Origin of the sequence: Nonomuraea sp. NPDC050691, assembly GCF_040654455.1 — a bacterium.
Taxonomy (GTDB): Bacteria; Actinomycetota; Actinomycetes; order Streptosporangiales; family Streptosporangiaceae; genus Nonomuraea.
Genome location: NZ_JBFAIA010000005.1, coordinates 1 through 56,126 on the forward strand (window position 1 = coordinate 1; position 56,126 = coordinate 56,126).

General features: G+C 71.5%; 55 protein-coding genes, 2 pseudogenes and 1 riboswitch (1 of these 58 running past the window's edge). Of the genes and pseudogenes, 39 read left to right on the forward strand and 18 right to left on the reverse strand.

What is annotated here, in order from left to right:
* Positions 1–58: 58 nt before the first annotated feature.
* Positions 59–139: pseudogene (locus tag AB0H81_RS03225) on the forward strand (hypothetical protein); the annotation flags it as partial.
* A gap of 107 nt (positions 140–246) precedes the next feature.
* Here the strand turns inward: AB0H81_RS03225 and AB0H81_RS03230 are convergent.
* The 6 genes and pseudogenes from AB0H81_RS03230 to AB0H81_RS03255 form a co-directional block, all read right to left on the reverse strand.
* Positions 247–390, reverse strand: a pseudogene (locus AB0H81_RS03230) (TIR domain-containing protein); the annotation flags it as partial.
* 21 nt (positions 391–411) lie between these two features.
* A complete protein-coding gene (locus AB0H81_RS03235) occupies positions 412–705 on the reverse strand; it encodes a hypothetical protein (RefSeq protein ID WP_358368488.1) in 294 nt (97 codons plus the stop codon).
* 148 nt (positions 706–853) lie between these two features.
* The gene (locus AB0H81_RS03240) at positions 854–2,563 is read right to left on the reverse strand and encodes an ABC transporter family substrate-binding protein (protein WP_358368490.1); all 1,710 of its coding nucleotides are present in this window, start codon (positions 2,561–2,563) and stop codon (positions 854–856) included.
* A complete protein-coding gene (locus AB0H81_RS03245) occupies positions 2,560–4,629 on the reverse strand; it encodes an ABC transporter ATP-binding protein (protein WP_358368492.1) in 2,070 nt (689 codons plus the stop codon). The genes AB0H81_RS03240 and AB0H81_RS03245 overlap by 4 nt, the downstream gene beginning before the upstream one ends.
* Positions 4,626–5,465 (reverse strand): ABC transporter permease, encoded by an 840-nt coding sequence (locus AB0H81_RS03250; protein ID WP_358368495.1) that lies wholly within the window; start codon positions 5,463–5,465, stop codon positions 4,626–4,628. The genes AB0H81_RS03245 and AB0H81_RS03250 overlap by 4 nt, the downstream gene beginning before the upstream one ends.
* Positions 5,466–6,443, reverse strand: a complete 978-nt coding sequence (locus AB0H81_RS03255; protein WP_358368497.1) for an ABC transporter permease — start codon at positions 6,441–6,443, stop codon at positions 5,466–5,468. It lies immediately after the preceding gene.
* A 545-nt stretch (positions 6,444–6,988) separates the two neighbouring features.
* On the opposite strand from AB0H81_RS03255, the gene AB0H81_RS03260 reads away from it, so the two are divergent.
* On the forward strand, positions 6,989–7,852 hold the full coding sequence (locus AB0H81_RS03260) for a lytic polysaccharide monooxygenase (RefSeq protein ID WP_358368500.1): 864 nt from the start codon (positions 6,989–6,991) through the stop codon (positions 7,850–7,852).
* A gap of 9 nt (positions 7,853–7,861) precedes the next feature.
* A complete protein-coding gene (locus AB0H81_RS03265; protein WP_358368503.1) occupies positions 7,862–8,410 on the forward strand; it encodes a DUF305 domain-containing protein in 549 nt (182 codons plus the stop codon).
* Here the strand turns inward: AB0H81_RS03265 and AB0H81_RS03270 are convergent.
* Positions 8,400–9,524: a hypothetical protein gene (locus tag AB0H81_RS03270; protein ID WP_358368505.1), complete on the reverse strand. Its 1,125-nt coding sequence runs from the start codon at positions 9,522–9,524 to the stop codon at positions 8,400–8,402. The genes AB0H81_RS03265 and AB0H81_RS03270 overlap by 11 nt on opposite strands.
* A 94-nt stretch (positions 9,525–9,618) precedes the next feature.
* Here AB0H81_RS03270 and AB0H81_RS03275 point away from each other — a divergent pair, with 94 nt between their 5' ends.
* From AB0H81_RS03275 to AB0H81_RS03310, 8 genes are all read left to right on the forward strand, one after another.
* A complete protein-coding gene (locus AB0H81_RS03275) occupies positions 9,619–10,320 on the forward strand; it encodes an FCD domain-containing protein (RefSeq protein WP_358368508.1) in 702 nt (233 codons plus the stop codon).
* 17 nt (positions 10,321–10,337) lie between these two features.
* Positions 10,338–11,588, forward strand: a complete 1,251-nt coding sequence (locus AB0H81_RS03280) for an ABC transporter substrate-binding protein (RefSeq protein ID WP_358368511.1) — start codon at positions 10,338–10,340, stop codon at positions 11,586–11,588.
* Positions 11,585–12,430 carry a sugar ABC transporter permease gene (locus tag AB0H81_RS03285; protein ID WP_358368513.1) on the forward strand — a complete coding sequence of 282 codons (846 nt, stop codon included), beginning with the start codon at positions 11,585–11,587 and terminating at the stop codon, positions 12,428–12,430. Before AB0H81_RS03280 ends, AB0H81_RS03285 begins: the two co-directional genes overlap by 4 nt.
* Positions 12,431–12,494: 64 nt before the next feature.
* Positions 12,495–13,304, forward strand: coding sequence for a carbohydrate ABC transporter permease (locus AB0H81_RS03290; RefSeq protein ID WP_358368515.1), 810 nt, complete (start codon positions 12,495–12,497; stop codon positions 13,302–13,304).
* Positions 13,297–16,317: a hypothetical protein gene (locus tag AB0H81_RS03295; protein ID WP_358368518.1), complete on the forward strand. Its 3,021-nt coding sequence runs from the start codon at positions 13,297–13,299 to the stop codon at positions 16,315–16,317. The genes AB0H81_RS03290 and AB0H81_RS03295 overlap by 8 nt, the downstream gene beginning before the upstream one ends.
* Complete coding sequence (locus AB0H81_RS03300) at positions 16,314–17,546, forward strand: enolase C-terminal domain-like protein (protein WP_358368521.1); 1,233 nt, start codon at positions 16,314–16,316, stop codon at positions 17,544–17,546. Before AB0H81_RS03295 ends, AB0H81_RS03300 begins: the two co-directional genes overlap by 4 nt.
* Before the next feature lie 111 nt (positions 17,547–17,657).
* Positions 17,658–18,089 (forward strand): peptidase inhibitor family I36 protein, encoded by a 432-nt coding sequence (locus tag AB0H81_RS03305; protein WP_358368524.1) that lies wholly within the window; start codon positions 17,658–17,660, stop codon positions 18,087–18,089.
* Positions 18,080–19,039 carry a hypothetical protein gene (locus tag AB0H81_RS03310; protein WP_358368527.1) on the forward strand — a complete coding sequence of 320 codons (960 nt, stop codon included), beginning with the start codon at positions 18,080–18,082 and terminating at the stop codon, positions 19,037–19,039. The genes AB0H81_RS03305 and AB0H81_RS03310 overlap by 10 nt, the downstream gene beginning before the upstream one ends.
* Before the next feature lie 35 nt (positions 19,040–19,074).
* On the opposite strand, the gene AB0H81_RS03315 is transcribed toward AB0H81_RS03310, so the two are convergent.
* Genes AB0H81_RS03315 through AB0H81_RS03325 form a run of 3 tightly spaced genes read right to left on the reverse strand, consistent with a single transcriptional unit; the run spans position 19,075 to position 22,021 of the window.
* Positions 19,075–19,845, reverse strand: coding sequence for an SDR family oxidoreductase (locus tag AB0H81_RS03315; RefSeq protein WP_358368530.1), 771 nt, complete (start codon positions 19,843–19,845; stop codon positions 19,075–19,077).
* Complete coding sequence (locus tag AB0H81_RS03320; protein ID WP_358368533.1) at positions 19,842–20,852, reverse strand: DUF4432 family protein; 1,011 nt, start codon at positions 20,850–20,852, stop codon at positions 19,842–19,844. The genes AB0H81_RS03315 and AB0H81_RS03320 overlap by 4 nt, the downstream gene beginning before the upstream one ends.
* Positions 20,849–22,021, reverse strand: a complete 1,173-nt coding sequence (locus AB0H81_RS03325) for a DUF4185 domain-containing protein (RefSeq protein WP_358368536.1) — start codon at positions 22,019–22,021, stop codon at positions 20,849–20,851. The genes AB0H81_RS03320 and AB0H81_RS03325 overlap by 4 nt, the downstream gene beginning before the upstream one ends.
* A 129-nt stretch (positions 22,022–22,150) precedes the next feature.
* Here AB0H81_RS03325 and AB0H81_RS03330 point away from each other — a divergent pair, with 129 nt between their 5' ends.
* The 3 genes from AB0H81_RS03330 to AB0H81_RS03340 are packed head-to-tail and all read left to right on the forward strand — an operon-like array spanning position 22,151 to position 23,212.
* Positions 22,151–22,507, forward strand: a complete 357-nt coding sequence (locus AB0H81_RS03330; RefSeq protein WP_358368539.1) for a hypothetical protein — start codon at positions 22,151–22,153, stop codon at positions 22,505–22,507.
* Positions 22,405–22,779 (forward strand): hypothetical protein, encoded by a 375-nt coding sequence (locus AB0H81_RS03335; protein ID WP_358368541.1) that lies wholly within the window; start codon positions 22,405–22,407, stop codon positions 22,777–22,779. Before AB0H81_RS03330 ends, AB0H81_RS03335 begins: the two co-directional genes overlap by 103 nt.
* Positions 22,780–22,786: 7 nt before the next feature.
* Positions 22,787–23,212, forward strand: a complete 426-nt coding sequence (locus tag AB0H81_RS03340; protein WP_358368544.1) for a DUF1275 family protein — start codon at positions 22,787–22,789, stop codon at positions 23,210–23,212.
* On the opposite strand, the gene AB0H81_RS03345 is transcribed toward AB0H81_RS03340, so the two are convergent.
* Positions 23,202–23,807 carry a TetR/AcrR family transcriptional regulator gene (locus AB0H81_RS03345; protein ID WP_358368547.1) on the reverse strand — a complete coding sequence of 202 codons (606 nt, stop codon included), beginning with the start codon at positions 23,805–23,807 and terminating at the stop codon, positions 23,202–23,204. The genes AB0H81_RS03340 and AB0H81_RS03345 overlap by 11 nt on opposite strands.
* 49 nt (positions 23,808–23,856) lie before the next feature.
* Between AB0H81_RS03345 and AB0H81_RS03350 the strand changes: the two genes are divergently transcribed.
* From AB0H81_RS03350 to AB0H81_RS03375, 6 genes are all read left to right on the forward strand, one after another.
* Entirely contained in the window at positions 23,857–24,753 is an 897-nt protein-coding gene (locus AB0H81_RS03350; protein WP_358368549.1) for an alpha/beta hydrolase, read from the forward strand.
* A gap of 68 nt (positions 24,754–24,821) precedes the next feature.
* The gene (locus AB0H81_RS03355) at positions 24,822–26,432 is read left to right on the forward strand and encodes an ATP-binding cassette domain-containing protein (RefSeq protein WP_358368552.1); all 1,611 of its coding nucleotides are present in this window, start codon (positions 24,822–24,824) and stop codon (positions 26,430–26,432) included.
* Between the two features lie 64 nt (positions 26,433–26,496).
* Positions 26,497–27,297: a hypothetical protein gene (locus tag AB0H81_RS03360; protein WP_358368555.1), complete on the forward strand. Its 801-nt coding sequence runs from the start codon at positions 26,497–26,499 to the stop codon at positions 27,295–27,297.
* Between the two features lie 188 nt (positions 27,298–27,485).
* Complete coding sequence (locus AB0H81_RS03365; protein ID WP_358368557.1) at positions 27,486–29,162, forward strand: sigma factor-like helix-turn-helix DNA-binding protein; 1,677 nt, start codon at positions 27,486–27,488, stop codon at positions 29,160–29,162.
* Positions 29,163–29,170: 8 nt separating this feature from the next.
* Positions 29,171–29,827 (forward strand): hypothetical protein, encoded by a 657-nt coding sequence (locus AB0H81_RS03370; RefSeq protein ID WP_358368560.1) that lies wholly within the window; start codon positions 29,171–29,173, stop codon positions 29,825–29,827.
* Between the two features lie 82 nt (positions 29,828–29,909).
* Positions 29,910–31,133 carry an NlpC/P60 family protein gene (locus AB0H81_RS03375; RefSeq protein WP_358368563.1) on the forward strand — a complete coding sequence of 408 codons (1,224 nt, stop codon included), beginning with the start codon at positions 29,910–29,912 and terminating at the stop codon, positions 31,131–31,133.
* Positions 31,134–31,141: 8 nt separating this feature from the next.
* On the opposite strand, the gene AB0H81_RS03380 is transcribed toward AB0H81_RS03375, so the two are convergent.
* On the reverse strand, positions 31,142–31,636 hold the full coding sequence (locus AB0H81_RS03380; RefSeq protein WP_358368565.1) for an inorganic diphosphatase: 495 nt from the start codon (positions 31,634–31,636) through the stop codon (positions 31,142–31,144).
* 84 nt (positions 31,637–31,720) lie between these two features.
* Between AB0H81_RS03380 and dacB the strand changes: the two genes are divergently transcribed.
* The 11 genes from dacB (at position 31,721) to AB0H81_RS03435 (ending at position 42,002) form a co-directional block, all read left to right on the forward strand.
* On the forward strand, positions 31,721–33,142 hold the full coding sequence (gene dacB / locus AB0H81_RS03385) for a D-alanyl-D-alanine carboxypeptidase/D-alanyl-D-alanine-endopeptidase (protein ID WP_358368568.1): 1,422 nt from the start codon (positions 31,721–31,723) through the stop codon (positions 33,140–33,142).
* A gap of 216 nt (positions 33,143–33,358) precedes the next feature.
* Positions 33,359–34,435: a zinc-dependent metalloprotease gene (locus tag AB0H81_RS03390; protein WP_358368570.1), complete on the forward strand. Its 1,077-nt coding sequence runs from the start codon at positions 33,359–33,361 to the stop codon at positions 34,433–34,435.
* Between the two features lie 15 nt (positions 34,436–34,450).
* A complete protein-coding gene (gene tilS, locus AB0H81_RS03395) occupies positions 34,451–35,443 on the forward strand; it encodes a tRNA lysidine(34) synthetase TilS (RefSeq protein ID WP_358368573.1) in 993 nt (330 codons plus the stop codon).
* A gap of 10 nt (positions 35,444–35,453) precedes the next feature.
* Positions 35,454–36,005, forward strand: coding sequence for a hypoxanthine phosphoribosyltransferase (gene hpt, locus AB0H81_RS03400; protein ID WP_358368575.1), 552 nt, complete (start codon positions 35,454–35,456; stop codon positions 36,003–36,005).
* 243 nt (positions 36,006–36,248) lie between these two features.
* The gene (gene ftsH / locus AB0H81_RS03405; protein ID WP_358368578.1) at positions 36,249–38,243 is read left to right on the forward strand and encodes an ATP-dependent zinc metalloprotease FtsH; all 1,995 of its coding nucleotides are present in this window, start codon (positions 36,249–36,251) and stop codon (positions 38,241–38,243) included.
* A complete protein-coding gene (folE, locus tag AB0H81_RS03410) occupies positions 38,240–38,821 on the forward strand; it encodes a GTP cyclohydrolase I FolE (protein ID WP_358368580.1) in 582 nt (193 codons plus the stop codon). The genes ftsH and folE overlap by 4 nt, the downstream gene beginning before the upstream one ends.
* A 451-nt stretch (positions 38,822–39,272) precedes the next feature.
* Entirely contained in the window at positions 39,273–40,136 is an 864-nt protein-coding gene (gene folP, locus AB0H81_RS03415) for a dihydropteroate synthase (protein ID WP_358368583.1), read from the forward strand.
* Positions 40,133–40,579 carry a nuclear transport factor 2 family protein gene (locus tag AB0H81_RS03420; RefSeq protein WP_358368586.1) on the forward strand — a complete coding sequence of 149 codons (447 nt, stop codon included), beginning with the start codon at positions 40,133–40,135 and terminating at the stop codon, positions 40,577–40,579. Before folP ends, AB0H81_RS03420 begins: the two co-directional genes overlap by 4 nt.
* Positions 40,569–40,934 (forward strand): dihydroneopterin aldolase, encoded by a 366-nt coding sequence (folB, locus tag AB0H81_RS03425; protein ID WP_358368587.1) that lies wholly within the window; start codon positions 40,569–40,571, stop codon positions 40,932–40,934. Before AB0H81_RS03420 ends, folB begins: the two co-directional genes overlap by 11 nt.
* A gap of 112 nt (positions 40,935–41,046) precedes the next feature.
* Positions 41,047–41,550 carry a 2-amino-4-hydroxy-6-hydroxymethyldihydropteridine diphosphokinase gene (gene folK / locus AB0H81_RS03430; protein ID WP_358368590.1) on the forward strand — a complete coding sequence of 168 codons (504 nt, stop codon included), beginning with the start codon at positions 41,047–41,049 and terminating at the stop codon, positions 41,548–41,550.
* A gap of 17 nt (positions 41,551–41,567) precedes the next feature.
* Positions 41,568–42,002 (forward strand): DUF3180 domain-containing protein, encoded by a 435-nt coding sequence (locus tag AB0H81_RS03435; RefSeq protein ID WP_358368593.1) that lies wholly within the window; start codon positions 41,568–41,570, stop codon positions 42,000–42,002.
* A gap of 10 nt (positions 42,003–42,012) precedes the next feature.
* Here the strand turns inward: AB0H81_RS03435 and AB0H81_RS03440 are convergent, their stop codons facing one another.
* The 4 genes from AB0H81_RS03440 to AB0H81_RS03455 are packed head-to-tail and all read right to left on the reverse strand — an operon-like array spanning position 42,013 to position 44,814.
* The gene (locus tag AB0H81_RS03440) at positions 42,013–42,330 is read right to left on the reverse strand and encodes a type II toxin-antitoxin system PemK/MazF family toxin (protein WP_358368595.1); all 318 of its coding nucleotides are present in this window, start codon (positions 42,328–42,330) and stop codon (positions 42,013–42,015) included.
* Positions 42,327–42,524 (reverse strand): hypothetical protein, encoded by a 198-nt coding sequence (locus AB0H81_RS03445; RefSeq protein ID WP_175590011.1) that lies wholly within the window; start codon positions 42,522–42,524, stop codon positions 42,327–42,329. Before AB0H81_RS03445 ends, AB0H81_RS03440 begins: the two co-directional genes overlap by 4 nt.
* A 23-nt stretch (positions 42,525–42,547) precedes the next feature.
* A complete protein-coding gene (locus tag AB0H81_RS03450; RefSeq protein ID WP_358368598.1) occupies positions 42,548–43,672 on the reverse strand; it encodes an acyltransferase in 1,125 nt (374 codons plus the stop codon).
* On the reverse strand, positions 43,669–44,814 hold the full coding sequence (locus AB0H81_RS03455) for an NADH-quinone oxidoreductase subunit D (protein WP_358368600.1): 1,146 nt from the start codon (positions 44,812–44,814) through the stop codon (positions 43,669–43,671). The genes AB0H81_RS03450 and AB0H81_RS03455 overlap by 4 nt, the downstream gene beginning before the upstream one ends.
* Before the next feature lie 145 nt (positions 44,815–44,959).
* Between AB0H81_RS03455 and AB0H81_RS03460 the strand changes: the two genes are divergently transcribed.
* Positions 44,960–45,733, forward strand: coding sequence for a DoxX family membrane protein (locus AB0H81_RS03460; protein WP_358368601.1), 774 nt, complete (start codon positions 44,960–44,962; stop codon positions 45,731–45,733).
* A 98-nt stretch (positions 45,734–45,831) separates the two neighbouring features.
* Here AB0H81_RS03460 and AB0H81_RS03465 read toward each other — a convergent pair whose 3' ends face one another.
* Positions 45,832–47,076, reverse strand: coding sequence for an aminotransferase class V-fold PLP-dependent enzyme (locus AB0H81_RS03465; protein ID WP_358368831.1), 1,245 nt, complete (start codon positions 47,074–47,076; stop codon positions 45,832–45,834).
* A gap of 122 nt (positions 47,077–47,198) precedes the next feature.
* Positions 47,199–47,314: riboswitch (SAM riboswitch) on the reverse strand.
* A gap of 119 nt (positions 47,315–47,433) precedes the next feature.
* Between AB0H81_RS03465 and AB0H81_RS03470 the strand changes: the two genes are divergently transcribed.
* Positions 47,434–48,183: a TerC family protein gene (locus AB0H81_RS03470; protein ID WP_358368604.1), complete on the forward strand. Its 750-nt coding sequence runs from the start codon at positions 47,434–47,436 to the stop codon at positions 48,181–48,183.
* Positions 48,183–49,376: a cytochrome P450 gene (locus AB0H81_RS03475; RefSeq protein WP_358368607.1), complete on the forward strand. Its 1,194-nt coding sequence runs from the start codon at positions 48,183–48,185 to the stop codon at positions 49,374–49,376. The genes AB0H81_RS03470 and AB0H81_RS03475 overlap by 1 nt, the downstream gene beginning before the upstream one ends.
* A 36-nt stretch (positions 49,377–49,412) precedes the next feature.
* Here AB0H81_RS03475 and AB0H81_RS03480 read toward each other — a convergent pair whose 3' ends face one another.
* The gene (locus AB0H81_RS03480) at positions 49,413–50,375 is read right to left on the reverse strand and encodes an SAM-dependent methyltransferase (RefSeq protein ID WP_358368610.1); all 963 of its coding nucleotides are present in this window, start codon (positions 50,373–50,375) and stop codon (positions 49,413–49,415) included.
* 516 nt (positions 50,376–50,891) lie between these two features.
* Here AB0H81_RS03480 and AB0H81_RS03485 point away from each other — a divergent pair.
* From AB0H81_RS03485 to AB0H81_RS03505, 5 genes are all read left to right on the forward strand, one after another.
* Entirely contained in the window at positions 50,892–51,782 is an 891-nt protein-coding gene (locus AB0H81_RS03485) for a DUF2520 domain-containing protein (protein ID WP_358368613.1), read from the forward strand.
* The gene (panC, locus tag AB0H81_RS03490) at positions 51,773–52,642 is read left to right on the forward strand and encodes a pantoate--beta-alanine ligase (protein ID WP_358368616.1); all 870 of its coding nucleotides are present in this window, start codon (positions 51,773–51,775) and stop codon (positions 52,640–52,642) included. The genes AB0H81_RS03485 and panC overlap by 10 nt, the downstream gene beginning before the upstream one ends.
* Before the next feature lie 9 nt (positions 52,643–52,651).
* The gene (locus AB0H81_RS03495; protein ID WP_358368619.1) at positions 52,652–53,014 is read left to right on the forward strand and encodes a hypothetical protein; all 363 of its coding nucleotides are present in this window, start codon (positions 52,652–52,654) and stop codon (positions 53,012–53,014) included.
* Between the two features lie 83 nt (positions 53,015–53,097).
* Entirely contained in the window at positions 53,098–55,713 is a 2,616-nt protein-coding gene (locus tag AB0H81_RS03500) for an L-aspartate oxidase (protein ID WP_358368622.1), read from the forward strand.
* A 4-nt stretch (positions 55,714–55,717) separates the two neighbouring features.
* Positions 55,718–56,126 carry the 5' portion of a type III pantothenate kinase gene (locus AB0H81_RS03505; protein ID WP_358368625.1) on the forward strand. Its footprint extends 374 nt past the window's final position, so only the first 409 of its 783 coding nucleotides appear in the window; the start codon lies at positions 55,718–55,720; its stop codon lies off the right edge, out of view.

Here is a 56,126-nt window from a genome sequence, read left to right on the forward strand (position 1 = left end):
CACCATCGAAGCGCCCGGCCGCAACGTCCGCCAGAAAGCGGGCCTCAACCGGTCGATCATGGCCGCCGCATGGGGCCGGCTCGTCCAACGACTGGGGCACAAGGCGCCTGGGCGGGTCGCCAAGGTCAACCCCGCGTTCACCAGCCAGCGGTGCTCGGCATGCGGGATCGTGGATGCGAAGTCGCGCGAGAGCCGGCGGTCCGGCGTCATCACGACCACGAAGGCGGCGCATGAATCGATCTTGTCCCGGATGTCCTCGTCGAAGAGCGCGCCGTACTCGATCCTGTCGTCGAACCAGAGGGGTACGCCCGCGTCGGCCAGGTGCGCGGCGAGTCCGCGCACGTAGGCGCGGTCGGCGTGGCTGTGGCTGATGAACGCGAATCCCGCCACCGCACCACCCTAACGAGCGGGTCAGTCGGCCGGGCCGCCGTTGATGGCGCCGCCCATGCCCCAGACCGTCCGGCCGCCGGACAGCCGCAGCGAGGACATGCCGAGGCCGTAGGCGGGGGCGCCGGGGATCCACCTGCCGTCGGGGGCGGGCGTGGTGCGGCGTTGGACACCATGCCGCCACGTCTGCGACAACGAGGTCGGGTACCTGGCGCTGCTGGCCGGCGCCAGGGCGAGCGCCGAGCTGGCCGGCATCGCGGAGGAGGGAGCCGGCATCCTCGGCCCGGACACACCGGGCGGCGCCCGTCTGGAGGACATGAGCCGGATCCGCGGCCACATCAGCCGCGACCTCACCCGGATGGCCGGCGCCGGCGGCAGCTCCTCTCGGGTGACCCGGCGGAGACGGGACGACCCCCGGCCGCCGAAGCGGGCCGGGGGTCGTCGTGATCCGGTCGGAGGACCGGGATCAGCCGGTGAAGCCGACGATCGAGTAGTCCAGCGACTGGTAGCCCTTGGCGCCCCAGTTCGCCAGCGTCTTCTTCGTCGCCTGGATGTCGGGGCGCTGGTACAGCGGGATCGTGTGCACCATGTCCCAGATCAGTTTGTCGGCGGCGTTGGCCTTCTCGATGGCCTTGGCCGGGTCCATCTCGCTGACCGCGGCGTCGATGGCGGCGTCGAGCGCCGGGTCGCTGCCCTTCGGGAAGTTGCTCTCGGAGCCGGTCTTGTAGATCTGCGGCAGGCCGCCCATCGGCAGCGGCGTACCGATCCACGAGAACGGGACCAGGTCGAAGTCGCCCTTGATGATGTAGTCGGTGAAGAACTTGTCATCGGGGACCGGGCGGATCGTCAGCTTGATCCCGGCCTCCTTGAGCATGGCCTGGGTGAGCTCGCCCTCGGTCTTGGCGTAGGGCAGGCCCGCCGGGACGGTGAAGCTCAGCGCGAACTCCTTGCCGTCCTTCTTGCGGTACTCGCCCTCCTGCTTCCAGCCGGCCGCGTCGAGCAGCTGCTTGGCCTTGTCCAGGTTGTACTTGCCGAGGTCGCCGGAGTTGTCGACGTAGCCCTTGTGGTTGTTCATGAAGACGTGGTTGCCGAGCGTCTGCAGCGGCCAGTCCATGTCCTTCAGGTCGGACTGCGTGATCACGTCACGGTTGATCGCGTACTGGACGGCCTGGCGGACGGGCTTGTCCTTCAGGAACGCGCTCTGGTTGTTGACCGTGATGTGCCGCCAGTTCGGGCTGAGCGCCTTGCGGATGTCCACGTTCGGGACTTCCTTGGCCCGCTTGAGGTCGGCGGGGCTGCCCGGTGGGATCTCCACGCCGTCGAGCTCGCCGTTGGCGAAGGCGTTGACCTGCGCGGCGGGCGTCTCGATCGTCCGGAAGATGATCTTGTCGAGCTTGGCCTTCTTGCCCCACCACTTGTCGTCACGCACGACGGTGAGGGTCTTGGTGCCCTCGTCGATCTTCTCCACCTTGAAGGGCCCGGCGGTGACCGGGATCTTCTGCAGGTAGTTCTTCTCGAAGGCCTCCGGCGTCTCGTTGGCCGAGGCGGGGTAGAGGTGCGGCGAGCGCGAGAGCAGGCCCACCCACTCCGGGTACTCCTTGGAGAAGGTCATGACGGCGACCTTGTCCGACGAGCCCTTGGTGACCGACTCGATCCGGTCCCAGCCGTCGGTGGAGGCCGGCTTGAACTTCTTGTTCTTGCCGCTGTTGGCCTTCCACATGGCCTCGACGTCCTTCCACCCCATCGGGGTGCCGTCGGACCACGTGGCCTTGTCGTTGAAGGTCCAGGTGACGACCTGCTTGCCGGAGGACGTGTCCATCTTCACGTCGCTCAGGTAGTCCGGGTTCGGCTTGAAGTTCGCCTCGGAGTCGGCCACCATCGGCTGCGGCATGATCGTGTCGAGCATGTCCGCCGTGTCGGCCTGGTTGCCGTCCACGTGGTTGCCGTTCCACTGGGTCGGCCACTGGCCGACCGCGAGGGTCAGCGTGCCGCCGTCCTTGACCTGCTCGTAGGCGACCGGGTTGATGCTGATCGCCGGCGTCTCGGCCATCTGCTTCTGCGCCTGCTGCGACTGCTCGGCGCTCGGCTTCTTGGCCTCGCCGCCACCGCCGCCGCAGGCCGCGACGGCCATGGCGAGGAGGGCGATCCCCGCCGCCGCCCGGTATCCAACCTTCACTGTTCCTCCTGGTGTTCCGAGGCCGTGATGACCTCGATCTCCTCCGCGTAGTGGCATGCGGCGCCGTGATCCGTGGCGCGCGCGAGCCGGGCAACCGAGGGCTCTTCGTCCACACACCGCTGCTTCTCCGCCTCGCTCAGGCGGGCGAACTTGGGGCAGCGGGTACGGAACCGGCATCCCGACGGGGGATCGGCCGGACTGGGCAGGTCGCCCTCGAGCAGGATCCGCTTGCGGGTGCGTTCCATCTCTGGATCGGGCAGCGGGATCGCCGAGAGCAGCGCCTGCGTGTAGGGGTGGGCGGGCCGGTCGTAGACGTTCTCGACGGCGCCGAGCTCGGCGATCCGCCCCAGGTACATGACCGCGACCCGGTCGGCGAGGTGCCGGACCACGGCCAGGTCGTGCGCCACGAACAGGTACGACAGGCCGAGCCGGTTCTTCAGCTCCTCCAGCAGGTTGATGACGCCCGCCTGGATGGAGACGTCGAGCGCGGAGACCGGCTCGTCCAGCACGATGAGCTTGGGCTCCAGCGCGAGGGCGCGGGCGATGCCGATGCGCTGCCGCTGGCCGCCGGAGAACTGCTGCGGGTAGCGCTGGGCGTGCTCGGGCGCCAGCCCGACGAGCTCCAGCAGCTCCGCGACGCGCTGGGACACGTCCTTGCGCCCGTGGGCGCGCAGCGGCTCGGCGATGATGTCGCCGACCGGCATGCGCGGGTCCAGCGCCGCCATCGGGTCCTGGAAGACGATCTGCAGGTCGCCGCGGAGCGCCTTGCGCGCGGACTTGTCCAGCGTGGAGCTGTCCTTGCCGAGCACGACGACCCGGCCGCTCTGCGGCGGCGTGAGCTGCATGATCTGCTGCAGCGTGGTCGTCTTGCCGCAGCCCGACTCGCCTACGAGGGCCAGCGTCTCGCCCTCGGCGATGTCGAAGGTGATGCCGTCGACGGCGTGGACGGTGCCCACGCGCCGCTTGAACACCGCGCCCTTCATCAGCGGGTAGTGCCGGACGAGACCGTCGAGCTCCAGCACGGTCGCGCGCTGCTCGCGCGGGACGCGGGCCACGTCGCTCGGCGGGATGACCGGCACGGGGAAGACGTCGGCGCCGGTCATGCCCTTGTGCTCGATCTCGCGCGAGCGGATGCAGGCGACGTGCCGCCCGCCGCCGATCGGGGTGAGCGGCGGCTCCTCGTCGTCGCACGCGTCGATGTGCATGGGGCAGCGCGGCGCGAACGGGCAGCCGGGCGGCAGCGCCGCCGGCGAGGGCGGGTTGCCCTCGATGGGCACGAGCGTCTCCTGCTCGCCGTCCACCCGGGGGATCGAGGCGAGCAGACCCATCGTGTACGGCATGCGCGGCCGGTAGTAGATGTCGTCCACGTCGCCCTGCTCGACGGGCCGGCCCGCGTACATGACGAGCACCCGGTCGGCCATGCCCGCGATGACGCCCAGGTCATGGGTGATCATCACGATGCCGGCGCCCGTCTCGGCCTGGGCGGTCTTGAGGACCTCCAGGACCTGCGCCTGGATGGTGACGTCCAGGGCGGTGGTGGGCTCGTCGCAGATGAGCAGGTCGGGGTCGTTGGCGATGGCCATCGCGATCATCGCGCGCTGGCGCATGCCGCCGGAGAACTCGTGCGGGAACGCCTTGGCCCGCACGTCCGGGTGCGGGATGCCGACCAGGTCGAGCAGCTCGACGGCGCGCTTGGCGGCCTTGTCCTTGCCGAGCTTCTGGTGGATGCGGACGGCCTCGGCGATCTGGTCGCCGATCGAGTAGACGGGGGTGAACGCCGACAGCGGGTCCTGGAAGATCATGCTGATCGACTTGCCGCGGACCCGGGTGAGCTCGCCCTCCTCCATGCCCAGCAGTTCCTGGCCGTGCAGCTTCACGGAGCCGCTGACCACGGCGTCGCGGGGGAGCAGGCCCATGATGGCCAGCGAGGTCACGGACTTGCCGGAGCCGGACTCGCCGACGATGCCGAGCACCTCGCCCTGGGCGACGTCGTAGCTGACGCCCCGTACGGCCTGGATCCCGCCGGGGAAGGTGACGGTGAGGTCGCGGACCTCCAAGATGCTCATGAGTTGCTCCCGGGATCGAGCGCGTCGCGCAGTCCGTCGCCGATCAGGTTGATGGCCAGCACGAGGAGCACCAGCAGGCCGGCGGGGAAGGCGAACAGCCAGGGGTAGCCGGTGGCGTTCCGGGCGCCTTCGGCGATCAGGGTGCCGAGCGAGACGTCGGGCGGCTGGATGCCGAAGCCGAAGAACGACAGCGCGGCCTCGCCGATGACGGCGCCGCTGACGTTGAGCGTGGCGTCGATGATCAGCAGGGAGGACAGGTTCGGGACGATGTGCCGCAGGATGATCTTCCAGCGGGGGATGCCCATGTAGACCGCGGCCTGGACGTACTCCCGCTCGCGCAGCGAGAGCGTCATGCTGCGCACGACCCGGGAGGTGATCATCCAGGCGAACGCGGCCAGCAGCACGACGAACCACAGCCACGACGCGCCCCGCAGCCGCGGGGAGATGATCGCGATGATGAGGAAGCTGGGCAGGACGAGGAGCAGGTCCACGCCCCACATCAGCATCTTGTCCACCCAGCCACCGAAATATCCGGCGAAGGCGCCGACCAGCGCGGCCAGGCCCGTGGCGAACACCGCCACCAGCATGCCGATGATGATCGACTTCTGCATGCCGCGCAGCGTCACCGCGTACATGTCCTGGCCGATCGAGGTGGTGCCCCACCAGTGGTCGGCGGAGGGCGGCGACAGGAAGGCCAGGAAGTCCTTGTCCGTCCAGTCGTACGCGCCGAAGTAGGGGCCGATGTAGGCCAGCGCCACGAGCAGGATCAGGGCGATGCCGCCATAGCGGGCCTGCCGGTTGCGCAGGAGCCGCCCGAGTACGACCTTGGAACGCACCTAGCTCACCCGCACCCGAGGATCGAGGGCCGCCACCAGCAGGTCCGACAGGAAGGCGGCGAACAGCACGCAGACGGCGGTGAACAGGCTCACCGCGGCCACCGAGTTGACGTCGTTCTGGTTGATCGCGTCGATGAGCCAGGCGCCCATGCCGTGCCAGGAGAAGATCTTCTCGGTGAAGATGGCCCCGGTGAGCATGGTGCCGAACGCGAACGCGAAGTACGTGGCCGACGGGATCAGCGCCGTGCGCAGCGCGTGCTTGAACAGCGCCGTCCTGCGCCGCAGCCCCTTGGCCATGGCCGTGCGGACGAAGTCCTGGTTCAGCACGTCGAGCATCATGTTGCGCTGGATGCGGCTGTAGAAGGCGACCGAGCCGAGCGTGAGCGAGATGGTCGGCAGGATCAGGTGGTTCAGCCGGTTGAGGAACTGGTCCCAGCCCGTCAGGCGCGGGTTGTACTCGCCGGTGTACTCGATCAGCGTGAAGCCGAGCCCGCGGTTCAGGTTGTACGTGGCGATCGCGAGCAGCGTGGCCAGCAGGAACACCGGGATCGCCATGACCACGAACGAGCTGACGCCGATGGCCCGGTCGCTGAACCGGTACTGCCGGACGGCCGAGTAGGCCCCGACCCCGACCCCCACCGCGAAGCCGAGCAGCGTGCCGATGAGCAGCAGCCGCAGGCTCACCATGATCCGGCGGCCCATCTCGTCGTTGACCGAGCCGCCGTTCCACGTCTTGCCGAAGTCGCCGGTCACGACGCCGCCGGCCCAGGTCAGGTAGCGCTCGAAGACGGGTGTCTTGTCGTTGAGGTTGTAGGCGTCCAGGGTGGCGTCGATGACCTCTTCGGCGACCGGCGGTTGCCGACCCTCGTACGCGCCACGAGGATTCATCGTCGTGGCGGCGAGCATGTACGCCAGGCTGGCCGCCAGGGCAATCAAGATCACATTGGTTGCCAGCCGGCGGAGCAGGAACTTGCCCATTTCCCTCCGTACGCCGTGCACGGGGGTCGAGATCCGAGGTGGAGGGGCCCCCGCAAGGAAAAGCCGTTGTGTGCCCACAAAATCACTTCACGTGAGGGCGACACGCAAGCCGCAGAATATCCACCCAAACCTGACAACTAGCAAAGCGTTGACATAACGGTCAGGTCACTACACAAAGTCGCGACATGATCTCTCTCTGCCGGGAAAGCGCTTCGAGCTGCGGTGACACTCCGTGCGGTGTACCTTTTCGGGGCCTGCGAGGGGGGCAAGTGTCACAAAACCCGGACAAACCTGACGGTGGCTCTGAGTGAGCGGAACGTCAACAACCGCCTACCTTGCCTGGTGTGAGGACGATCGTCAGCGGCGCCCGCGGGCGTCGAGGAGGCGTATGCCCCGACCGGCCGCGCGGTGGCCGATCCTCTTCCGCGTCGCGCGCGTACCTGAGGAAGAGGACTTGTCCCAAACCGCTTGCGGGGCTGACTGTAATCGTCAACTCTTAAGAAGCTTTACTTATTAATTCCCTCCGTCCCCCAGGGAGGACACAGATGCGCAAGAGTACGATCGCCGCCGCGTCGGCCGTCACCGGAGCGTTGGTCCTGCTTCCCGCCTCCGCGGCCCACGCCCACGGCACGCTGTCGAACCCGCTCAGCCGCGTCTACGTCTGCAAGAACGAGGGCCCGGAGACGCCGAAGTCGGCCGCGTGCAAGGCCGCCGTGGCCGCCGGCGGCACGCAGGCGCTCTACGACTGGAACGAGGTCTCGCTCCTGGAGGCCGGCGGCCGGCACCGCCAGCTCATCCCGGACGGCAAGCTGTGCAGCGCGGGCCGCGAGAAGTACCGCGGCCTGGACCTCCCGCGTGCCGACTGGCCCGCCACCAAGGTGCGGCCGGGCAGCTTCACCGTGACCTACCACGCGACCGCCCCCCACGCGAACAGCAACTTCGAGTTCTTCATCACCCGCGAGGGCTGGAACCCGGCCATGCCCCTCAAGTGGTCCGACCTCGTCCCCGTCAAGACGTTCAACGGCCAGAACCCGACCACGTTCACCAACTGGACGATCAACCTGCCGCAGCGCTCGGGCCGGCACATCCTGTACTCGATCTGGCAGCGCGTGGTCGGCAGCAACGAGGCGTTCTACACCTGCTCGGACGTGGACTTCGGCGGTGGCGGCGGCGCGACGCCGGCCCCGGAGCCGACGCCCACCAGGACGCCGACACCGACCACGACGCCGACGCCTCCCAAGACCCCGACGCCGACAGCCCAGCCCGGCGGCACGTGGAAGGCGGGCACCGCCTACAGGAGCGGCGACAAGGTGACCTACGGCGGCCAGAGCTACCAGTGCCTCCAGGGCCACACCGCGCTCGCCGGCTGGGAGCCGCCGAACGTGCCCGCCCTCTGGAAGCGGATCTGACCTCCCGCCATGAGGCGGCCGGCCCCGGCGTTCGCCCTGATGTCAGCCCTGCTGCTCGCGCTGCTGGGCTCCGGCGCCTGCGGGACCCCGCGTCCCGCGGCCGGCCCGGTGAACGCCCAGGACGTGATGTTCACGCAGATGATGGTGCCGCACCACCGGCAGGGCATCGAGATCGCGAAACTGGGCGCCACCCGGGGCCGTACGCCGGAGGTGCGGACCCTCGCCGCGGCCGTCGCGGCCACGCAGCAGGACGAGGTCGAGATGATGCTGCGCTGGCTGCACGCCTGGGAGCAGCCGCTCGCCGCGCCGTCCGGGGCGCACGACCACCGCGGAGGGCCGCCGGAGACCGACCGGAGGCAGATCGCGGCGCTGGCCAGGTCGCGGACGTTCGACAGGGACTTCCTCAACCTGCTCATCGCCCACCAGGACGACGCGATCCAGATGGCCGGGATCGAGGTGGCGCGCGGGGCTGACCCGGCCGCCAGAAGCTGGGCCGAGCGGGTCCGTGAGTCCCGCCGCGCCCAGATCGCCCAGATGAAGAGCCTGCTCAGCGGGTGACTCTGGTCGCGAAGTCGCGTAACGCCCGCTCGTAGCGGCCCGGGTCGGTGTTCCACGAGCCGACGTGGCCCCCGCCCCGGGTCCGTACGAGCGTCACCAGGTCGGGCCGCGCGGCGGCGAACCGCAGCGCCGGTCCGACGGGCACCGACGCGTCCGCGTCGTCGGCGAACAGCAGCACCGGCGTGCGGAAGTCCCGGGCGTGCCGGACGTGGTCGAGGTCGTCGAGGGAGGCGCCCGTGCGGCGCTCGACCACGAACTTGCCCACCGTGGCCAGCCACCGCGGCACTCCGCGCTGGTCGGCGCCGAGGTCGATGGGCGCGTTCCAGTCGAGCACCGGGCTGTCGAGGATCAACCCCTTGACCGGCTCCCCGGGCATCCGGCGCACCGTCATCGGCACGATGCCGCCGCCCATGGAGAACCCGTGGAGCAGTACCCCGGTCGCCCCCTGACCGCGGGCGTAGGAGATGGCCGCGGCCACGTCCCGCCACTCGGTCGCGCCGAGGTGGAACAGGCCGTCGCCGGCGGGCGCGCCCTCGTCGTTGCGGTAGCTGATCCCGAGCACCGGCATCCCCAGGCTGTGGAAGACCGGTACGAACCGCAGCGCCTCCGACGCGGTGGCGTTGCGGCCGTGGACGGCGATCACCCAGGTCGTGGAGGAGCCCTCGGTGCGCCAGGCGGGCAGGTCGCCCAGCTCCCCCCGGACGCTCACCTTCCGGTACGGCAGGCCGAGCGCCGTGCCGGGGTCCTCGTGCCCCCACATCCACCGGTCGAGGTAGGCCCGCACGCCGGGCCGCAGCGTGCCGCGCCGCACCTTCTCCACCCGTCGCACCACGGTCGCCGAGCCTGGCCCGCCGCCGGTGGAGACCACCGCGCCGAGCGTGGCGTTGCCGCCGTCCCACGTGAGCCCGTACGTGCCGGGCGCCGCGGTGTCGCCGCCGCCCCGCAGCGTCACCCGGTCGCCGGTGTACGCCACCACCTCCAGCGGGTACGAGTCCCCGTGCGAGGGCTCGATCACCAGGCCGGAGTAGTACCAGCCGGCCACGCCCACGCCGCCCACGGCGAGCACGAGGAGGACGGCCACCACCCACGCCAGAACTCGCCTGAGACGCCTCATGGGCGGAAAAATACTCCCCTGGCGGACACGAACCGCTCACAGAACACGAACACCTCATAGACGTGAAGCGCGTTAAGTGATTAGATCACTTGATATGTCCGAGGTTGTGCGGCCAACCCTGTCCGACGCTCTGACCGAGCGCATGCTGGAGCTCATCCGTGCCGGTGGGCTCCGGCCGGGCGACCGGCTGCCCTCGACCAGGGAGCTGTCCCAGCGCTTCGCCGTCACCACCCCGACACTGCGCGAGGCGCTCCGCAGACTCGAGGCCACCGGGGCCGTCGAGATGCGGCACGGCTCCGGCATCTACGTCGGAGCCGACATCGAACGTGTCGTGCTGCCCAACCCCAACATGCGCGAGATGGACGGCGAGCAGCTCCTGGAGCTGCTCGGCGCCCGCGTGGTCATCGAGCCCCCGCTCGCGGCCATGGCCGCCCAGCGCGCCGCGGGCGCGGAGCTCGCGGCGCTGGAGCGGGTGCTGGACGAGGCCGCCCGGCACCTGCGCGGCGAGGACGCGGAGCTGCACGAGACCAACATGACCTTCCACCGGGCCACCGCGCGGCTGGCCGGCAACAGCGTGCTCAACGAGATCGTGGACTCGCTGCTCACGGTCCACGGGGCCGAACAGCGGGCGATCCTGCAGATCTTCGACGACCGCCGCCGGGACTACGAGGAGCACCGGGCCATCCTGGAGGCCATCGTCGCGGGCGACGCGGCGGCGGCGGAGGAGCGCATGCGGGCCCACCTGGTGGACGTCAAGACCGTAGTTGAGCAGAGGTTGCACAACCCCCCCAAGTGAAACAAGGAGGCCGGGGCATGATCCGGTCAGGCATGGCCACGCTCGGCGTGGCCGCCCTCTTCCTCGCCGCCTGCGGCGGCACCGACGCCGGAACCCAGCAGAAGAAGACCGAGCTGACGCTCTACAACGACAAGGGCGCCTGGACCAAGTTCTTCGACGAGATGGGCGCGCTGTCCAAGCAGAAGATCGGCCTCGGCATGAAGCCGACGGGTTACACCGACTCGGCGCAGTACCAGGCGTTCATCAAGGCGTCGTTCCGCACCAACGTCAAGCCGGACCTGTTCACCTGGCAGACCGGGGGGATGCTGGAGGAGATCGTCAAGCAGAAGCAGGTGGCCGACACCACGGCCATCTGGCAGGAGGCGATCAAGGCCGGCGACCTGTCGCAGGACCTCGCGCCGTACTACACGATCGACGGCAAGCAGTACTGCGTGCCGATGAACGTCGCCTACTGGGGGATGTTCTACAACAAGAAGCTCTTCGACCAGCACGGCCTGAAGCCCCCGACGACCTGGGACGAGCTCGTCAAGGCCGCCGCCACGCTGAAGAAGGCCGGCGTCACGCCCTTCTACCACACCAGCGTGCTGTTCTCCTTCGTCTGGTTCGAGCAGCTCATGGCCGGTTCGGACCCCGACCTGTACGACCGGCTGTCCACCGGCAAGGCCAAGTACACCGACCCCGGTGTGGTCCAAGTGATGGAGAAGTGGAAGCAGCTCATCGACGCCGGATATTTCGTGAACCCGGGTGACAAGACGGACCCGGGGGACGTGATGAAGAACGGCAAGGCCGCGATGATCTCGTTCGGCACCTGGTTCAACACCAGCATGACCCAGCGGGACATGAAGGCGGGCACCGACTACGGCTTCTTCGTGATCCCCAACGTCAACCCCGCCCTCCCCAAGACCTCCGTGATCTTCGAGAGCGGCCCGCTGTGCTCCCTCACCAAGGCCGCCGACCCTGACGCCGGCGCGAAGTACCTCAAGTGGTGGACCACCCCCGAGGCCCAGGAGAAGTGGGCCACCAGCCGCGGCGACGTGAGCGCCAACCCCAAGGTCGAGATCAAGGACGAGGCGCTCGGCCAGATCACCAAGGACGCGGGCAGCGGCAAGTACCGCCTGGTCAACCGCTACTTCGAGGCCACGCCGCCACCCGTCCTGACGGCCGCCCTCGACGGCTTCGGCAAGTTCGTCACCGAGCCCGGCACGTACAAGGAAGTGCTGGAGACGATCCAGAAGGAGGCCGACGAGTACTGGAGCACCCACCAGTGACCACACGGGCTCCCATCCTCGGCCGGTTCAGGCATGGGTACGTCGCGCCCGCGGCCCTGCTGGTCGCGGGGCTGCTCTACGCCCCGTTCGTGTGGACCGCGTACCTGAGCCTGACCCGCTACGACGGCCTGGCCCCGCCCGAGTGGGCGGGCCTGACCAACTTCGGCAAGCTCTTCGACGACCCCGCGCTGCTGACCTCCCTGCGCAACACGCTGCTCTGGGTCGTCGGCACGATGGTGCTGCCGGTGGGCCTCGGCCTGCTGGTGGCCGTCCTGTCCTACGACATCAGGGGCGGCGCGTGGTACCGGGTGCCGTTCATGCTCCCGTACGCGCTCAGCGGCGCCGGGCTCGCCCTCGTGTGGAGCCCGATCCTCTCCCACGGCGGCGTCGCCAACGTGCTGCTCGGCGTCGACACCGCGTTCCTGCAGAGCGCGCCGGTCAACACGCTGGCCATGCTGCTGGTGTGGACCTGGCAGCAGCTCGGCGTCAACACGCTGCTGTTCGTCGTGGGCCTCCAGTCGATCCCCAAGGAGCCGATCGAGGCGGCCCGGCTGGACGGCGCGTCGGGGTGGCGGCTGTTCCGGCACATCACCTGGCCGCTGATGCGTCCCCTGACCGCGGTCGTGGTGGGCCTGGCGCTGGTGGCGAGCCTGAAGACGTTCGACATCGTCTGGGTGCTGACCCAGGGCGGGCCGGGGCGCAACTCCGAGACCCTCGCGGTGACCATGTACAAGGAGACGTTCGTGGCCAGCGACTACGGCTACGGCTCCGCGGTGGCGGTCATGCTGACCGTCGTCACCGGCCTGGCCTCGTACCTCTACCTCAAAAGGCAGGTCAGATGACTGAACGAAGTGAGGTCATCAATGAGCACAGCATCTTGATCATGAGGCCGACGAAGGAGGCCTCATGATCAGGCGTGCCGTGCTCGTGGTGCTGGGCCTGGTCTGGCTGGGGCCCACGTACCTGCTGCTGGTCAACGCCTCGCGCCCGGCCGCGTCGTACGACCCGGCCACGGCCTGGGCGCCCTCGGGCGACTTCGCGCTGTTCGCCAACTTCGCGGCCGCGCTCGACAAGGCAGACCTGGGCTCCAGCCTGGCCAGCACCGCGCTCTACAGCGTGGTGTCGCCGCTGCTCGGCGTCGTCATCGGGGCCATGGCCGGGTACACCATCGTGGTGCTCCGGTTGCGTCACGGCTTCTGGTGGTTCCTGCTCATCTTCGGCGGCACGGTGTTCCCGTCGCAGATGCTGCTGGTGCCGCTCTTCGTCGGCTACAGCGACGCCGGCCTGTACGACACCAGGGCCGGCATGATCCTCGTCTACACGGCCATCAACGTGCCGCTGGCCGCGTTCGTGCTGCGCAACTTCTACAGCGGGGTGGCGTTCTCGATCTTCGAGGCCGCCCGGATGGACGGCGCGTCCACCTTCCGCATCTTCTGGCGCGTCTACCTGCCGATCTCGACCAGCGCGCTCGCGGCCGTGTTCATCCTCGAGTTCACCTTCATCTGGAACGACCTGCTGTTCGGCCTGACCCTGTCCACGACCGAGAGCGTGCGGCCCGTGATGACCGCGCTCGCCGGCCTGATGACCGACGTCTACGCGGGCACCCCCGTGCCCGTGGGGCTGGCCGCGGGCCTGATGTGCTCGCTGCCGACGGTCCTGCTGTTCCTCGCCACCCAGCGCCTCTTCGCCCGAGGCCTGTCCCTAGGGAGTGTCTGAATTGACCAGCCGGTTGCTGCAGCGGAGCCTGGGCTCCCCCGACTACGACGGGATCAGGCAGGCGCTGCGCAACGACACCTCGGCCCCCGTCATCGAGCTGCGGGGGCTGGAGGTGCGGGTCGCGGTGCTGCCGCTGTTCACCCACGACGGCCGACAGGCGGTCCGGGTGTCGAGCACGCGCCCGCTGACGCACGTGCTGGTCGGAGTCGACAGCGCCACCGGCTCCGACGTCACGCTGCTCGTGCCCGAGGTGTCCGCGCCGCGCGCGTTCACGCTGGAGTCGCGTGACGACGAGGGGCTCGTCGGGTCGGCGCGGATCACGGTGACGCCGCAGCGCAAGTGGAGCGTGTTCGTCGTCCACCACTCCCACCTCGACATCGGCTACACCGACCCGCAGGGCACGGTGCTGCGCCACCACCTCGACTACCTCGACGCCGCGGTTCGCCTGGCCGCCGAGACCGCGTCCTGGCCGGACGACGCGAAGTTCCGCTGGACGGTCGAGTCGTCGATGCCGGCGCTGAAGTGGCTGGCGGCCCGGCCCGCCGAGCAGGTCGAGGCGTTCGCCCAGGCGGCCCGCGAGGGGATCATCGAGGTGACCGCCCTGCCGTTCCAGCTCCACACCGAGGCGTGCTCGACCGAGGAGCTCTACCGGCAGCTCCGCTTCACCACCGAGCTTCAGGACAGGTACGGCTTCGCCACGCGCTCGGCCATGCACACGGACGTGCCCGGCGCCGTGGTCGGCCTGGTCGACGCGCTCAACGCGGCCGGGGTCCGCTACCTGGCCGCGGCCCACAACTGGGCGGGGCGGTCCGTGCCGTACCTGCACGGCGGTGACAAGCTGACCCGGCCGTTCCGCTGGCGGGCGCCCAGCGGCAACGAGCTGCTGGTCTGGTTCACCGACACCCCCCACGGCATGGCGTACATGGAGGGCAACACGGTCGGGCTGACCGACTCCTACGAGCTGGCTGACGACCTGCTGCCGCGTTACCTGGCCGCCCTGGCCACGCGCGGGTACCCGTACGGGCCGGGCACGTTCGGCTGGCAGGGGCCCGACGCGCCGCGCGAGCCGTACGAGCTGGACGTGCTGCACATGCGCGTGCAGGGCGCGCACGCCGACAACGCCGGCCCGTCCATCGTGCCCGCGGCGATCGCCCGCACCTGGAACGAGCGGTGGGCCTGGCCGCGCCTGCGCTCGGCGGTCAACAGCGACTTCTTCGAGCACGTCGAGGAGCGCTACCACGACCGGCTGGCCGTCCACGAGGGCGACTGGACCGACTGGTGGGCCGACGGGCTCGGCTCGGGCGCGCGCCCGCTCGGTTACGTGCGGCGGGCGCAGTCCGCGCTGCGGGCCGCCGAGACCCTGCACACGCTCGCCGGCGCCGACGCCACCGGCAGCATCGACGAGGCGTACGACAAGGTGGCGCTGTTCAACGAGCACACCTGGGGCGCCGCCAACCCGTGGGAGGACGCCGAGGAGGCCGGCGACTCGGGCGGCCTGCAATGGACCCGCAAGTCGTCGGGCGCCTACGACGCCCAGGACGACGCGGCCGACCTGCTGCACGCCGCCGTCCGCCGCTTCGGCGCCGCCCTGGCGGAGGAGGGCGACCTGCCCGAGGGGACGCCGGCGTCGTTCGCGGTGTTCAACCCCGCGACGCGGGCCCGCACCGACCTGGTGCGCGCGTTCCTGCCGCGCGACGTGGTGGCCGCCGACGTGCCGATCGCGCTCGTGGACGCGCGGACCGGCGAGACACTCGCCCACCACGAGGAGTACGTCCACCCCGACGACTGGCCGACCCGGCCCATCGGGCGGCACATCCACGCCGTGGTGCCCGACGTCCCCGGCAACGGCTACGCCCGGATCGACGTGGTCAGGAGCGAGAGCCAGGCGGCCGAGCCGGTCGAGCCCGACCTCGGTGGGGTCATCGAGAACGAGTTCTACCGGGTGACGTACGACGTCCGCGAGGGCTACATCGGCTCGATCTTCGACAAGGTCGCCGGCCGGGAGCTGGTCAACCGCGACGCGGCGGCCGGGTTCGGCCAGTACGTCTACGACCGCTACGCCACCGCCCCGCACTTCAACCACCTGTCCGGGCACGTCGGCGCGCACGACCGCACCCTGCTCGGCGACCGGGCGATCGGACGCAACGCCACGATCGTCAAGGCGCAGCGCACCGCCGTGACCGAGCGGCTGGTCGTCGAGCTCCAGGGCAAGGGCGTCGACTGGCTGCGCACCACGATCGAGCTGCACCGCGGCGTCCCCCGGCTGGACCTGACCTACCAGCTCGCCAAGCAGGGCACCCCGGCGAAGGAGGCGGTCTTCCTGGCCTTCCCGTTCGCCGCCGGCCCGGCGACCTCGTGGGAGCTGACCGGCGGCGTCGGCGGGCGCGAGGTGCCCCAGGTGCCCGGCTCGGCCGCGTACATGCTGCCCATCCGTCACTGGATCGCCTTCGACGACCCCGAGCTGACCGTCGCCTGGGCCACCCTGGAGGCGCCGCTGGTGCAGCTCGGCACCATCCACATGCCGTACGCGCCGTTCCCGCCGACGCTGGAGGAGGAGGACGGGACGGTGTACTCCTGGGCGCTCAACAACATCTGGGACACCAACTTCCCGGCGCAGCAGCAGGGCGAGACCACGTTCCGCTACGCGGTCATGTCGCAGGCGGGCGCCGACGGGCGGCGGCTGGGCGCGCTCGCCGCCTCCGGGCTGACCGAGCCGTTCGCGGGCGTGCTGGTCACCGGGCCGTCCGGCGACGCCGCGCGCTCGTACGCGTCGGTGGACCATCCCGACGTGCTGGTCACCTCGATCGGGCAGGCGGGCGCCGAGCGGGTCGTCCGGCTCCAGTCGCTGGCCGCCGAGCCGGTCGAGGTCACGCTCACCGTGCCCGGCCTGCGCTCGGCGCGGGTCAGCGCGGGACTGGAGCGCGGGCGCGAACCCGCCGAGGTGGCGGGCGAATCGGTCAAGGTACGGCTGCCCGCGTGCGGGGTCGCCGCGGTCTGGGGGACGTGCGCGTGAAGATCGTTGACATCCGGGCCACCACGGTCGCCGTCCCGCTGGAGGCGCCGCTGCGGCACAGCAACGGCGCCCACTGGGGGCGGTTCGTCCGGACCCTCGTGGAGGTCGAGACCGACGAGGGGTTCGTCGGCCTGGGCGAGATGGGCGGGGGAGGCGAGAGCGCCGAGGCGGCCTTCCGGGCGCTCCTGCCGTACCTGAAGGGCCACGACCCGTTCCAGCTCGAAGCGCTTCGATTCAAGATCGCCAACCCGACGGCGTCGCTGTACAACAACCGCACCCAGCTTCTCGCGGCCATCGAGTTCGCCTGCCTCGACGTGATCGGGCAGCGGCTCGGCGTGCCCGTGTGCGACCTGCTGGGCGGCCGGATCCGCGACGAGGTGCCGTTCGCGTCGTACCTGTTCTTCCGGTACGCCGCCGAGGGGCACCCCGAGATCCGCACCCCCGACCAGCTCGTCGAGCACGCCCGCGACCTCAGGCAGGCGCACGGGTTCACCGTCCACAAACTCAAGGGCGGCGTGTTCCCGCCGGACCACGAGCTGGAGTGCTACCGGGCGCTCGCGGACGCGTTCCCCGGCGACCGGCTGCGCTACGACCCCAACGCGGTGCTGTCGCTGGCCGAGGGACTGCGCTTCGGCCGGGCCATCGAGGACCTGAACAACGACTACCTGGAGGACCCGGTCTGGGGCCTGGAGGGGCTGCGGGCCGTGCGCGAGCAGGTCCGGGTGCCGCTCGCCACGAACACCGTCGTCGTCAACTTCGAGCAGCTCGCCTCCAACGTGCTGCGCCGGGCCGCCGACGTCGTCCTGCTCGACACCACGTTCTGGGGCGGCATCCGGCCGTGCGTGAAGGCGGCGGGGGTGTGCGAGACGTTCCAGCTGGGCATCGCCGTCCACTCCTCCGGCGAGCTGGGGGTCCAGCTCGCGACCATGCTGCACCTCGGCGCGGTGCTGCCCAACCTCACGTACGCGGCCGACGCCCACTACCACCAGCTCCAGGACGACGTCATCGAGGGCGGCCCGCTGCCCTACGAGCGCGGCGCCATCGCGGTGCCCACCGCTCCCGGTCTCGGCGTGCGGCTGGACAAGGACAAGGTGGCCCGCTACGCCGAGCTCTACCGCGAGCTGGGCGGCTACCCCTACGACCGCGACCCGGGCCGGCCCGGCTGGTACGCCCAGGTGCCCAACGAGCGCTTCGCCGACCCGACCGTCTCCCGGGAGGTCCCCCTGTAGCCGCCGGCCTCACCGCTGTCTCTTACGCGAGTCGGCATGTCATAGCAGTTCGTATGCGGATCGGCACGCTAGGTTATCGATCAAGGACAGTCCCTTGGCGAGGAGACAGCAGTGAGGACGATCACCCGCGTGGCCGGCGCCTGCGCCGCGGCCGCGTCGCTCAGCCTCGCCCTGCCGGCGCCGTCCGCGCTCGCGGGGCCGGACGGCGGCTGCGACCGGGGCGCGGTGTGCCTGTACGCCTACTACGGCTACAACTACAGCGGCGGCTACCCGCGCGACCTGTGGCGCGACTTCACCGAGAGCGACGCCTACCTCGGCGACGACCTGTGGCTCCAGGGTGACCTGGCGGTCGAGTCGTCCAGGATCGTGAACAACGACGTCAGCTCCGTCAAGAACCGCAGCGGCTGCGAGGCCGTCCTCTGGCAGAACCCCCTCTTCACCGGCGCCCACAGCACGTTCGCGGCCGGTCGCGCCGACCCGTTCCTCTCGAACAGCGCGGTCGGCAACAACACCGCGAGCTCCCTCAGCATCTGGTGCGCCTGACCGGATGCGGCGGGGCCGGTTTCCGGATCGGGCCTCCGGAGACCGGCCGCCGCGGACCTGCCCGGGCCCCGGCCGCCCTCGGCGCGCTCCTGACCGCCACCTGCGCCGCCGTGGCCTGCACCGCCGCCGCCCCACTGCCGGCCACCCCACCGCTAACAGGTGCCACATCCCCGCCGCCGCCGGCCCGCGTGGCCGACCTCGTGCTGCCGTTCGACGCCTACCGCCCCACCCCGGGCCAGCGCGCGCTGATGGCCCGCGCACGCGCCGCGCTGCTCGCCCGCTGCATGCACCGCCGCGGGCACGCCGTCTCCCCGCCCCGCCCGGACGCCGCGGCCTTCGCCGCCGGCGACCCGGGCAACAGCCGCCGGTACGGCGTCGCGGACCCCCGGCGGGCCCGCCGGCACGGCTACCACCTGCCCCCTTCCAAACCTCCCGGCCAGGGCTGGGACGCCTGGGAGACCGCCCTCGGACGGTCCGCGCGCCGCGATCTCGCGGGCACGCCCGGCCGTCCGGGCTGCGACGAGCGCGCCACGGCCGAGCTGGCGAGCCGTACCGGGCCCGCCCCTGGAAGCCCGCCTCCCGACTGGCAGTGGCTGGCGCTCCAGGACGCGCGGACGGTCGAGCAGGCCGCCCGGCACCCGGCCGTCGTCGAGGCCGTCACCCGCTGGAAGACCTGCATGGAACGCGCCGGACACCCCTACCCGTCGCCGGAGGCCGCCATCGCCGACCCCCGCTGGAACCTGCGCTCGGCGGCCGTCACGGCGCGCGAGAAACGGACCGCGACGGCCGACACGGCCTGCAAGTGGTCCTCGGGCCTGGTGCCCGCCTGGTTCGCCGCCGACGTCGCGGCGCAGCGGGCCGTCGTCGCCGCCGAGCCGGCCCGCTTCGCGGCGCTGCGCGACGACCTGCGCGCGCGCCTCGACGGGGCCGCCGAGGTCTTAGAACGCTGACGCCCGCGCGCTGGGGCGGCGGCGCGCGGGCGTGGTCATTCGGGTAGGGCGGCCGGGTTCCGCGCCAGCAGGCCGCCGTCGACGCGGTGCTCCGCGCCGGTGATGAACGACGACCGGGGGCTCGCGAGGAAGGCCACCAGCTCGGCCACCTCCTCGGGGCGCGCCACGCGGCCCAGCGGATGGGCGCGGCCCCACTGGGCCACCTGCTCCTCCTGCGACAGGGGCCCGCGCCACAGGTCGGCCGCCCAGCGCAGCATGGGCGTGTCGACCGAGCCGGGACACACCACGTTGACCCGGATGCCGTCGGCGGCGTGGTCGAGCGCCATCGCCCGGGTCAGGCCGTTCAGGGCGGCCTTGCTCGCGGTGTAGGCGGCCACCTGCGCCTGCGAGGCGAACGCCTGCACCGACGACATCACCACGATCGAGCCGCCGCCGCGCGCCCGCAGCCGGGGCACGGCCGCCTTGCAGGTGAGGTAGACGCCCTTGAGGTTGATGTCCATGACCTCGTCCCAGACGTCCTCGGGGGTGTCCTCGACCGTGCCGTACCTCTGCACGCCCGCGCACGTCACCACGACGTCCAGCCCGCCGTACCTGGCCACCGCGAGGTCCACGAGGTCGCGCATGTCGCCGGCCCGCCGCACGTCGGCGACGACGCCCGTCACGTGCTCGCTGTCGAGCGCCGCGTCCTTGTCGGCGCCGCAGAACACGACGGACGCGCCGCCGTCGGCCAGCCGGTCCACCACCGCGCGGCCGATGCCCATCGACCCGCCGGTGACCAGCGCCACCTTCCCGCCGAACTCACTCATGCCAGAACCTCTGCCCGCATCGTCAGCGTCCTCGTCTCGCGCGGCCCCAGGGTGAGCGCCGTGCCGTTGGCCACGGCCTCCGCCAGCCCGTTGGTCGGCATGCCGGCGAACGGCTCCAGCCCCACCGTGTACACGCGCCCCCACCAGGGGTAGTCCTCCGACGCGCCGAGCTCCTGCCACATCCACAGGTACGGCAGCACCCGCGCGTCCCACTCGACGCGCAGCCCCACGTCGCCGGCGATCTCGTACCACCCGTCGGTGAACCCCGTCAGGTAGACGACGTCGCTGGGCGCCCCGGGCTCCTGCACCACGCTCAGGTCCGTCTCGCCGCCGCCGTCGGCCGGCACGACCGGCCAGGTCCACGGCCCCCCGGCCCGTACGCGGCGGCCACGCGGGTTGATGGCCGTCTCGTGCGGGATCACGGTGACGCCCTCCGGCAGCCGGATCCGGGCGCCCGGCCGCAGGAACGGCCGGCCGTACACGATGTGCTGTCCCCACATCGCGTGCAGCTCCAGGTCGGACTCGTTGGTCACGCTGCCCTCGACCTCCAGCGCGGCCGTGCCCGCCCGCAGCCGGAACGTCTTGTCCACCCGGTACGGCAGGCGCCGGGTCCGCACGCTGAGCCGTACCGCGACCTCCTCCTCGGAGTCGGCCGTGATCGTGTACTCCCAGGGGAGCCCGGCGACCTCGCCGTGCTGGGCCAGCCGCGCCCCCCGGTACTCGCTGGGGGCGCCGCCGCTGGGGAAGATCTCCTGCCATCCCCCTTCGTAGTGGTCGACGAACTGGGCGACGTCGTCGGCGGCACCCTGGAGATGGTGGGCCGGGTCGCGCAGGCCCTGCGGCGAGAGCCAGACGAAGTCGGTGTCGGTGGGCTTGTGCAGGAACTCCACCACGTCACCGCCCTTGCCGGGCACCACGGTCACGCGGAGCCGCTCGTTCTCGAGCACGACCGCCCGCAGCCCGTCGATGGTGACGGACCGCAGGCGCGCCGCCCAGTTCCGCCTCACCCGAAGCTCACGTCGATGAAGCGCGGCCGGTAGATCGACGAGTCCCGGTAGTGGTCGGTGTTCACGAAGCTGTTGACGTTGTACGACACGACCAGTCCCTTACCCGACACCTCGGGGTGAGCGTGGGCGTTGTAGGTGAAGATGTTCCCGTTCGTCTCAGGCGTCGTGTAGACGTGCTGCTTGCCGGTGAACGGCCCGAACGGCGAGCACGACGAGTAGGCCACGATGTTCGCGCTCAGCACCTCGGTGGTGTCGTGGGTGATGAGCACGTAGCCGTTGCCGACCTTGGTGACGCTGTACTCGTTGGCCACGCCGCTCATGACCCGGGTCGAGTCGGCCTCGTCCGGTGACCAGGTGCCGTCGGCCTTGAGGTACTCCCACTTGCCGAGCAGGCTCTGTCCCTTGACGCGGGCGATGTGCATGTACTTGGGCGAGCCGAGGTCCTCCACGCCGTAGACGTAGGTGTAGCCGCCGTCCTTGAGCGTGGCCGAGGCCCAGGAGACGCCGTGCCCGGAGGGCAGGTCGTGGACGCTCAGCGGGCGGTCCAGGCGGCTGGGGGCGAACCTGGCGACCACGTTGCGGTGCCAGCGCCAGTCCCACGTGCCGGTGCCGAAGCGCTCGTACTCCTGGTAGGTCACCTCGACGAGGCCACCGGCGAGCGTGGCGTCGCCGGCCCAGTACCAGTGGTTCTTGTCGCGCGGCGGCATCACGGCGGCCGGCTTGGCGGGGGTGCCGGCGTAGATCGTGGACAGCCGGCCGTCGCGCTCGAGAGCGAAGGTGTTGTTGAGGAAGACGGTGGTGCCGCCCTCCTCCACCACCGGCGGCCGGGAGCCGTCGGAGTTGATCCGGCCGAGGAACGTGTCGGAGAAGATCCACAGCTCGCGCCCGTTGGGCAGGCGCAGCGAGTAGGTGCCGTCGGCGCCGGTCCAGTCGTCGAGGCGGCTGTTGTCGTTGCCGTACGCGGTGAACAGGTTGGTCAGCCGGGCGTCGATCGAGGCGCCCTTGACCGTCGGACCGCACGTGGAAGGTGCGGCGAGCGTCGCGGCGGACCGGTCGGCGGAGACGCCGGGCACCGGCTTCGGTGGGGCGGCGATCGCCTGGGAAGGCAGTGCGGTGAGGCCGAGGAGCGTGGCGGCCAGGGGGATGAGGGCAGCACGGAATCGCGTCATGGCACGTCCTTAGGGGGTGATTCCCTACAGTTCTAGTCATTAGATCACTTGCTGTCCACCCCTGTGGTGAAGATCCGCTAGTGTCGCCTTCCTCGACCCGTGCACCCCCAGCCGAGCCGGAGTCCCGCCATGTCCGCAGCCGTGGCCCGCCTGTCACGCCTCGGCGCGGTCTGCCTGGCCGCCGCGCCCGTCGTGCTCGCCGCCCTGCCCAGCGAGCCCTTCGGGTGGTTCGCGTACGCTCCCATGGTCGGGAGCCTCGTCAGCCTGGTGGCGCAGGAGGTTCTGGTCTGGACCGACGTGCTGCTCGCGGCGGCGCTGGCCCTGGTGATGCTGTGGGCGCCCGCGCGGACGCGAGCGCCGCGCTCGCCGCCACGCTGTGGCCGGTGCTCCGGATTCGTCTGGGCCTCGTCGACGAAAGCACCCGGTGCGGGCAGCAGGTCAAGGCGGTGGTGCCCGACGGCGACCTGTTCTACTTCCGGCTCGTGACCACGGGGGCCTTCGACGTGCTCGTCGTGCTGCTGGCCGTCGCCGCCGCGGCGAGCACCTGCCTCGGGCCGCGCGGCGCCCGCATCCTCGCCCTCGCCACCGCGGCCGGGCTGTCGTTCCTGGCCCTGCCGGTCCACGGCTTCACGTTCCCGGCGACCTGCCTGATGGACCTGGCCCGCTGGCCGTACCTGGTGGCGGCCGCATGCGTCCTGGTCGCGGGCCTCGGGACACCGGTGCGGCGGCTTCGCCCATGGCCCAGGCGGCGGATATGAAGGTGAGATGCCCTTCGCGACGGGGAGCCGGCCCGAGCGGCTGACGGTGATCCTGGTCCTGCTCACCGGGGTCACGGGCGTGGTCGAGGCCGTGAGCTTCCTGGGGCTCGGCCGCGTGTTCACGGCGGTGATGACGGGCAACGTGCTGTTCGCCGGCTTCGGCCTGTTCAACGACGAGTTCCGGCCGGCCGGGCCGGTCGTCTCCCTCGCGGCGTTCGCGGCCGGGGCCATCGCCGGGCACTGGGCGAACGGCGTGCTGGTCAGGCGGCGCGGGCCGCGGTGGCTGACGTTCGCGATCGCCGGCGAGGGCGTCCTGATCCTGGTGGCGGCGCTGCGGGCGCTGCTGCTCGGCGTGCATCCCGCCCTGCCCCTCCTGGTGGCCGCCGCGATCGAAGTGGTCGCAGGCGTGATCTGCCCTCCCCCTAAGGTCTAGCCCCGATCAGGCGGTCCAGGTGGGCCGTCAGCAGGGCCACGGCCTCCGTTCCCTCGTACTGCCCGGCCAGCACGCTCGACTGGAGCCCCGTCACCAGGGCGAGCACGATGCCCGCCGCGACCCTCGGGTCCTCGCCCTGGGCGACCTGGCCGGCCTCCTGCGCCTCCCGGATGTGGCGGGCGACCAGGTCGCGCAGCGCGTTCGCGTACGTCAGGCCGTCGGGGGCGAGCTCCGGCCGGGTCAGCGTGAGCGTGTAGTGGGCCTGGTAGGCCAGCGCGATCCGCCGGCTCTCGTCGTCCGTGGGGATCAGCGCCGGCAGCGCGCCGTACAGGAACGTGCGTGGCGTCACCGGCTCCCCGAGCGCCGCCACGCCCCGGGCCACCCGCTGGGCGATCAGCCCGCCCAGGTGCTTGAGCACGCCGCGCAGCAGCTCCTCCTTGGTGTGGAAGTAGTACTGCACCAGCCGCAGCGAGACACCGGCCTCGGCCGCCACCTCCCGCATGCTGGCCGCCTCCAGGCCGCGTGACGCGGCGATCCGGACGACCGCCTCGGCGATCTGGCTCCGGCGCTCCTCGTGGTCCACTCGCTTCGGCACGTTTTCATGGTACACATGTATCAAGAAGGTGGTCGAACGGAGGGAATCCATGGCAGATCGCCCCAAGATCGGTCGGTTCCGCAACGACAGGGCGGAGGAGCGGTACTTCGCCGGCTACGACGCGGCCATCCGCGACTTCCCGGTGCCGCTGGAGCCGCTCGACGTCCCCACCGCCTACGGCAGCACCCGCCTCTACCGCACCGGCGTCCCGGACGGCCTTCCGGTGGTCTTCCTGCCCGGCCACGGCGGCAACTCCCTGGGCTGGATCCACACCAGCGGCCCGATCGGCGCCGCCCACCCCGTCTACCTCGTCGACCCGGTCGGGGCGGCCGGGCGCAGCGTCCAGACCAGACCCCTCGACGGCCCCGGCGACCTGACCGACTGGCTCGGCGAGGTTCTCGACGGCATCGGCGCTCCCGCCGCGTACCTCGTGGGCTTCTCCTACGGCGGCTGGCAGGCGCTGCACGCGGCCATCCGCATGCCCGAGCGCGTGGCCGGGATGACGCTCCTCGACCCGGCCGCCTTCCGCGTCGCCGGGCTGCGCCACTACGCCTGGGGCTTCGCCTGCGGGCTCGGCCTCCACGCGCCGCCGTGGATCAGGCGGCCCCTGTCCCGGCTCATCCACACCGACTCGATCAACCGCAAGAGCGCGATCCTCATGGTCGCCATCTCGGGCACGTACCTGTACGAGCAGGCGCTCCCGCCGATGGTGCCGGTGACGGACGACGAGCTGGCCGCCGTCACCGTGCCCACCCGGATCCTGTTCGGCGCGCACAGCACCATGCAGGACTCGGCGGCGGAGGCCCGGCGGCTGGCCCGGCTCGTCCCGTCCGCTGAGGTGGAGCTGGTGCCCGGCAGCGGGCACTCGGTGGCGTTCGACGTGCCCGACCTCGTCAACGCGCGCATCCTGGAGCACGCGGGCCGCGTGGCCCGGCAGCCCGGCTGAAAACGGAATGACCGAGTCGCCCGCGCCCGAGTACCCTGCGCGAGGCGGATCGAATGAGGGAAGGCGCCATGGGGCATGTGGAGATCGGACATCTGACGTACGTGCTGCCCGACGGGCGGCCGTTGCTCAACGACGTGTCCTTCCGCATCGGCGAGGGGGTCAAGGCCGCCCTCGTCGGACCCAACGGCGCCGGCAAGACCACGCTGCTGCGGCTGATCGCCGGCGATCTCCAGCCCGTCGAGGGCAGCGTGGCCAGCTCCGGCGGGCTCGGCGTGATGCGCCAGTTCGTGGGCAGCGTGCGCGACGGCAGCACCGTCCACGACCTGCTGCTGAGCGTCGCCCCGCCGGCCGTGCGCAAGGCCGCCGAGCGGCTGGAGGCGGCCGAGCTGGTCATGATGGAGCGCGACGACGAGAAGGCGCAGCTCCGCTACGCCCAGGCCATCACCGACTACACCGACGCGGGCGGCTACGACATCGAGGTCCTCTGGGACACCTGCACCGTCGCCGCCCTCGGCGTGCCGTACGACAACGTGAAGTACCGCGACGTGTCGACCCTGTCCGGCGGCGAGCAGAAACGGCTCGTCCTGGAGGCGCTGCTGCGCGGCCCCGACCAGACGCTGCTGCTCGACGAGCCCGACAACTACCTCGACGTGCCCGGCAAGGAGTGGCTGGAGCGGCAGCTCAGGGAGACGCCCAAGACGGTCCTGCTGATCAGCCACGACCGCCAGCTCCTCGCCAACGCCGCCGACCGCATCGTCACCGTCGAGGCCGGCAACATCTGGATCCACGGCGGCGGCTTCGTCACCTACGCCGAGGCGCGCAGGGCCCGCAACGAGCGCCTCGACGAGCTGCGCAGGCGCTGGGACGAGGAGCACGCCAAGCTCAAGGCCCTGGTCAACATGCTGAAGAACAAGGCGCGCTACAACGACGGCATGGCCGCCGCCTACCACGCGGCGCAGACGCGGCTGCGCAAGTTCGTCGAGGCCGGCCCGCCGGAGGTGCCGCCCGCCGACCAGAACATCAGCATGCGGCTCAAGGGCGGCCGCACCGGCAAGCGCGCCGTCATCTGCGAGGGGCTGGAGCTGACCGGCCTGATGCGGCCGTTCGACATGGAGATCTGGTACGGCGAGCGCGTCGCGGTCCTCGGCTCCAACGGCTCGGGCAAGTCCCACTTCCTGCGGCTGTGCGCGGGCGAGCCGGTACGCCACGACGGGACGGCCCGCCTCGGCGCCCGGGTCGTGCCCGGCCACTTCGCACAGACCCACGCCCGCCCCGACCTGCTCGGCCGCACCCCGGTCGAGATCGTCATGACCGAGCACGCCCGCGACAAGAGCCAGGCCATGAAGGCGCTGGCCCGCTACGAGCTGGCGGGGCTGGTCGCCGAGCAGCGCTTCGACACGCTGTCCGGCGGGCAGCAGGCGCGGCTGCAGATCCTGCTGCTGGAGCTGTCCGGCGCCACGCTGCTGCTGCTCGACGAGCCGACCGACAACCTCGACCTGGCCAGCGCCGAGGCGCTTCAGCAGGGCCTCGACGCCTTCGACGGCACGGTCCTCGCGGTCACCCACGACCGCTGGTTCGCCGCCGACTTCGACCGCTTCCTCGTCTTCGGCTCCGACGGCACCGTCTACGAGTCGCCACACCCCGTGTGGGACGAGACCAGGGTGGTGCGGGCGCGTTAAAGAGTTGGTACGGCTGGCGCGTGTCCTCTGCCAGCCGTACCCATGAAGCGGCTATCACGGCAAAGTGATCCCGCGTAGCCGAACCGTCAGCCTCCTCGCACTCGGGGCGATCTGCCTCACCGGGTGCTCGACCGAGGTTTCGTCAGAACCCAAGCTCAAGCCGCTCACGCTCAAGGAGCAGGTGTCGCACGTCGCGAAGTCGTCCGACGGGTACGTCGTCAACTGGGCGGGAGTCCTCGCCAACGACAACCCGTGGCACTTCGGCGAGCACGTGGTGGCCACGATCGTCGGCCGCGACGCCGGCGGGCGTGAGGTGGTCCGGATGGACCAGCCGCTCGACGCCGTGCCGCCCGGCGGGGAGCTGGCCTTCACCGGCCACGCCAACGCCGAGCACAAGCCGGTGAAGGTGTCCATCGAGTACCGGCCCGCCCAGTGGCGGACCGCCGCCCGCGTCCCGTCGGCGTTCCGGCCGTTCCCGATCTCGCGGGTGCAGACGCTGCCGCAGAAGGACGGCTCCGTCGTGGTCACCGGCTATGTCGGCAACCCGTACCGGCTGCCGGCGGGCAGCCTCGTGGTCAACGCGCTGGTCCGCGACCGGGACGGCAAGCTGCTCGGGGGAGGCAGCACGTTCGTGGACGACGTCAAGCCGGGCCGGCCGCCGCGTTTCGTGCTGACCGTGGAGGGGCTGCCGGACAAGGCCAAGCCGACCGACGCCGAGGTGACGGCCCGCACGTGGGGCTCGACGGCGCGGCCGTACGAGGAGCTGGCGCTGGGCGGCGCGGTGCCGTTGCACACGATCAAGCCGTCCATGCCGCCGTTCGCCGTGGACCGGGGCAGCTCGGCCTTGACCGAGCACAAGGAGTGATCGGGGCCGCGTCCGTTTTTCCTCCCGGGACGCGGCCTGTCGATTAATGCGAAATATTCTCTAAATTGGGCGATAAATGGGTTTGAGGAGGCAATTGCGGAGCAGTTCTGCCCGCCAAGGTGAACGAGCCACGCCGTAGGCGCCGAAACGGTAGAACTACAAGTTACTAATCCATTACATTCGGTCATATGAATGACCGCGTCCTGGTCGAAGCGCTCCGCGCAGGCGACCCGGATGCCCTCGCCGCGCTCTACGACGCGTACGCCGAGGGCATCTATAGATACTGCTGGTCCCTTCTTCCGCACTCCGACAGCGCCCAGGTGGCGCTCCGCGACACGCTGATCGCGGCGGCCGCGCACGCCGGTTCCCTTTCCGACCCCGGGCGCCTGAGGACGTGGCTCTACGCGCTCGCCCACGCCGAGTGCCTGCGCCGGCGGCTGGCCGCCGTACGTCCCGACGCCGCGGAGCGGGCGGACGGTGCGGAGGCGCCCGCCGCCGGTCCCGGCTGGCCGGCCGACGAGCCGCCCTTCCCGACCGGCCGGCCCTTCCCGGCCGACCCGCCGTTCCCGACCGAGTCGCCCTTCCTGGCGGAGCCGCCCTTCCAGGCCGAGCCGCAGGGTGACCCCGCCGACGCCGACCTGCGCGTCATGGCGGCCAACGCGGTCCGCGGCCTGCCCGTCGCCGACCGGGCGGTGCTGGAGCTGACGACCCGGCACGGTCTCACCGTCCCCGAGGTGGCGGCGGTGCTCGGCGTGCGCCCGCGCCAGGTCGAGGCGGCCCGCGTGCAGGCCCGCGAGCGCCTGCGCGACGCGATCACGGCCGAGGTGCTGGCCCGCAAGGGCCCCTACGACTGCCCCGGCAGGGCCCGCATCCTCAGCGGCTTCGCCGGTGAGCTGACACCGGAGATGCGCGAGCAGCTCGTCCGGCACCTGTCCCGGTGCGAGACCTGCGCGCCGCACCGCGACCGGCCGGTGTCGGAGTCCAAGGTCTTCGACCTGGTGCCGCCGGTCCCGCTGCCCGGCGCCCTGCGGGTCAGGGTGCTGAGCTGCTTCGCCGATCCCGAGCTGCTGCCCTACCGGCGTTACGTCGCGCGGCGATCGGGGGCGCTGGGCCCCGCCGGGTTTCCCGAACCCGGTGACAGGCGGCCTCGCCGCTGGCCTCAGGCGCTGGCGGGCACACTGGCGGCGGTCGCGTCCATGGTGGCGATAGCCGCGGTCTTCCACCAGTTCCAGGACGACCTGCACAGGGGAGGAGGCGGCACCCCGGCGGCGCTCCCCGCGACGGCCGAGCCGCCCGGCGCCCGCATGCCGTGGCCCCCGGCGCCGGACGACCAGCCGATCGACGTCAGGCCCATCGTCGAGCCGATCGTGGACTCCCGGGCGACGTTCCCGTACGGGATGTTCCACTCGATGACGCCGGTCGAGCCGCCGCCGACCGCGGGGATCGTCCCCACCCAGGGCTCCCTGCCGGCCACCATGGGCGCCACCGGCGCGCCCGCCGCCCCCTCGTCGTCGCCGGCTGGCACGCCTCGAGGCCCGGGCGCTCCCGTCACGCCGTCCGGTGGCGTCCCCGGCACCCCGGGAGACCCCGGCGACGGCCGCCCCAGGGAGCACCAGAGCCACGGCCCGGCCCCCACGCCCTGCCCCACCGGCAAGCCGACCGCCGCACCCACCGGAAAGCCCACCGGAAAGCCCACGGGCAAGCCCGCCGGCGACCCCCCTGGTCATCCCGCCCCCAGCCACGTCTCCGGCCCTCCGGCCGGCCCTCGGCCGACTCCCGTTCCCGCCCCCACCCCGCCGCCGGCCACCACCCCGGTCCCGACCCCCGAGCAGCCGCCCACGCCGTCCTCCTCGGCGACTGCCTGAAATCGCCGATGCAGGCCTACCAGCTTCGCGAGGACCCGCACCTCGGCTGCCGGGTCTGCCCGCTGCCCGTCCGCGCGGAGCTGGCCGAGGCCGTGACCAGGAGCCACCGGATCACCTGGCCCACCTGGATCGACCGCGGGCCGCACATGCTCCGCCACGTCCTGGAGCTGTGCCGGCTGCGCACCGCCCGCGGTCTCGCCCTGCTGTACTGGCTGGCCGCCGACCTGCCGCCCGGCGAACTCGACTGGTTCTGGACCCCTCTCCGGCTGACCGGACCGCGGCAGGAGCGCATGTACGCGGCCGCCGCCGCGGTGCCCGACCCTGTGCTCGCCCTGGTGGTGGCCAACTGGACCTGGGCCCTGGCCAGCCCCCACGGCGGCCGGATCACCGCGTCCTACCTGGCCGGGGCCGCGTACCGGGGCGACGGCTTCCTGGCGGCCGACGCGACCATGACGCTGTACCAGACCTACGACCGGCACCCCGAGGCGCGCCCGGCGATCGCCGCGGCCTGGGCGGCCGCCCGGGTGGGGGCCGACTGGTGCAACGCCGCCGACCTGCGGGCCCGCTACCAGGCGCAGACGCCGGTCTTCACGTATCCCCGCGACACCTCCACGCCGACCCTTGGTGTCCGACCCTGGATCCAACGCCTGTTCCGCCTTGAGTGAACACGCTCGGTGAGCCTAACGTGTGCGCAGAGTGACCTCTGGGCAAGGTGGTGCGTAATGCCACCAACGAGGAGGGGGAAGCATGCGCTCCGTGAGGGTGTGCCTTGCCGCCTGCCTGGTCGTCGTCCTGTGCCCACCGGCCAACTCGGCGTCCGCCCCTGTCCTCGCGTCCGGCCGCCAGGGCGCGCCCGCCCGCGTGCCCGGCCCGGCGTTCGGACTCGTCGGCGCGCCGGTCGTGGCGGGGCGGCCGCCGTCCACGCGTGAGGTCTCCCGCGCCCGCCGCGCCGTACGGCAGCGCAACAAGGAACTGGGCGCCGCCAGCGCCGCGCTCGTCGACGCCCGCGCCCGCCTCGACGAGCTCACCGCGAGCGTCGAGCGGCGGGTCGAGGCGTACAACGGCGAGATGGTCCGGATGCGGCGGGCGAGCCAGGAGTACGACCAGGCGCGGGCCCGGCTCGCGTCGGCCGACGCGGAGGTCGAGTCGGCGCGGGGGAAGGTCGCGGCACTCGTCGCGGAGACCTACGGCGGCCTCGACCTGAGCAAGCCGTACCTGTTCATGATGAACGACACCGGCGACGACGACGGCTACCTGCACCGCGCCAGCGTGCTGGAGCACATGAGCGCCGAGCGCGCCGTCATCCTCTCCCGGATGCGCGACACCCAGGCCGTCGCCGGCATCCTGCGCGCGCAGGCGGCCGACGCCTACGCCGCGCAGGAGGAGGCGTCGCTGCGGGCGGAGCGGGCCAAGGTCGCGGCCGAGCAGGCCGTCGCCCGGCAGCGGGAGGAGACCAGGGGCCTGCGCAGGGAGCTCCGCACCTTGGAGCACCGGGTCGACGCGGCGCGGAGCAGGGCCGACCGGCTGGCCAGGGAGCGGGAGGCGGCCCGCCAGGCCCGGCTCGCCGGTCTCGGGGCCGCCGGCCTGGTCGGCAAGGGCTCGTCCGGAGGCGACCTGGCGGCCAACTGGGCGCTCACCCAGCTCGGCAAGCCGTACGTGTGGGCGGCCGCCGGGCCGACGAGCTACGACTGCTCCGGCCTGACCATGCGGGCCTGGGAGCAGGTGGGGGTGCGGCTGGACCACTGGACGGGCACCCAGTGGACCTCCGGCCCGCACATCCCGTACGACCAGCTACGCCGCGGTGACCTGCTGTTCTTCGGGTACGAGAGCGAGGACCCCGGCACCATCCACCACGTGGGGATCTACGTGGGCGACGGCATGATGGTCCACGCGCCCCAGACCGGAGACGTGGTGCGCGTGGCCTCGATGTGGCGGACCGACCTGGTGGGCGCCACCAGGCCGGCGGCCTGAGGAGTGTGTCAGTGGGCGTGGCCCTCCTCGCGCGCCCGCTCGAACGAGCGCTTGATCTCGACCTCGGCCTCCATGCGGCCCACCCAGTTGGCGCCCTCGACGGACTTGCCGGGCTCCAGGTCCTTGTAGACCTCGAAGAAGTGCTGGATCTCCAGCCGGTCGAACTCCGGCACGTGGTGGATGTCGCGGATGTGCTCCATACGCGGGTCGGTGGACGGGACGCAGAGGACCTTGTCGTCGCCGCCCTTCTCGTCGGTCATCCGGAACATGCCGACCGCGCGGCAGGTGATGTAGCAGCCCGGGAACGTCGGCTCCTGAAGCAGCACCAGCGCGTCGAGCGGGTCGCCGTCCTCGCCGAGGGTGTTCTCGATGAAGCCGTAGTCGGCGGGGTACTGCGTGGAGGTGAACAGGAGCCGGTCAAGCCTGATCTTCCCGGTCTCGTGGTCCACTTCGTACTTGTTCCGTTGTCCCTTGGGAATCTCAACGACAACGTCGAACTCCACCGCGGTTCCTCCGCTCATCCCCCCCGGCACCCCCGGGCGGGCGTTAATGTCTCGTAGGCGAACACCAGGAGAGAGGTCAGGGACGTGGTGCGGCACGAGCGGTGGGTGATGCTGACCACGCTCGCCCTGCTCCAGATCCTGACGATCGTCACCGGCGTGTGGGCGGTGACGACCAGCCTGGACGTGGACGCCATGACGAGGCAGCCGTCACCGGACGAGCCGACGGCGTCTCCCGAGGGGTCTCCCGCGGCCCCCGTGGTCACCGCCGGCCCGGTCCTTTCCGGGCTTGCGGCGAGGGCCGGAGACGGACCTCTCCCGACTAAGAGTACTTTGACCCGTCAGCTCACCGACGCCCTGGGTGACAAAGAGCTGGGGGCCCGGGTGGGCGCCGTCGTCCTCGACGCGGCCACCGGGCAGCGGATCTTCGCCGCCAACGCCGACACCGGCATCACCCCCGCCTCCACCACGAAACTGGTCACCAGCATCGCGGCCCTGGCCTCGCTCGGCCCCGACGCCCGCTTCGCGACCCGCGTCGTGCAGGGCGCCACTCCGGGCGCGGTCGTGCTGGTCGGCGGCGGAGACCCCACGCTGGCCGGCCCGTCGGCCAAGCCCGGCGCCTACCCCAAGCCGGCGTCGCTGGCCACGCTCGCCGCGCGCACCGCCGCGGCGCTCAAGGCCAAGGGCGTCACCAAGGTCACGCTCTCTTACGACGCCTCGCTCTACACCGGCCCGCGGGTCTGCTCCTGCTGGAAGCCGAACTACATACCCGACGGTGAAGTCGCGCCGGTGTCCTCGCTGGTGATCGACGAGGGGCGCCGCTACCCCAGCCAGTCCACGCCGCGCGTCACCGACCCGCCGCGCTTCGCCACCGCCGCGTTCGCCCGGCTCCTCGGCCGCCAGGGCATCAGCGTGTCAGGGTCGGCGCGGCCCGCCAAGGCACCCGCGGGCGCGGCCGAGCTGGCCCGGGTCGAGTCGCCGCCCGTCTACGCCCTCGTGGAGCACACGCTGACGTTCAGCGACGACGACCTGGCCGAGGCGCTGGCCCGCCAGGTGGCCGTCAAGGAGGGGCAACCCGCCTCCTTCGACGGCGGCGCCGCGGCGACCCTCCAGGTGCTCAAGCGCCTCGGCCTCCCGGGCGGGGTCCAGATCCGCGACGGCAGCGGACTGTCGCCGTTCAACCGCATCAGCCCCGACGCGCTGGCCCGCGTCATCGCCACCGCGGGCAGCGCCGCCCACCCCGAGCTGAGGGCGGTGGCCTCCGGCATGCCCGTCGCCGGCTTCTCCGGCACGCTCGGCAACGGCCGCCGCTTCACCTCCGCCGACAGCAAGGGGCAGGTGGGGCTCGTCCGCGCCAAGACGGGCACGCTCAACAACGTCAACACACTGGCGGGGCTCGCGACCACCAAGGACGGCCGCCTCGTCACGTTCGCCTTCATGGCCGACCGCGTCCCCCTCAACGCCGAACCCGTCCTCGACAAGCTCGCCGCCATAGTCGCGCGCTCCTGACGTGCCGTTTCGCTACCCGGAGGACACGGCGCTGGGGGGCTCCTCAGTCCAGACCCCGGCGCTCCTTCGCGGGTTTGATGGCGATCCTGCGGATCGCGGCTCAGTCGCTTGACCCGGTGTCTTCCCTCGTCGTTCGGTCGCTTCGCTCCCTCTCTCCTCAGTCCAGACCCCGGCGCTCCTTCGCGGGTGGGGAGCGGACAACGTACGGTGGACGGTATGCAGGTGATCGACTGGGATCTGGCCGTCTCGACCGGCACGCGCCTGGTGCGCCCCGGTCCCCAAGTGAGCCGTGAAGAGGCCAGACAGGCCGTCACCGAGCTCCGCACGCTCTCCCGCGAGGCCGAGGGCCACGTGCGCGAGTTCACCAAGATTCACGCTGACACCGCGCCGCAGCCGGCGACGGTCGTCGACCGGCCCGGCTGGATCAGGGCCAACGTCGAGGGCTTCCGCGTCGTGCTGGAGCCGCTGACCGAGCGCATCGGCAGCGGCGCCAACCCGCCGCCGCCGATCGTGACCGCCGTGGGCTCGCGCATCACCGGCGTCGAGGTGGGCGCCGTGCTCGCCTTCCTCGCCTCGCGCGTGCTCGGCCAGTACGAGCTGTTCCTGCCGCCGGACCCGTCGGGCCGCGAGCCGGCGGGCCGCCTGACGCTGGTGGCGCCCAACATCGTCCACGCCGAGCGGGAGATGAACGTCGACCCGCACGACTTCCGCCTCTGGGTGTGCCTGCACGAGGAGACCCACCGGGTGCAGTTCACCGGCGTTCCGTGGCTGCGCGAGTACATCCGCGCGCAGATGACCGAGTTCCTGCTCGCCTCCGACCTCGACCTGGGCACCATCATCGAACGGCTGCGCGGCGCCGCCGACACCGTGGCCGACGTGGTGCGGGGCGGCGAGGGCAACCTCATCGACGTCATCCAGTCGCCGGCCCAGAAGGAGATCCTCGACCGGCTGACTGCCGTGATGACGCTGGTGGAGGGGCACGGCGACTACGTGATGGACGCCGTGGGCCCGTCCGTGGTGCCCACGGTCGCCGACATCCGGGCCAAGTTCGCCCAGCGTCGCGAGGGCGGCTCCAAGCTGGACCGCACGATCCGCCGCCTGCTCGGCATCGAGCTCAAGATGAAGCAGTACGCCGAAGGCTCGGCGTTCGTGCGCACGGTGGTGGGCAAGGTCGGCATGGACGGCTTCAACCGGATCTGGACCTCGTCGGAGACGCTGCCGACGACGGGTGAGATCTCCGACCCGGACGCCTGGATCCGCCGCGTCATCGGCGCCCCGGCGCTGCCGGCCTGACCGGAGCCGCCGCCCGTGGGTCCGCATCCGGCCGTGGCCGACGTCCGGAGGGCCGTGCGCGAGGCACTGGCCGGGCCGGCGCAGGGTGGGCCGGTGCTCGTCGCGTGCAGCGGCGGCGCCGACTCGCTGGCGCTGGCGGCGGCGCTCGGCTTCGTGGCGTCCCGCGCCGGCCTGGAGTCGGGGCTGCTCACGGTGGACCACCAGCTCCAGCCGGGCTCGGCCGAGCGGGCCGAGCAGGTCGCCGCCCTGGCCGCGTCCCTCGGGCTGGGCATGGCCGAGGTCCTCACCGTCGAGGTGGGCACCGAGGGGGGCCCGGAGGCGGCGGCCCGCGACGCCCGCTACCGGGCGCTGGCCGAGGCCGCCGACCGGCTCGGGGCGCGGGCCGTGCTGCTCGGGCACACCCGTGACGACCAGGCCGAGACCGTGCTGCTCGGGCTGGCCAGGGGCAGCGGGCCGCGGTCGATCTCGGGGATGGCCGCGCGGAGCGGACGCTATCTCAGGCCGTTCCTCGACCTCCCGAGGGCGACGACGGTGGCCGCGTGCCTCGCGCTCGGCCTGACCCCGTGGGACGACCCGCACAACGAGGACCCGCGCTACACCCGGGTCCGGGTGCGGACGCGGATCCTGCCGCTGCTGGAGTCGGAGCTCGGGCCGGGGGTGGCCGAGGCGCTCGCCCGGACCGCCGCGCTGGCCCGCGAGGACGCCGACGCGCTCGACGAGTGGGCCGATCGGGCCTACCAGGATTGCGCTCTTAGCGATATCGACGGTTCGGTGACGTTGTCCGTACCGGCGCTCGAAGCCCTGCCCAGCGCGGTGCGCAGGCGGGTCCTGCGGCGCGCGGCGGTCGCGGCGGGGGCGCCCGCCGGGTCGCTGTCGGCGACGCATGTACGCGCCGTAGACCGCCTGGTCACGCACTGGCGCGGGCAGAAGCCCGTCGACCTGCCCGGGGGGCGGGCCGCGGTCAGGCGGTGTGGCACCCTGATACTCGCCATCAGTCCCATCCCGTAAGGAACCACAGGTGGACGCTGCCGACATGGGCCAGGACCTGGAGAAAGTCCTCATCGCCGAGGACGAGCTCCAAGCGAAGATCAAGGAGCTCGCCGAGCGGATCGACCAGGACTACGCGGGCAAGGACGTCCTGCTCGTGGGCGTGTTGAAGGGCGCGGTCATGGTGATGGCCGACCTGGCCAGGGCGTTGCACGTGCCCGTGCAGATGGACTGGATGGCGGTGTCGTCCTACGGGGCGGGCACCAGGTCGTCCGGCGTGGTGCGGGTGCTGAAGGACCTGGACACCGACATCATGGGCCGCCACGTGCTGATCGTCGAGGACATCATCGACTCCGGCCTGACCCTGCACTGGCTGCTGGAGAACCTCAAGTCGCGCGATCCCGCGTCGCTGGAGATCTGCACCGCGCTGCGCAAGCCCGACGCGGTGAAGGTGCCGATCGACGTGAAGTACGTGGGTTTCGACATTCCCAACGAGTTCGTCATCGGATATGGCCTGGACTACGCGGAGCGTTACCGCAATCTGCCCTTCATCGGAACCCTTGCTCCCCACGTTTACAAGTAGCAATCCGAAGAGGAGCCGGGAACACTACCAGACCTGACGTACGTTGGTAGGGCAAGACCGGTGTAGCGGGCGGTCCCTCCGCGCGCTCTGCCGGTGTACCTTCTGACTTCTGAAGGGTGACCGCGCGTCCTCTTCGGGTAGTCGGAAGTTCTCGCGGTTTCGGATGCCGCGGCCCCCGGGACGCGTCCCGGGGTTCAAGGCCATGGTCAGGAAGGGACGGGCCCGCAAGGGGTTCCGCATCGGATGGATCTCAAGCGATTTACACGTGGGCCACTGCTGTGGATCCTGGGCATCGTCGTGCTGCTCCTGCTCGTCACCCAGCTCTGGAGCGGCGGCGGAAACTTCAAGCAGGCCGACACGTCCACGGTCCTTCAGCAGATTCGCAATGGAAACGTCAACAACGCGAAGATTGTCGACAAGGATCAGCGGATCGAGCTGACGCTCAACAGCCCGATCACGATCCGGCCGGGTGACACCCCGACCAAGACGATCCAGGCGGACTGGGTGGGCGGCTACGGCCCCAAGCTGACCGAGGAGCTGCAGGCGCAGTACCAGGCCGGCAAGACCAAGAGCTTCACCACCGAGGTGCCGCAGGAGAACTTCCTCGTCAGCATCCTGGTGAGCTTCCTGCCGCTCGTCATCATCGTCCTCATCTTCCTGTTCGTCATGAACCAGATGCAGGGCGGCGGCTCGCGGGTGATGAGCTTCGGCAAGTCCAAGGCCAAGCTGATCACCAAGGACACCCCGAAGACCACCTTCGCCGATGTCGCGGGGGCCGACGAGGCCATCGAGGAGCTCCAGGAGATCAAGGAGTTCCTGCAGGCCCCGGCCAAGTTCCAGGCGATCGGCGCCAAGATCCCCAAGGGCGTGCTGCTGTACGGCCCGCCCGGCACCGGCAAGACCCTGCTGGCCCGCGCGGTCGCGGGCGAGGCCGGGGTCCCCTTCTACTCGATCTCCGGCTCCGACTTCGTCGAGATGTTCGTCGGCGTCGGCGCCTCCCGCGTCCGTGACCTGTTCGAGCAGGCCAAGGCCAACGCCCCCTCGATCATCTTCATCGACGAGATCGACGCCGTCGGCCGCCACCGCGGCGCCGGCCTGGGCGGCGGTCACGACGAGCGCGAGCAGACCCTCAACCAGCTGCTCGTCGAGATGGACGGCTTCGACGTCAAGGGCGGCGTGATCCTCATCGCCGCGACCAACCGGCCCGACATCCTCGACCCGGCGCTGCTGCGGCCGGGCCGTTTCGACCGCCAGGTCACCGTCGACCGCCCCGACCTGGAGGGCCGCAAGGGCATCCTGCGCGTCCACGGCCGCGGCAAGCCGTTCTCGCCGGACGTCGACCTCGACGTCATCGCGCGCCGCACGCCGGGCTTCACCGGAGCCGACCTGGCCAACGTGATCAACGAGGCGGCGCTGCTGACCGCGCGCGCCGACCAGAAGCTGATCACGATGGACGTCCTCGAGGAGTCGATCGACCGCGTCATGGCAGGGCCCGAGCGCAAGACCCGGGTCATGTCCGACAAGGAGAAGAAGATGATCGCCTACCACGAAGGCGGTCACGCGCTGGTGGCGCACGCGCTGCCCAACTCCGACCCGGTCCACAAGATCACGATCCTGTCCCGGGGCCGCGCGCTCGGCTACACGATGACGCTGCCGATGGAGGACAAGTTCCTCGCCACGCGTTCCGAGATGATGGACCAGCTCGCGATGCTGCTCGGCGGCCGCGCGGCGGAGGAGCTCGTCTTCCACGAGCCCACCACCGGCGCCTCCAACGACATCGAGAAGGCCACGGCCGTCGCCCGGCGCATGGTCACCGAGTACGGCATGAGCGAGCAGCTCGGCGCCCGTAAGTTCGGAAGCGGTCAGGCCGAGGTGTTCCTCGGCCGCGAGATGGGCCACGAGCGCGATTACTCCGAGAAGATCGCTTCCACGATCGACGAAGAGGTCCGCCGCATGATCGAGACGGCGCACGACCAGGCGTGGGACATCCTGGTCCAGTACCGCGACGTCCTCGACAACCTCGTGCTGGAGCTCATGGAGAAGGAGACCCTCTCCCGCGAGCAGGTTCTCCAGATCTTCGCCCCGGTCGTGGTCAAGGAGCACCGCCCGTCCTACGCCGGCTACGGCAAGCGGCTCCCGTCCGACCGTCCGCCGATCCTGACCCCGAAGGAGCAGTCGGCCAACGGCTCGCTCACCGCGGGCCACCAGGACGCGCTGCCCTCCGGAGACGGTGCGTGAGTTCGCACGACGTAGACCTGGGCCGGATCGAGAAGGCCGTCCGCGAGATCCTCTACGCCATCGGCGAGGATCCCGACCGTGACGGCCTGCTCGACACCCCGGCCCGGGTCGCCCGCGCCTACGCCGAGCAGTTCTCCGGCCTGGGCCAGACCCCCGAGGACGTGCTGAACAAGGTCTTCGACGTCGACCACGACGAGATGGTGCTGGTCAAGGACATCGAGGTCTACTCCACCTGCGAGCACCACCTGGTGCCGTTCCACGGCTTCGCGCACGTGGGCTATATCCCCAACGACCGCGGTCATGTGACGGGCCTGTCCAAGCTGGCGCGCCTGGTCGACGTCTACGCCCGGCGCCCGCAGGTGCAGGAGCGGATGACGTCGCAGATCGCCGACGCGCTCATGCATGTGCTGGAGCCGCGCGGGGCGATCGTGGTGCTGGAGTGCGAGCACCTGTGCATGACCATGCGCGGGGTCCGCAAGCCGGGCGCCAAGACCGTCACCTCCGCCGTCCGCGGCGACTTCCGCACCAGCGACAAGACCCGCGCCGAGGCGATGGCGCTTATTTTGGGACGACTGTAGTTTTCTTCTGTTACGGCACAGCCAACATGGCGCCAGTCGCCGTACGGGGCTGAGGGCCTCCAGGGACACGGCCGCTGAACCCGCACATGGCCGGTCGCCGTTACGCGCGCGACGCCGGCCATGGCTTCCCTCAACGCCTGGCCCTCAACCCCTGGCCCTCAACTCCTGGCCCTCAACCCCTGCCCCTCGGCCCTGGCTTCCGCCGGCCGCCGGCTCCGGCCTTCACCGCCGATCCCCGGCCCCGAGGCGTCCCGATCGCCGGCCACCCGGGACGACCACCCCGTACACGGACCATCAGGGCGTGTCGCGAGGGGTGGGGGATCGCCGGGTGGGGAGTAATAAGGGGCCAAAAACGTGAGGACCGGCGGCAAGCCGGCCCGCGTGGGATTCGTTATCCACAATGGGGTACCCATGACATCAACAGGTCTGGGCAAGCGCCTAGGCTTGGGCCATGACAAGCGGGCCGACAAGCGTGCCAGGACTGGCAGCCGAGGAGCGGTGCCTCGTCATGGGCGTGGTCAACGTGACGCCCGACTCCTTCTCCGACGGCGGCCTGTGGTTCGGCGAGGAGGCCGCGGTCCGGCACGGGCTGGAGCTGGTCGATGAGGGAGCCGACATCGTCGATGTGGGAGGCGAGTCCACCCGTCCCGGAGCGGCGAGGGTGTCCCTGGAGGAGGAGCTGGCCCGCGTCGTGCCGGTCATCAGGGAGCTCAGCGCGCGGGGCGTGGCGGTCAGCGTCGACACGATGCGCGCCGAGGTCGCCAGGGCGGCCGTGGAGGCCGGGGCCCGTCTGGTCAACGACGTGAGCGGCGGCCTGGCCGATCCCGACATGCCGCGCGTGGTGGCCGACACCGGTGTCCCCTACGTGGTGATGCACTGGCGCGGCCACAGCGCCGACATGGAGACGCGGGCCGTCTACGCCGACGTGGTGACCGAGGTGCGCGAGGAGCTCGCCAAGCGGGTCGATCTGGTGCTGGCCGAGGGCGTGTCCGAGGAGCAGATCGTGCTCGACCCGGGCCTCGGCTTCGCGAAGACCGCCGACCACAACTGGGCGCTGCTGGCCGGCATGCCACGCCTGGCCGAGCTGGGCTATCCGCTGCTCATCGGTGCCTCGCGCAAGAGGTTCCTGGGGCGGCTGCTGGCCGGCGACGACGGCGCGCCCCGCCCGTTCAGCCGTAGTGACGACGCCACCGTGGCCGTGACGGCGCTGGCCGCACGGGCCGGCGCCTGGTGCGTCAGGGTTCACAAGGTGGCGCCCAACGCCGACGCCGTCCGCGTGGCCGCCGCGTGGGAGAGAGCAGGAGCCGATACATGAGCGTCGACACTGCGGCCATCGAGACGGTCAACCAGGATTTCTACACCGCGATCGAGGCCGGCGACCTCGACCGGATGACCGAGATCTGGGCCGAGGACTCCGCCGACGAGCAGGTCACCTGTGTCCACCCGGGGTGGTCGCTGCTGGCGGGGCGCTCCGAGGTGCTGCGCTCGTGGGCGCTCATCATGGCCAACACCACCTACATCCAGTTCGTGCTGACCGACGTCAGCACGACCGTGCTGGGCGACGTGGCGGTCCTCACGTGCGTCGAGAACATCCTCACCGCCGGTGACGAAGGTGAGTCGAGCTTCGCCGCGGGCAAGGTCGTGGCGAGCAACGTCTACGTCCGCACCCCGCAGGGGTGGCGGCTGTGGATGCACCACGGCTCACCGGTGCTGCAGGGCGACGACGACGAGGAGGAGGACGACGAGCTTGAACACTGACCGGATCACGCTGAAGGGCCTGCGGGCCAGGGGGCGGCACGGGGTGCTGCCGGCCGAGCGGGAGCTGGGGCAGGAGTTCGTGGTCGACGCGACGCTGTTCCTCGACACGGCGCCCGCCGCGGCGGCCGACGACCTCACGCTCACGGTCCACTACGGCGAGCTGGCCCAGGCGCTGGTCAAGGTCGTGGAGGGGGAGCCGGTCGAGCTGATCGAGACGCTGGCGCAGCGCCTGGCCGACGTGTGCCTGGCCGACGACCGGGTCCGCGAGGCCGAGATCAGCGTGCACAAGCCGGCCGCGCCGATCCCCTTGCCGTTCGACGACGTGATCGTGACGATCCGCCGGAGCCGCCCATGAGGCCCCTCATGAGCCGGCCCGCGGGCCGTGTCGCTCACGTGCCCGCGAGTCGCGTGCCCGCTCTCGAAGGTGTGGACGACGATGTGTACGTGACGATCGAGTGGAGTCGCCCATGAGATGCGTCCTGTCCCTCGGCAGCAACCTCGGCCGGCGCTTCGACACGTTGCAGGGGGCCGTCGACACGCTGTTCGACGCTCCGGGCATGGAGTTCGTCGCGGCGTCGCCGGTCTACGAGACGGACCCGGTGGGCGGCCCCGCGGGGCAGCGGCCGTACCTCAACGCGATCGTGATCGCCGAGACCTCGTTGCCGCCGCGCACGCTGCTGGAGCGGGCGCAGAGCGTCGAGAACGCGTTCGGCCGGGAGCGGCTGGAGCGGTGGGGTCCCCGCACGCTCGACATCGACCTCGTGATCGTGGGCGACACGGTCTGCGACGACCCCGACCTCACGCTGCCGCACCCGCGCGCCCACGAGCGGGCGTTCGTGCTGGTGCCGTGGTGGCGGGCCGACCCGGAGGCCGAGCTGCCCGGTCACGGCCCGGTGGCGGACGTGCTGGCGGGCCTCGACCAGCGGGGTGTGCGGCTGCGTGACGACCTGAAGCTGCAGAGGCCCGATTGAGGCCGACCCGTCCCGGCGTGCTCGTCGGTCTCGTCGTCGTCGTGGCTCTGCTCACCTGGATGGTGGTGCGGCAGTTCTATGCCGACCTGCCCATCGTGCCGTGGACCGCGATCCCGACCGTGCTGCTGCTGGCGCTCGGCGAGGCGTACAGCGCGTGGATGACCAAGGCGCGTCTCGACCGCAAGCCGGGCACCAAGCCGGTGGAGCCGCTGGCGGTGGCGCGGCTGGCCGCCCTGGCCAAGGCGTCGTCGTACGTGGGGGCGGTGTTCGGCGGGATGTTCGCCGGGTTCGCGCTGCACACGGTCCAGTTGTTCACCCGGGAGACGCCGCGCGTGGAGTTCTTCATCGCGACGGGCTCGTTCCTGGCGTTCGTGGCGCTCATCTGCGCCGCGCTGTTCCTGGAGCACTCCTGCCGCATCCCGGAAGGCCCTGAGGACTCCGGCCCGCGCTAGAGTCTCGCACTCAGAGGCCGAGGTAGAGCAGCACCGCATGCTCCACCTCGGCCATCTCATCTCTGGCCAGGTAATGGACCGGCTCGCCGTGGACGAAGGACGTGTCGATCGTGCGGATCTGATCGACGAGGAGCTGGGTTCGTCGCCCACCGAACTCGATCTCAGGCCTGAAGACGGTTGGTTGCGCGCTGCTGGAGGCCGGAATGATGGTGGCGACGGTCCACGACATGTCTGAGGGGCTCAAGACGAGACCGAAACGCTTTCCTCGCTGCTCATGGGCTCGCTTGGCCTCGCCCAGATCTACCCGGTAGATCGCGCCGCGGATCACCAGGCGTCCTCTTCGGTGGACAGGTCCTCGTCGGCGAGCCGTTGCGCGTCGGCGCGGGCCTGCTTGAGCCAGACCTCACGCTCCAGAAGCCGGAGCGCGCGACGGATCACGTCGCTGGTTTTCTCGCCCTCTTCCATGGCGGCCTTGATGATGCGCTCGTCCTCAGGGGTAGCCCGGAAGCCGATGTTCGTCATGTCTCAAGGGTAACCCGTTGGGTTCAACTTTTGTCATGCAATTGTTCGACGTGAGCGGGACGGGGGCGGCCGAAGAGGTAGATGACCGGGAGCGTGCAGATCAGCGGCCCCAGGATGGCGATCGGGCGTTCAAGCCACCACTTGAAATCCGGCGGCACCTTCCCGCCCAGCGTGCCGAACAGCCACCACGACACCCCCAGCGCGATCGCCATCCCCGTGGTGTGGAAGAGGAACAGCGGCAAGGCGAAGCGGTTGATCATGGTGTTGACGCGCCGCCAGCGCGGCCTCTCCAGCACCCGTTCCATCGACGGCCGCAGCACCTCGACCAGCCCGATCTGGAAGATCAGCAGGGCGACGATGACGAACGTGGGCGGCGCCATGTTCGACCACTTGTCGCCCGGCACGCCCACCATGGACCCCGGGTAGATGCCCGAGTAGACCAGGCCGAACAGCGCGAACAGCCCCGTCCACAGGACGCCCACGTCGTAACGGCGGGGCAGGATGACGATCCGGTCGTAGAAGAAGCCGGCCTGGTGGGCGAGGCCCCAGACCACGATCATGTTGAGCCAGCCCGCCCACTCCACGCCGTACCGGAAGCGCACCACGTCCACGACCAGCGCCGCGCCGCCGAGCCAGATGAGCGCCAGCACGTCGTAGCGGCGGTGCAGCCACAGCGCCACCGGCAGCAGCGCGATGAGCACGAGGTAGACGCCGAGGAACCACAGCGGGCTGAGCACGAGCAGCACCACCCGCCACATCCAGTCGACCTCGAACGCCCAGGTGACGACCGCGCCGATGAGCGTCCACACGCCCGACAGGAAGAGCGCGGGCACGGCCAGCGCTCGGATGCGCCGCCACACGAACGCGCCGATGCCGACGCCGCGCCCCTTGGCCCGCTCCCAGGACAGCAGGTGGACGTGCCCGCCGACGTAGAAGAACAGCGGCAGCACCTGGAGCAGCCAGGTGAGGATCCACAGCCCCGAGGTGAACCCCAGGGGGCTGGTCGGCTCGGGCCCGCCGGGCTCCCACTGCAGGATCGTGAACGCCCAGTGCCACACCACGACGACGATGAGGCTGAGGGCGCGCAGCCAGTCGACGTACTTGTCCCGGACGACGGCGGGGGGTGCCGGGGATTCGGGGGTGGTCACTTGTCGATGTCACCCACGACGAAGAACATCGAGCCGAGGATCGCCACCATGTCGGCCACCAGGTGCCCGGGCAGCATCTCGCGCAGCACCTGGATGTTGTTGTACGAGGCCGAGCGGAGCTTGAGCCGCCACGGCGTCTTGTCGCCCTTGGAGACGAGGTAGTAGCCGTTGATGCCGAGGGGGTTCTCGGTCCAGGCGTACGTGTGGCCCTCGGGGACCTTCAGCACCTTGGGCAGGCGCTGGTTGACGGGGCCGGGAGGCAGCGAGCGGAGCCGCTCCACGCAGGCGTCGGCCAGGTCGAGGGAGACCTTGAGCTGCTCCAGCAGCACCTCGAAGCGGGCGTGGCAGTCGCCCGCCTGGCGCGTGACGACCTTCACGGGCAGCTCGGGATAGGCGAGGTACGGCTGGTCGCGCCGCAGGTCGAGGTCCACGCCGGAGGCGCGGGCGATGGGGCCGCTGACGCCGTACTGCATGATCTGCTCGGGCCGGAGCACGCCCACGCCCCTGGTGCGGGCCAGGAAGATCTCGTTGTGCAGGATGAGGTCCTCGATGTCGGGGACGCGGCGGCGGGTCTCGGCCACCGCCTCCGACACCCGGTCGAGCCAGCCGTACGGGAGCTCCTCCTTGAGACCGCCGACCCGGTTGAACATGTAGTGCATGCGGCCGCCGGAGATCTCCTCCATGACGGCCTGGATGCGCTCGCGCTCGTTGAAGGCGTAGAAGACCGGGGTGATCGCGCCGAGCTCCAGGGGGTAGGAGCCGAGGAACATCAGATGGCTGAGGACCCGGTTGAGTTCGGCCAGCAGCGTGCGCGCCCAGACGGCGCGCACGGGCGGCTCCATGCCGAGCAGGCGTTCGGCGGCGATGACCACGCCCAGCTCGTTGGCGAAGCCGGACAGCCAGTCGTGCCGGTTGGCCAGCATGATGATCTGCCGGAAGTCGCGCACCTCGAACAGCTTCTCGGCGCCCCGGTGCATGTAGCCGATGATCGGCTCGGCCGTGGCGATGCGCTCGCCGTCGAGCGTGAGGCGCAGCCGCAGGACGCCGTGGGTGGACGGGTGCTGCGGGCCGATGTTGAGGATCATGTCCTCGGTCGCCAGCTCTTTCGCGCCCGCGCCGATGCCGACCACGCGTTCCGTCATAGGGCCATGCTGCCACCGGCCGCCGTGCCGATCCAGCGCGGGGTGGCCGGCCTCTGTCCTCGCGGCACGGTCAAGGAACGGTATGGACGCGCATCGCTAAAACCGGACTAGGGGAGATAAAGCGGTATCGGGGGGAGGTATCTCTATGAAGAGATTCGTGTTCGATGTAGCCGCGTTGATCTCGCGCGTCCTGATCGGCGTCATCTTCGTGTCTACCGGAATGCAGAAGTGGCAGGCCGGCCTGGGGGCCACGTCCAAGATGTTCACCCAGGCCGGCGTGCCGTTGCCACAGCTCGCCGCCGCGTACGCGATGACGGCGGAGACCCTGGGGGGCGCTCTGCTGATCATCGGGCTCGCTGTGCGCCTGGGGGCGCTGGCGCTGCTCGGCGTGCTCGCGGGAGCCTTCGTCTTCGTCCACATGGGGCACGGGATCTCCAGCAAGACCGGTGGCTGGGAGTTTGTGGGAGCCCTGGCGGCGGGATGTGTGCTGCTGCTCGCGCTGGGGGGCGGGCGAATCGGCGTCGACGGGGTGCTGTCCGCCTGGTACCGGCGCCGTCGCGTCCAGAAGCAGGCGGCCGGCGCCCCCGCGGGCGCGGGCGCCGGCGCGGCCTCGACGGAGCCCATGTACCGGGGGCCGATCCCGGCCGTGCCGAAGACGTCTCCACCGGAGCGCGCGGCTCCGGCCGGGCCCAGGACACCTCCGGCAGAGCCTGCGACACCTTCGGGCGAGCCGACCACGCCCATGCACAGGGCCGAGACTCCAGGGGAGACGGGTGGCACGGCGGCCGGGGACACGACGCCCCGGCACCCGTACGGTGACCAGGGACGCCGTCCCGGTGACCTCAACGAGGAGGACATGAGCGACATCGACGCCCTCTTCTCGGAGGACCACCCGACCCGCAAGCCGCCCAACCGCTGACCGCGCCGGACCGCCCGCCGCCCCTTGGGCGGACCGCCTCACACGTGGCCGCCTCGGGGGAGGCAGGGCGGAGCCAGCTCAGAGCGAGGCGGTGGCCGTCAGGACGAGACGGTGGCGTGGCGGGTGGTCAGGTCGCGGAGGGCGGCCACGAGACGGTCCACGTGCTCCTCGGTGGTCCCGATCCCGATCGAGGCCCGCACCGCCGAGGCCGTGCCGTCCTCGCAGCCCTCATCCGCGGTGCCGCCGAGCAGGTGCCGCACGAACGGGTGCGCGCAGAACTTCCCGTCCCGCACCCCGATCCCGTACTCGCCCGACAGCGCCTCGGCGACCTCGCGCGCCGCGAGCCCGTCCACCGTGAACGACACGATGCCCACGCGCGGGTGGTCCGGCCCCCACAGCGACAGCTCCCGCACGCCCTCGATCGAGGCGAGCCCGGCGCGCAGCCGCGCGATCAGCCGCTCCTCCTCGCGCACCAGCGCGGTCCAGCCCGTGGCGGTGAGCGCGTCGCAGGCGGCGGCCAGCGCGATGGCGCCCAGCACGTTCGGCGTGCCGGCCTCATGGCGCGGCTCCGGGTCCTCGTGCCACTCGGTGGCGCCGGAGCCGGCCGGGGCGACCGAGCGGACCGCCCCGCCGCCCTTCAGGTACGGCTCGCCCTCCGCCAGCCAGTCGCGGCGCCCGACCAGCACCCCGGCGCCGAACGGCGCGTACAGCTTGTGGCCCGAGAACGCCACGTAGTCGAGGTCGAGCGCCGTCAGGTTGAGCCGCCGGTGCGGCACGAGCTGGGCGGCGTCCACGAGGATGCGCGCCCCGTGGCGGTGCGCGATGTGGGCCAGCGCCGCGATCGGCCACAGCTCGCCGGTGACGTTCGAGGCGGCCGTGACGACGAGCAGCTTGGGCCCGTCCAGGGCGGCCAGCGCCTCGTCGGCCGCGCGGACGGCCTCGCCGGGGAACGCGGGCGGCGCGAGCCGCACCACCCGCTCCCACGGCAGGAGCGAGGCGTGGTGCTCGGTGTCGAAGACGACGGCCGTGGTGCCGGCGGGCAGGCAGCCGGCCAGCAGGTTCGTGGCGTCGGTGGTGTTGCGGGTGAAGATCACGGCGTCGTCGGGGCGGGCGCCGGCGAAGGCGCGGACCGTGTGCCTGGCCTGCTCGTACCGGGCGGTGGTGAGCTGGGAGGCGTAGCCGGCGCCGCGGTGGACGCTGGAGTAGGCCGGGAGCGCGGCGGTGACGGCGGCGCTGACCGGCTCCAGACAGGGGGCGCTGGCCGCGTAGTCCAGGTTGGCGTACCCGACGAGGCGCCCGCCCTTGACCGGCACCTCCAGGTCGGCGCCGAGCACGGCGGGGATCTGGCGGTGACCGCGCGGCTGCGACGGCGCGGCGGCGGACTGGGCGGGAACGGTGCCGAAGATGCTCAACGTGGACAAGGCGAACCTCCTGGAGGGCCATCGGACCCCTGGAGCAGCCTCGGAGCCCGCGCTTGCCCGCCACACCTCGTGACGGACCAGGTCTTCACCCGGGGCACCCCGCCGCGGACGCGAGGGTTGCCGGCCAGCGAGCCGGGGCTTGGCGCTGGCACTCATGACCTATGTCCCGAACTATAACCGACGCTCCCGGCCGGATCGCAACCTCGCGAACTTCCCGGGCCCCTGAGTCGTTGGTCCTGGGAAACCCGCAGACCCCGGTGCGAACGTGGAGGTAAGCAGATGCTGGACTGGGTGACCGACCCTCAGATCTGGATAGGGTTCTTCACCCTTGTCGCTCTGGAGATCGTCCTAGGTATCGACAACATCATCTTCATCTCCATCCTCGCCGGAAAGCTCCCGCCCGAGCAGCGCGACAGGGCCCGCGTGCTCGGTCTCGCGGCGGCGCTGGTCAGCCGGCTGCTCCTGCTGCTGGCGCTGTCGTGGGTGGTGCGGCTGACGGCTCCGCTGTTCGAGGTGTTCGGCTACGAGATCTCGGGACGCGACCTGATCCTGCTGCTGGGCGGGCTGTTCCTGCTCGCCAAGAGCGTCACCGAGATCGGCCACAGCATGGAGCTGAAGGAGGAGGACGGCAAGAAGCGCGCGGCCACCTCGTTCGTGTCGGTCATCGTGCAGATCATGGTGCTCGACGTCGTCTTCTCGCTCGACTCGGTCATCACGGCCGTGGGCATGGTGGACGAGCTGGGCGTGATGGTCGCCGCCGTGATCGTGGCCGTGCTGGTGATGCTGTTCGCCTCCGGTCCGATCAGCCGGTTCGTGGACCGGCACCCGAGCATCAAGATGCTGGCCCTGGCGTTCCTCGTGCTGATCGGCGTGGTGCTCATCGCCGAGGGGCTCGGCCAGCACATCTCCAAGGGCTACATCTACTTCGCCATGGCTTTCTCCGTCATCGTGGAGCTCCTGAACATCCGCATGCGCAGCCGTCACGCCAGGCAGCTCACCGCCTCGGAGGAGCCTCCTAAGATGCAGTAGTGCGCTTTGACCCCCAGAATCCGAATTTCGTCGCCGACCCGTACGACGTCTACGACGAGCTGCGCCGCACGGCGCCGGTGACCTACTACGAGCCCACCGACCAGTGGCTCATCTCCCGGCACGCCGACGTGAACGCCCTGCTCAGGGACCGCCGCCTGGGCCGGACCTACCTGCACGTGGCCACCCACGAGGAGTTCGGCCGGCGGCCCGAGCCGGACTTCCAGGAGCCGTTCTGGCGGGTCAGCAGGAACGGCATGCTGGAGGTCGAGCCGCCGCTGCACACGCGGCTGCGGCGGCTCGTGTCCAAGGCGTTCACGCCGCGCATGGTCGAGTCGCTGCGCCCCCGTGTGCGGGCGATCGCCGGGGACCTGGTGGACGCGTTCGTGGAGAAGGGCGGCGGCGACCTCATCGCCGAGGTCGCCGAGCCGCTCCCGGTGACGGTCATCGCGGAGATGCTGGGCATCCCCGAGTCCGACCGGCACCTGCTGCGCCCCTGGTCGGCCGACATGTGCGGCATGTACGAGCTGAACCCCACGCCCGAGGCGCAGCACGCGGCGGTGCGCGCGGCCGAGGAGTTCGAGGCGTACCTGAAGGTCCTGGCCCGCGAGCGCGCCGCCGCCCCCGGCGACGACCTGATCAGCGCGCTGGCCGGCATCGACGAGCTGACCGACGACGAGCTGGCCGGCACCTGCGTGCTGCTGCTCAACGCCGGCCACGAGGCCACGGTCAACGGCACGGGCAACGGCTGGTGGTCGTTGTTCAGGCACCCGGAGGAGCTGGCCAGGCTGCGCGCCGACCGGTCCCTGCTGCCGACGGCGGTCGAGGAGGTGCTGCGCTACGACACGCCGCTCCAGCTCTTCGAGCGGTGGGTGCTGGAGGACGTCGAGGTCCACGGCGTGCGCATCCCCCGCGGGTCCGAGGTGGCGCTGCTGTTCGGCTCGGCCAACCGTGACCCGGAGGTGTTCGGCGACCCGGACCGGCTGGACGTGGGCCGGGCCGACAACCCGCACATCTCGTTCGGCGCGGGCATCCACTTCTGCCTGGGCGCGCCGCTGGCCCGCATCGAGATGGTGGAGTCGTTCGGCGCGCTGCTGGACCGGACGAGCGAGCTGGAGCTCGTCAGCGAGCCGTCCTGGAAGCCGGGGTACGTGATCCGCGGGCTGCGCGCCCTGGACCTTCGCGCCGCCGCCTGATTCGGCCGCCTGGATCCGGTGGGTGACTTCGGGGGCTCAGCGGCGCTGGGCGAGCCAGCCGAAGCCGCCCAGCCCGTTCGGGTCGATCAGCTCGGCCTCCTCCGAGGCGCGCGCCAGCGCCCGGAGATAGGCCCGCGGATCGCTGCGCGCGAGGTCCAGTGACGGGCGTGTCCCGGTGATGCCCAATGACCGCAACGCGGAGCGTTGTGTGGACAAGGTTGTGGATATCGCGCCGGCGCGCGCACCGGCCTCGGCGCACGCGTCGAGCGCGACGTGCGCGGTGATGTCGCAGGTGCCGTCGGGTGTGGCCGCCACGACGGCCCCGTCGCGGTACCCGGTCAGAGTGCCCAGAGCCGGACGGTTATCCACAGGGTGTGCATAATCCACCGCGACCGCGAGTCCGCCCGCGAGCCGTCCGATGACCGACGCCCAGGCCGTGTCGCGGGGATGGCCGATCTCGGCCCGGGAGCCCACGCAGGACAGCGGCCACCAACGGTCGAGCCATGCCCGGTCCTCGGGGCTCACGGGGTCGCCGAGCCGCTCCTCGCCGGTGCGGGTGTCGACCAGGACCAGCCGTGGCCCTTCCGCGGTCTGCTCGGCGACGTCCACCGGGACGTTGTCGAGCCACTCGTTGGCGATCGCCAGGCCGGTGATGACCGGCGGCGGCTCGGACGCCCAGGTGATCGTGAAAGGCAGCCCGAGTGGTCTGGGGGAGAGGTCGACGGCCGTGACGCGCAGCCGCCGGCGCAGCGACGGCCCGGCCGCCTCCAGCACGTGCCGCACGAGCATGCCCTCGCCGGCCCCGATGTCGACGAGGTCGAGGGTGTCCGGGCGGCCGAGTTCGGCGTCCACCTGGGTCAACAGCGCGAGGACCGCGTCGGCGAAGGCGGGGGTGGCGCTGACCGAGGTGCGGAAGTGGCCCGAAGGGCGCTCGCGGAGGTAGAAGCCGCCCTCGCCGTAGAGCGCGCGCTCCATCGCGGCGCGCCAGGTGAGCCACATGGGTGGACTATCTCATGATCCAGCGATGACACGTACCGTCATCGCGACACTACCGTTTGTCATCGTCTTGCGCTAATCTTTGCCGGACGCCGCCGCGGGCCCGGCGATCTCGATCACATCGCCGCGGGTCCACGGCGCGCCGCCGGGCGCGGCCGGCACGGAGGAGGGGTCGGACGCGCGTGGTGTCGCGGGGCGGCGCGGAGCTCGGGCGGCCAATGGCGGCCTGCCCGAGCTCCGGTTTCCCGGCCGGCCAGTCGGCGGATGGGCGGCCAGGAGCGCGCACCTCCAAGGGGCTCGCACACCGGCGCGGGCACCGGGTCGGGTCGGCGACCCGGCGCCCGTGACCGTGCGGGTGGACCCTCTCCTCATCTCTTCCGACAGGAGATACGCTCACATTTGCTTCCCTTGTCCCTTTTGTCGCTAACTCAACATGCAGCAAAACCCCGGTCACGTAGGCAGTGACGCCCGGCCGTTACGCTGGTCGGCAGGCCATCAGGTCGACAGGGGTGGGAACGCATGGACGCAGGCGATCGCCCGGCACGGCTGGCCGTGGGCGTGCTGGGAGCAGGCAAGGTGGGCTCCGCGCTCGGGGCGGCGCTGGCAGGGGCCGGACACCGGATCGTCGCCGCCAGCGGGGTCTCCGACGCCTCGCAGCGCTGGGCCGCCGAGCGGCTGGGCGTCACGCCCTCGCCGCCGGACGAGGTCGTCGCCGCCGGTGAGCTGATCCTGCTCACGGTGCCCGACGACACGCTGCCCGACCTGGTCGCCGGTCTCGCCCAGGCGGGCGTCGACCTGCGGGGCAAGCTGCTCGTCCACACCAGCGGCACGTACGGGCTGTCGGTGCTGGAGCCCGCGGCGCGGGCTGGGGCGCTGCCGCTCGCGCTGCACCCCGTGATGACGTTCACGGGCCGCGACGACGACCTCAACCGCATCACGGGCTGCTCGTTCGGTGTGACCGCCCCCGACGCGCTGCGGCCCATCGCCGAGGCGCTGGTGATCGAGATGGGCGGCGAGCCGGTCTGGATCGCCGACGCCGACCGCGCCCTCTACCACGCGGCCCTGGCCGGGGCCGCCAACCACATGGTCACGCTCATCGCCGAGTCGTCGGAGCTCCTCCGGCGCATCGGCGTCGAGCACCCGGGCAGGATGCTCGGGCCGCTGCTCGGGGCGGCTCTCGACAACGTGCTCCGGCTCGGCATCTCCGGCCTGACCGGGCCGGTCGTACGCGGCGACGCGGGCACCGTGCGCCGCCACGTCGACGCGCTCATCCTGGCGGCGCCCGAGGCCGCCGACGCCTACGTCGCGCTGGCCCGGCTGACCGCCGACCGCGCCCTCGCCGCCGGACTGCTGAAGCCCGAGGAGGCCGAGCGCCTGCTCGACGCGCTCGGAGGGAACATATGGACGTGACCGTCGCCGGTGACCGGCTCGACCTGGCCAAGGCCCGCGGCGAATGGCCCGCCGGCGAGCGCGTGGCCCTGGTGCCGACCATGGGCGCGCTGCACGAGGGGCACCGCTCGCTCATGCGGGAGGCGCGGGCGAGGGCCGACCGGGTCGTGGTCAGCATCTTCGTCAATCCCCTCCAGTTCGGGCCGGCCGAGGACTTCTCCCGCTATCCCCGTACGTTCGACGCCGACCTGGAGGTGTGCCGGGCCGAGGGCGTCGACGTGGTGTTCGCGCCGTCCGCCGAGGCCATGTACGGCCCCGACCGGCAGGTGAGCGTCTCCTCCGGGATGATGGGCGAGGTCGTCGAGGGCGCCAGCCGTCCCGGCCACTTCGACGGCGTGCTGACCGTCGTGCTGAAGCTGTTCAACCTCGTCCAGCCCGACGTCGCCGTCTTCGGGCAGAAGGACGCGCAGCAGCTCGCCCTGATCCGGCGCATGGTGCGCGACCTGGACGTGTCGGTCGAGATCGTCGGCGCGCCGACGGTCCGCGAGCCCGACGGGCTGGCCCTGTCGAGCCGCAACCGCTACCTTTCCGGCGGCGAGCGTGGCTCGGCGCTGGCCCTGTCCCGGTCGCTGCGGGCGGGGGCGGCCGAGAGCGCGCCGTCGCGGGTCCTCGCCGCGGCGCGGGCCGTGCTCGACGCGGCGGCCTCCGAGATCTCGCTCGACTACGTCGTGCTGGTCGACCCGGCCACGTTCACCCCCGTGGACGAGGCGTACACCGGTGAGGCCGTGCTCGCCGTCGCCGCGAGGGTCGGAAACACCCGCCTGATCGACAACATGATTCTCACGCTGGGCCCTCTTGAGGATCAGATCATCGACTCGTAGCGTCATGGGATGACCGACGACGAGCTACGGGACGAGCTTCTCCGCCGGCTGCGCGTCGACCGGGAGGTCCGCGACCCCGTCCACGCCTCCGAGCCCGGCTGGGCCGACCGGTGGGCCGCCGTGGACGAGGACAACACGGTGTGGCTGATGTCCGTGGTCAGCAGCCAGGGCTGGCCGCTGCTCTCCCAGGTGGGGGAGGACGCCGCGCGGGCGGCCTGGCTCCTCGCCCAGCACGCCGACGCCGCCCCCGAGCTGCAGCGCCACTTCCGCGCCGCCATGGCGGACGCCGCCGCGCACGGCGAGGCCCGCGCCCGGCACCTGGCCAGCCTGGAGGACCGGGTACGGGTCAACGCGCTCCGCCGGCGGCCCTGACCGTCACGGGATCCCGGGGGCCGCGCATCGCCGTCGAGGCGTTATCGTCATTCTGACGAAATCGCCCAGCGCGAGGAGATCCCATGAGTACCCCGTCGATCCCCCTGCGGCTCACGGCGCCGGCTCCAGGTTGGGAGGTCGAGGCGGACGTGGTCGTCGTCGGTTCCGGCGTCGCCGGCCTCACCGTGGCACTGCGCCATGCGGAGCTCGACCCGGCCGCCAAGGTCCTCGTCGTCACCAAGGACGTCCTGTCCTCCGGCTCCACCCGCTGGGCGCAGGGCGGTATCGCGGCCGTGCTCGACCCCGCCGACACCCCGGAGGAGCACCTGAGCGACACCCTCGTCGCCGGCGTCGGCCTGTGCGACGGCGAGGCCGTCCGGACGCTGGTGACCGAGGGCCCCGGCGCGGTGCGGCGGCTGATGGAGCGTGGCGCGCGCTTCGACCGGACCCCGGACGGCGGGCTCCAGCTCGGCCGCGAGGGCGGCCACCGGCGCGACCGCATCGTCCACGCCGGCGGCGACGCCACCGGGGCCGAGGTGCAGCGGGCCCTGGCCGAGGCGGTCCGCGCCTCCTCCTCGATCGAGGTCATCGAGCACGCCCTGGTCCTCGACCTGCTCAAGGACGCGGCGGGCCGGGCGGCCGGCGTGACGCTGCACGTCATGGGCGAGGGCGCACGCGACGGGGTGGGCGCGGTGCGGGCCGGCGCCGTGGTGCTCGCCACCGGCGGCATGGGACAGGTGTACGCGGCCACGACCAACCCCGCCGTCTCCACGGGCGACGGCGTGGCGCTCGCGCTGCGGGCCGGCGCCGTGGTGCGCGACCTGGAGTTCGTCCAGTTCCACCCCACGGTGCTCTGGCTCGGCGAGGACTCCACGGGCCAGCAGCCGCTCGTCTCCGAGGCGGTACGCGGGGAGGGGGCCTTCCTGGTGGACGACGAGGGCAACGCGTTCATGCGGGGCGTCCACGAGCTGGCCGACCTGGCGCCGCGCGACGTGGTCGCCAAGGCCATCACCCGGACGATGCACGAGACGGGCCGCGACCACGTGTACCTGGACGGCCGCCACTTCGGCGCCGACAAGTGGGCCACGCGCTTCCCCACCATCCTCGCGGCCTGCCGCGAGCACGGCATCGACCCGGTCACCGAGCCGATCCCCGTCGCCCCGGCCGCGCACTACGCCAGCGGCGGCGTCCGCACGGACCTGTCCGGCCGTACGACCATCGAGGGGTTGTACGCGTGCGGCGAGGTGGCCTGCACGGGCGTCCACGGCGCGAACCGGCTGGCCTCCAACTCGCTGCTGGAGGGCCTGGTGTTCGCCGAGCGGATCGCCGAGGACATCCACGCGACGGCCGCCGCCCGCCGGACCCGCGCCACCCCGCCGGCCGCGTCCCCGATCGCCTTCCCGGCCGCGGACACGGGCACGGTGGCGTCCCCGGCCGGGGACGAGGTGCCGTCCGGGCTGGTGGACCCCCGGGTGCGGGCGCGGATCCAGGCGCACATGAGCCGCGGCTCCGGCGTCCTGCGGGAGCGCGAGTCCCTGGCGGTCACGGCCGGGGCGCTGCGCGACGCCCGCTGGACCCCGGTCCAGGTGCTGCCCTGCACCGAGTCCTGGGAGGCGACGAACCTGCTCACGGTCGCGACCGTGCTCACCGCCGCGGCCGCCGCCCGGCTGGAGACACGTGGATCCCACTGGCGCGAGGACTTCCCCGAGCGCGACGACGACGAATGGCTGGGCCACCTGGACGTGACCCTGACCGAGGAGGGCCTGAGGATGACCTACATCCCGCACGCCGGCGGGCTGCCGCCGCGCCTGGCGCAGGAGCTGGCCGCCGCCGGGCTCGACCCCGACGAGGTGGACGCGCTGGTCGGCCGGGCGCTCGCCGAGGACCTCCAGGAGGCCGGCGACGTGACGAGCCTGGCCACCATCCCGGCGGACGCCGGTGCCGTCGCCGACGTGGTGGCCCGCGCCGACGGCGTCGTGGCCGGCCTGGCCGCCGCCGAGGCCGTGTTCGCCCGGCTGGGCGCCACCCGTACGGAACGTCGGGCCAAGGACGGCGAGCGGGTGCGGCGGGGCGACGTGCTGATGACCGTGGAGGGCCCGGCGCGGGGCCTGCTGACGGCCGAGCGCACCGCGCTGAACCTGCTCACCCACCTGTCCGGGATCGCCACGCTCACCGCCCGGTGGGTCGAGGCGGTCAGCGGCACCCGGGCGCGCGTGCGCGACAGCCGCAAGACGCTGCCGGGCCTGCGGGCGCTGGAGAAGTACGCGGTGCGCTGCGGCGGAGGCGTCAACCACCGGATGTCCCTGTCGGACGCGGCCCTGATCAAGGACAACCACGTGGTGGCCGCGGGTGGCGTGGCCGAGGCGTTCCGCGCGGTCCGCGAGCGGTACCCGGACCTGCCGATCGAGGTGGAGGTGGACCGCCTGGACCAGATCGAGCCCGTGCTCCGGGAGGGCGCCCAGGAGATCCTGCTCGACAACTTCAGTGTCGAAAAGATCGCCAAAGCCGTACAAATAGTTCAAAATCAGACGAGCGCGAATCCGACGGGAGAGAGCACGCAGGTGAAGCTGGAAGCGAGCGGCGGCCTGACGTTGGAATCGGCGCGGCATGTGGCCGAAACTGGCGTGGACTACCTTGCGGTGGGAGCGCTCACCCATTCGGCGCCGGCCCTGGACATCGCACTGGACCTACGGGGGTAAACGGATGCTGCTCACGATCGACGTCGGCAACACGCACACGGTGCTCGGTCTGTTCGAGGGTGAGGACGTGATCGAGCACTGGCGGCTCGCCACCGACGCGCGCCGCACCGCCGACGAGATCGCGGTCGTCCTGCAGGGGCTGCTCGCCCAGTCGCCCCTGCTCAAGGGCGCCGACATCAGCGGCATCGCGATCTGCTCCACGGTCCCCAGCGTGCTCAACGAGATGCGCGAGATGTGCCGGCGCTACTACGGCGACGTGACGGCCGTGATCGTGGAGCCGGGGGTGCGCACGGGCGTGCCGGTGCGCATGGACAACCCCAAGGAGGTCGGCAGCGACCGCATCGTCAACGCGCTCGCAGCCATCGACCAGTACGGCGGCCCGTGCATCATCGTCGACTTCGGCACCGCGACCT

Bases quoted from the DNA above. Each gene is read 5' to 3' on its own strand.
- AB0H81_RS03315 (WP_358368530.1), bottom strand. From the start codon at position 19,845: ATGAGTGAGTTCGGCGGGAAGGTGGCGCTGGTCACCGGCGGGTCGATG.
- AB0H81_RS03365 (WP_358368557.1), top strand. From the start codon at position 27,486: ATGAATGACCGCGTCCTGGTCGAAGCGCTCCGCGCAGGCGACCCGGAT.
- AB0H81_RS03290 (WP_358368515.1), top strand. From the start codon at position 12,495: ATGATCAGGCGTGCCGTGCTCGTGGTGCTGGGCCTGGTCTGGCTGGGG.
- folP (WP_358368583.1), top strand. From the start codon at position 39,273: ATGACAAGCGGGCCGACAAGCGTGCCAGGACTGGCAGCCGAGGAGCGG.
- AB0H81_RS03485 (WP_358368613.1), top strand. From the start codon at position 50,892: ATGGACGCAGGCGATCGCCCGGCACGGCTGGCCGTGGGCGTGCTGGGA.
- AB0H81_RS03260 (WP_358368500.1), top strand. From the start codon at position 6,989: ATGCGCAAGAGTACGATCGCCGCCGCGTCGGCCGTCACCGGAGCGTTG.
- AB0H81_RS03330 (WP_358368539.1), top strand. From the start codon at position 22,151: ATGTCCGCAGCCGTGGCCCGCCTGTCACGCCTCGGCGCGGTCTGCCTG.
- AB0H81_RS03255 (WP_358368497.1), bottom strand. From the start codon at position 6,443: ATGGGCAAGTTCCTGCTCCGCCGGCTGGCAACCAATGTGATCTTGATT.
- AB0H81_RS03495 (WP_358368619.1), top strand. From the start codon at position 52,652: ATGACCGACGACGAGCTACGGGACGAGCTTCTCCGCCGGCTGCGCGTC.
- AB0H81_RS03325 (WP_358368536.1), bottom strand. From the start codon at position 22,021: ATGACGCGATTCCGTGCTGCCCTCATCCCCCTGGCCGCCACGCTCCTC.
- AB0H81_RS03470 (WP_358368604.1), top strand. From the start codon at position 47,434: ATGCTGGACTGGGTGACCGACCCTCAGATCTGGATAGGGTTCTTCACC.
- AB0H81_RS03480 (WP_358368610.1), bottom strand. From the start codon at position 50,375: ATGTGGCTCACCTGGCGCGCCGCGATGGAGCGCGCGCTCTACGGCGAG.
- AB0H81_RS03280 (WP_358368511.1), top strand. From the start codon at position 10,338: ATGATCCGGTCAGGCATGGCCACGCTCGGCGTGGCCGCCCTCTTCCTC.
- AB0H81_RS03350 (WP_358368549.1), top strand. From the start codon at position 23,857: ATGGCAGATCGCCCCAAGATCGGTCGGTTCCGCAACGACAGGGCGGAG.
- AB0H81_RS03340 (WP_358368544.1), top strand. From the start codon at position 22,787: ATGCCCTTCGCGACGGGGAGCCGGCCCGAGCGGCTGACGGTGATCCTG.
- AB0H81_RS03265 (WP_358368503.1), top strand. From the start codon at position 7,862: ATGAGGCGGCCGGCCCCGGCGTTCGCCCTGATGTCAGCCCTGCTGCTC.
- ftsH (WP_358368578.1), top strand. From the start codon at position 36,249: ATGGATCTCAAGCGATTTACACGTGGGCCACTGCTGTGGATCCTGGGC.
- AB0H81_RS03235 (WP_358368488.1), bottom strand. From the start codon at position 705: ATGTCCTCCAGACGGGCGCCGCCCGGTGTGTCCGGGCCGAGGATGCCG.
- AB0H81_RS03455 (WP_358368600.1), bottom strand. From the start codon at position 44,814: ATGACGGAACGCGTGGTCGGCATCGGCGCGGGCGCGAAAGAGCTGGCG.
- AB0H81_RS03275 (WP_358368508.1), top strand. From the start codon at position 9,619: ATGTCCGAGGTTGTGCGGCCAACCCTGTCCGACGCTCTGACCGAGCGC.
- AB0H81_RS03500 (WP_358368622.1), top strand. From the start codon at position 53,098: ATGAGTACCCCGTCGATCCCCCTGCGGCTCACGGCGCCGGCTCCAGGT.
- AB0H81_RS03390 (WP_358368570.1), top strand. From the start codon at position 33,359: ATGCAGGTGATCGACTGGGATCTGGCCGTCTCGACCGGCACGCGCCTG.
- AB0H81_RS03355 (WP_358368552.1), top strand. From the start codon at position 24,822: ATGGGGCATGTGGAGATCGGACATCTGACGTACGTGCTGCCCGACGGG.
- AB0H81_RS03370 (WP_358368560.1), top strand. From the start codon at position 29,171: ATGCAGGCCTACCAGCTTCGCGAGGACCCGCACCTCGGCTGCCGGGTC.
- AB0H81_RS03420 (WP_358368586.1), top strand. From the start codon at position 40,133: ATGAGCGTCGACACTGCGGCCATCGAGACGGTCAACCAGGATTTCTAC.
- AB0H81_RS03445 (WP_175590011.1), bottom strand. From the start codon at position 42,524: ATGACGAACATCGGCTTCCGGGCTACCCCTGAGGACGAGCGCATCATC.
- AB0H81_RS03270 (WP_358368505.1), bottom strand. From the start codon at position 9,524: ATGAGGCGTCTCAGGCGAGTTCTGGCGTGGGTGGTGGCCGTCCTCCTC.
- panC (WP_358368616.1), top strand. From the start codon at position 51,773: ATGGACGTGACCGTCGCCGGTGACCGGCTCGACCTGGCCAAGGCCCGC.
- AB0H81_RS03460 (WP_358368601.1), top strand. From the start codon at position 44,960: ATGAAGAGATTCGTGTTCGATGTAGCCGCGTTGATCTCGCGCGTCCTG.
- AB0H81_RS03375 (WP_358368563.1), top strand. From the start codon at position 29,910: ATGCGCTCCGTGAGGGTGTGCCTTGCCGCCTGCCTGGTCGTCGTCCTG.
- AB0H81_RS03245 (WP_358368492.1), bottom strand. From the start codon at position 4,629: ATGAGCATCTTGGAGGTCCGCGACCTCACCGTCACCTTCCCCGGCGGG.
- folK (WP_358368590.1), top strand. From the start codon at position 41,047: ATGAGATGCGTCCTGTCCCTCGGCAGCAACCTCGGCCGGCGCTTCGAC.